The sequence below is a fragment of the Stenotrophomonas sp. NY11291 genome (genome assembly GCF_023277365.1).
GTDB lineage: Bacteria > Pseudomonadota > Gammaproteobacteria > Xanthomonadales > Xanthomonadaceae > Stenotrophomonas > Stenotrophomonas geniculata.
Map to the genome: position 1 here is coordinate 282,887 of NZ_CP096975.1, position 54,982 is coordinate 337,868.

Sequence of the window (54,982 nt, forward strand, 5' to 3'; positions counted from 1 at the left end):
TTGCTGTTGCTGTTGCTTCGGCTTCGGCAGGTGCAGGGCGCAGCCCTGCTGACCCCCCCTACCGCCCCGGCAATTGCGCGAACGCGCGCTGCATGCAGTCCTCGCGCGGGCACACCCGGCAGCCCGGGCCAATCGACACCGAATTGCCCGGGCTCTGCACATCCAGCCCCAGCGAATACACCAGCCGCTCGGCATGCTGCAGGTCACAGCCCAGTGCCACCGCAAACGTCTTGCGCGGCTGCCCGTGCCCCACCGGGCCGCTGCTGACCTGCCGTGCCAGCCAGAAATGGCGGCGCCCGTCGGGCATGCGCGCGGTCTGGGTCAGGATGCGCCCGGGCTGGTTGAACGCCTCGTAGACGATCCACAGCGGGCACGACCCACCCACCTGCGAGAAATGGAAATCGGTGGCCGAATGGCGCTTGGACACATTGCCCGCACGGTCCACGCGGATGAAGAAGAACGGCAGCCCCGGCGCACTGCGCCGTGCCAGTGTGCTCAGCCGATGGCACACCGCCTCGAAGCCGACGCCGAACTGATGCGCCAGCAGTTCGATGTCGTAGCTGCTGGCCTCGGCCGCACGCAGGAAGCGCATGTACGGCATGACCAGCGCGCCGGCGAAATAGTTCGACAGGCCGATGCGCGCCTGCGCGATGCGTGCCTCATCGGTGAAGCCGGCACGTGCCACCACCGCATCGATCTGCGGCAGGTAGCCGTGCAGGGCCAGTTCGGCGGCCATCTGGAATGCCTGCTGGCCCGGTTCCAGGTAATCGGGCAGCCACAGCCGCCGTGCACCGGCATCGAACTGGCGCTTCTCGCGCCCGGCCTGCAGCGCCGCCACTTCCACCAGCACGCCATGGCGGTCGGCCAGCAGCTGGCGCAGGCGTGGTGCCACATGCCCGGGCGACAGCCCCCACTCGGCGAACAGGCGCTCGGCCAGTTCGTCCAGCTCGGGGATGTGGTTGTGCATGCGGTTGAAGAACTCGCGCACCTGGTCACCGGCGGGCAGGGTGCTGCCAGCACCCGGCTCGCCCAGCTGGAATTCCAGGGCGGCGGCATGTTCGCGCAGCGCCAGGTGGCGCCGATGCAGGTCCAGCAGGGCGCGGCTGACCTGCGGCAGGTTGCCGGCCAAGGCGCGCAGCTCGGTCGCGCTCACCTCCGCCAGGCCCAGGTCGCGCAGGGTCTCGCCCAGTGCCTCCTGCAGTGCGGCGGGCTCATCTTCGTCGAACAGCGAGGAAACGTCGCCCAAAACCTCACCCAGCTTCTTCTGCACCGCCGGCGTCAACGGGCGCTTGTTACGCTCGATCTGGTTCAGGTAGCTGGCCGACAGCCCCAGCGCACGTGCCAGGTCGGCCTGGCTGTAACCACGCTGCTCGCGCAGCCGCAGCAGGCGCAGGCCAAGTTGTCGCTGGGTGGCTGAATAATTCACAAAATTAACATGAATCGTCTGGCGTGTTGGCCAGATTAAGCGGATTCAGCCCGGAAATCGAGGTGGGTGCTGTGAATAATGCCAAGCATCTTTCGCACCCCGTGGGATTTGTCGTCATGACTGTTGCAGCGCCCCGTATCCGCATGCTGATCGATGGCCAGTTCGTTGAATCGGCCACTTCCCACTGGCAGGACGTGATCAATCCGGCCACCCAGGACGTGCTGGCCAAGGTGCCGTTCGCCACCACCGGCGAAGTGGACGCCGCCGTCGCCGCCGCCAAGGAAGCCTTCAAGACCTGGCGCAAGACCCCGATCGGCACCCGTGCACGCATCTTCCTGAAGTACCAGCAGCTGATCCGCGAGCACATGAGCGAGCTGGCCCACATCCTCACCGCCGAACAGGGCAAGACCCTGCCGGACGCCGAAGGCGATGTGTTCCGCGGCCTGGAAGTGGTCGAGCACGCCGCCGCCATCGGCAACCTGCAGCTGGGCGAGCTGGCCAACAACGTGGCCAATGGCGTGGATACCTACACGATCATGCAGCCGCTGGGCGTGTGCGCCGGCATCACCCCGTTCAACTTCCCGGCGATGATCCCGCTGTGGATGTTCCCGATGGCCATCGCCACCGGCAACACCTTCATTCTCAAGCCGTCCGAGCAGGACCCGATGGTCACCATGCGCCTGGTCGAACTGGCGCTGGAAGCCGGCATTCCGAAGGGCGTGCTGAACGTCGTCCACGGTGGCGAGGAAGTGGTCAACGCGATCTGCGACCACCCGGACATCAAGGCTGTTTCGTTCGTGGGTTCCACCCGCGTCGGCACCCACGTCTACAACCGCGCCTCGCTGGCCGGCAAGCGCGTGCAGTGCATGATGGGCGCCAAGAACCACGCTGTGGTGCTGCCGGACGCCAACAAGGAACAGACCCTCAATGCGATGGTCGGTGCTGCCTTCGGCGCCGCTGGCCAGCGCTGCATGGCCGCCTCCACCCTGGTGCTGGTCGGTGAAGCACGCAACTGGGTGCAGGATCTGGTGACCAAGGCCAAGACCCTGAAGGTCAGCGGCGGCACCGTGGCCGGCACCGATGTCGGCCCGGTCATTTCCTGCAGCGCCCGCGAGCGCGTGGAAGGCCTGATCGCCTCGGGCGTGGAGCAGGGCGCCAAGCTGGTGCTCGATGGCCGCAAGCCGCAGGTCGATGGCTTCGAGAAGGGCAACTTCGTCGGCCCGACCATCTTTGCCGGTGTCACCCCCGACATGCGCATCTACCAGGAAGAAATCTTCGGGCCGGTGCTGGTCATCCTCGAAGCGGAAACGCTGGAAGACGCCATCGCGATGGTCAACAGCAACCCCAACGGCAACGGCACCGCACTGTTCACCCAGTCCGGCGCCGCCGCGCGCAAGTTCCAGGAAGACATCGACGTCGGCCAGGTCGGCATCAACGTGCCGATCCCGGTGCCGGTGCCGTTGTTCTCGTTCACCGGTTCGCGCGCGTCCAAGCTGGGCGACCTGGGCCCGTACGGCAAGCAGGTGGTGCTGTTCTACACCCAGACCAAGACGGTCACCGCGCGCTGGTTCGATGACGAAACGCTGAGCCACGGCGTCAACACCACGATCAGCCTGAAGTAACGGCAGGAGCAGCCATGAGCCACTCGATGACGACGGAACTGGAAGAAGCGCAGCAGGCGTACCGCGAAGCGGCGCGCGACTTCGCACAGGCCGAACTGGCGCCACACGCCGCGCGATGGGATGCGGAGGGCATCTTTCCGCGCGAGGCGATCGCCAAGGCCGGTGAACTGGGCTTCTGCGGTCTGTACATGGACCCGGAAGTGGGCGGCAGCGGCCTGAGCCGACTGGACGCCGCCGTCGTCATCGAGGAGCTCGCCAACGTCGATCCGTCGACCGCGGCCTACATCAGCATCCACAACATGGCCTCGTGGATGGTGTCCACGTGGGGCCAGCCGGCACTCCGCGATGCGTGGGGCACCGACCTGTCTTCGGGCAACAAGCTGGCCTCGTACTGCCTGACCGAGCCGGGCGCCGGTTCCGATGCGGCCTCGCTGAAGACCACCGCCGTGCGCGATGGCGACTTCTACGTGCTGAACGGCGCCAAGGCCTTCATCTCCGGCGCCGGTGCCACCGAACTGCTGGTGGTGATGGCGCGTACCGGCGGTGCCGGTGCAGGTGGCGTCAGCGCCATTGCCGTGCCGTCGGACCTGCCGGGCATCAGCTTCGGCCGCAAGGAAGAGAAGATGGGCTGGAACAGCCAGCCCACCCGTGGCATCACCTTCGAAAACGTCCGCGTGCCGGTCAGCCACCTTCTGGGAGAGGAAGGCGGTGGCTTCAAGCTGGCGATGAAGGGGCTGGATGGTGGCCGCATCAACATCGCCGCCTGCTCGCTGGGTGCTGCGCAGGGCGCATTGGATGCCGCGCGCCGCTACATGGGCGAGCGCCGCCAGTTCGGCAAGGCGCTGGCCGAGTTCCAGGCACTGCAGTTCAAGCTGGCCGACATGGTCACGCAGCTGGTGGCCGCGCGGCAGATGGTGCACACCGCCGCGCGCAAGCTCGATGCCGGTGCCAGCGATGCCAATGTCTGGTGCGCGATGGCCAAGCGTTTTGCCACCGATGCGGGTTTCAACGTCTGCAATGAAGCACTGCAGATCCACGGTGGCTACGGCTACATCCGCGAATACCCGATCGAGCGCCTGCTGCGTGACTGCCGCGTGCACCAGATCCTGGAAGGCACCAACGAGATCATGCGGGTGATCGTTGCCCGTCACCTGCTCAACACCGAAGAGGAACTGCGATGAAGGATTGGCGTACCCAGGAGCACGTGGGCCTGAAGGTCGAGGCCGACGGCCACACCGCCGTGGTCACCCTGAACAACCCGCCGGCGCACACTTGGACCGTGCACAGCCTGTCGGCGCTGCGCGACCTGGTCGGCGCGCTCAACGCAGACCGTGACGTCTACGCACTGGTGATCACCGGTGACGGCGAGAAGTTCTTCTCCGCCGGTGCCGACCTCAACCAGTTCGCTTCAGGCGACAAGGCCGCCGCACGCGAGGCCGCGCGCCGCTTCGGCGAAGCCTTCGAAGCGCTGTCCGGGTTCCGTGGCGTGTCGATCGCCGCGATCAACGGCTACGCCATGGGCGGTGGCCTGGAATGTGCGCTGGCCTGCGACCTGCGCATCATCGAAGACCATGCCCAGGTCGCGCTGCCGGAGGCCACCGTCGGCCTGCTGCCGTGCGCCGGCGGCACCCAGAACCTGCCGCGCCTGGTCGGCGAGGGCTGGGCCAAGCGCATGATCCTGCTGGGCGAGCGCATCAACGCCGACACCGCACTGCGCATTGGCCTTGCCGAAGAAAAGGTTGGCAAGGGCGAAGCCAAGGCACTGGCGCTGGAATGGGCGAAGAAGGCCGGCAAGCAGAGCCCGACCAGCATCGCCGCCTGCAAGACCCTGGTGCAGTCCACCCGCACCGGCACCCACGCCTCGGCGCTGGTGGCCGAGCGCGAAGCCTTCGTCGATCTGTTCGATACCGCCGACCAGGTCGAGGGCGTGACTGCCTTCCTGGAAAAGCGCACCGCGCAGTGGAAGAACGCATGAGCACCGACACCGCTGCCGACGACGCACCGGTGCTGTTCGAAGAGCGCGTGGCCGGCAACGGCACGCGTATCGGCATCGCCACGCTCAACGCGCCGCGCACGCTCAATGGTTTCTCGCTGCCGATGGCGCACCTGCTGCTGAAGCAGTTGAATGCCTGGGCCGACGACGACGGCATCGCCATGGTGGTGCTGCAGGGCGCCGGCGAAAAGGCGTTCTGCGCCGGCGGCGACCTGCACAGCCTGTACAAGGCCATGGTCGCCTTCCGTGAGGCCGGCCGCAGCGACATCCGCGAGAACGACTACGCCGCTGAGTTCTTCGACGTTGAATACCGCGTCGATTACCTCATTCACACCTACGCCAAGCCGATCCTGTGCTGGGGTCATGGCATCGTGATGGGCGGCGGCATCGGCCTGATGTCCGGCGCCAGCCACCGCGTGGTCAGCGAGCGCTCCAAGTTGGCCTTCCCGGAAATCACTGTTGGCCTGTTCCCCGATGTCGGTGGCAGCTGGCTGCTGCCGCGCGTGCCGGGCAAGGGCGGCCTGTTCCTGGCCCTGACCGGCGCACTGCTCAACCCGGGCGATGCCATCTACGCCGGCTTGGCCGACGTGCACGTGGCCGAAGAGCGCCGCAGTGCAGTGTTCGATGCGCTGCTGCAGGTGGCCTGGTCCAGTGATGCCGCACACAACCAAGAACGCCTGACCCATCTGCTGCAGTCGCATGCCAGCGATGCCGCCACCGGTCCACTGCTGGCCCACGCGGCGCAGGTCGATGCGTTGTGCGAAGGCGATGACCTTGAAGCCATCGTTGCGCGCATTGCCGGCCTGCAGACCGACGACGCCTGGTTGCAGGCGGCTCAGAAGACCCTTGCGGCCGGCGCACCGGGTTCGGCACGGTTGGCGTACGAACTGCAGCGCCGCAGTGCCGGCCAGGACCTGGCCAGTGTCTATCGTCTGGAGTACATCACCGCGCTGCACTGCGCCGCCCACGGCGATTTCGCCGAAGGCATCCGCGCGCTGCTGATCGACAAGGACCGCAACCCGCAGTGGAACCCGGCCACCCTGGCCGAGGCCAGCGGCGCGTGGGCCGACACCTTCTTCGCTTCCCCCTGGGCCGATGCCGCGCATCCGCTGGCCGACCTGGGCACTCCCCTTGTTGAAAGGAGCCTTGCATGAGCCGCATTGCATTCATCGGGTTGGGCAACATGGGTGGCCCGATGGCCGCCAATCTGGTCAAGAACGGCCATACCGTGCGCGTGTTCGATCTGGTTCCGGCCGCGGTGCAGGCCGCCGTCGATGCCGGTGCCAGCGCTGCGTCGTCGGCGCGCGACACCCTGGCCGATGCCGAAGTGGTCATCTCGATGCTGCCGGCCAGCCGCCACGTCGAAGGCGTGTACCTGGGCGACGACGGCATCCTCGCCGCGATTCCGGCCGGTGCACTGGTCATCGACTGCAGCACCATTGCCCCGGCCAGCGCGCGCAAGGTTTCTGAAGCCGCCGCCGCGCGTGGACTGCAGATGCTCGACGCACCGGTGTCCGGCGGTACCGCCGGTGCCCAGGCCGGTACCCTGACCTTCATCGTCGGTGGCGAAGAGGACGCGCTGGAACGCGCGCGCCCGATGCTGCAGGCGATGGGGAAGAACATCTTCCACGTCGGCGCCAGTGGTGCCGGCCAGGTGGCCAAGCTGTGCAACAACATGGCGCTGGGCGTGATCATGGCGGTGACTGGTGAAGCCATCGCGCTGGGCGTGGCGCACGGGCTGGACCCGAAGGTGCTGTCGCAGATGATGGCGGTCAGCACCGGCCGCAGTTGGGCCACCGAGGTGTGCAACCCGTGGCCGGGTGTGCTGGAAAACGCGCCGGCGTCGCGCGGCTACAGCGGCGGCTTCGGCAGCGACCTGATGCTCAAGGACATGGGCCTGGCGGTGGAAGCGGCGATGAGTGTCGGCGCCTCGATCCCACTGGGCGAGGTGGCCCGCAACCTGTACTCGATGAACCACCAGGCCGGCCGCGGCAAGCTGGATTTCTCCAGCGTCGTGCAGCTCATCACCAGCGACCGGTAACCGGTCGCTGGTCCGCGCATTCCACCTTATCCCCGCGCCGTTGGCGCACCCCCTTGAACAACAAGGGGGCTCTCCTCCAGAAGGATGGATGCGCGCCGTAGCGAATGCGTCCCCGGCCGCGCGCCGGGGCCCACCCGAGGTGGGATGGGCGGATGCCCGGTTTCGACCGGCATCCGCCCATTTTTTTGCCTTTCATGTTGGTAGTGCCGGCCGCTGGCCGGCAGCACCGCATCAGGCAACGATCAGCGTCACGTCGATGTTGCCGCGGGTGGCGTTGGAATACGGGCACACGATGTGCGCCTTCTGCACCAGCTCTTCCACCTGCTCGCGCGGCACGCCCGGCACGTTGATGGTCAGCTCGGCTTCGATGCCGAAGCCGGTCGGGATCTGGCCGATGCCGACCTTGCCGGTCACGGTGGTGTCGGCCGGCAGCGCGACCTTGGCCTGGCCGGCCACGAACTTCAGTGCGCCCAGGAAGCAGGCCGAATAGCCAGCCGCGAACAGCTGTTCCGGGTTGGTGCCCGGACCGCCGGCGCCGCCCAGCTCGCGCGGGGTCGACAGCTGGATGTCCAGCACGTTGTCGGAGGAGACGGAACGGCCTTCACGGCCGCCGGTGGAGGTGGCCTGGGCGGTGTACAGAACCTTTTCGATGGACATCGTGATGCTCCTGGTCGGTGGGTGGGTGTTGCGTTGGAGCCTACTTTGCCCGGTTTTCGCGTACGTTGGGTTGCAATGCGTACGAAAAACTTGATCTATCGTCCTGCGGGCCTAGATCGTCCACTCACGGTCGGTGGTGAACATGATCGTCAACCAGCGGTCCGGCGAAGCCTCGCCCAGCGCATCGCCGATCTCATCACGCAGCTGGTCCCATTCCACCAGCGGCCGCGGTGGGTCGTTTTCCGGCACCACGAAGAACAGCTCGATCTGCTCGCCTCGCCCCACTTGGGCCACGTAGCTGCGGTGCTCGACGAAGCCGTGCTTGGCGACGATGTCGCGCGCCACCGCATCCACGTGCGCCTGCAGCTCCGGCGGGGTGACCAGCAGGATGCCGGCCAGTGCCCGGCGCACGGTACCGAGCGGGGCGATCATCACCAGCACGCAGACGAAGGCGAGGATGGCGGGGTCGATGTATGGGCCGACCCAGGCCAGCGAGGTGCCCTGCACCAGCACACCGCCGAGGAAGGCCAGCAGATAGCAGGCCGACATGCTGGCTGCGATCACCCAGTTCTTCGCGTCCAGCGCAATGAACTCCGAGCCGATGCGGCGGTTGGCGCGCAGGATGAACCAGGCCAACGCGCCTTCGCCCACGATCGACAGCCCGGCGAAGGCAATGGCCGGGCCCAGCGCAATGTGGCGGCCCCCGGACATCAGTGCATCCACCGCATTGACCAGGGCATACAGTGCCGCACCGATCATCAGCGTGCCGCTGACCCCCAGCACGATCGGCTCCAGGTGCCAGAAGCCCATGGTGAAGCGCTGATTGAGCCGCGATTGCAGCGCGTCGGTCTGGGTGGACAGCGCGATCAGCCGTGCCACCAGCAGCGACAGCCAGGTCATCACCACGTCGATCAGGCCGTAGATGCCGTCGAAGATGATCAATGACGAATTGGCCAGCAGGCCGAACACCACCGCCGCCGCGGCCAGCAGCAGCGAAGCGGCGATCGACAGGCGCAGCACGCCTTGTTCGGTGGCGGGGTCGAAGAACTGCGGGCGATCAGTAGCCATGCCCCGATTGTAGAGCGGCGCCATGCCCCGCGGCCTTTCGCGGCCGTTCGCGCTACCTTCGTGCGGCCGCTTCCCGTAGACTGCGCCCCTCCCAACGCACCGACGCCCGCCTGCAGTGATCACGCCACCCTGACCCTTGCCGCCCATCGGCAGCCGGCCCGCCCGGCTCAGGAAACCGTGTCTTTCCACTGCAGCGCCACGTGGCCCCATGCCCGTGCGTGCGGAGTTCTCCCATGCAAACGTCCTATCCCCTGCGCCAGCAATGGCTCGGCAACCTCCGTGGCGACCTGCTGTCCGGCATCGTCGTCGCCCTGGCCCTGATTCCCGAGGCCATCGCTTTCTCGCTCATCGCCGGCGTCGACCCCAAGGTCGGCCTGTATGCCGCGTTCTCCATTGCCGTCATCACCGCCATCGCCGGCGGCCGCCCCGGAATGATCTCCACCGCCACCGGTGCGATGGCGCTGGTGATGGTCGACCTGGTCAAGGACCACGGCCTGCAGTACCTGTTCGCCGCCAGCATCCTGGCCGGCCTGCTGCAGGTGCTCGCGGGCGTGTTCAAGCTCGGCTCGCTGATGCGCTTCGTCTCGCGCTCGGTCATCACCGGCTTCGTCAACGCGCTGGCGATCCTGATCTTCCTCGCGCAGATGCCGGAACTGATTGGCCGCGGCCCTACGGTCTACGTGCTGTGCGCCGCCGCGCTGGCGATCATCTACCTGCTGCCGCGTATCACCCGCGCCGTACCCTCGCCGCTGGTCGCGATCGTGGTGCTCACCGCCGTGGTGATCGGCTTCGGCATCGACGTGCGCAGCGTCGGCGACATGGGCCAGCTGCCAGACAGCCTTCCACACTTCCTCATTCCCGATGTGCCGCTCACCTGGGAAACGCTGCGCATCCTGTTGCCGGTGTCGGCCACGCTGGCCGTGGTCGGCCTGCTCGAATCGATGATGACCCTGCAGATTGTCGAGGACATCACCGAGACGCCCAGCGAACGCAACCGCGAATGCGTCGGCCAGGGCGTGGCGAACACGGTCACCGGCTTCCTCGGCGGCATGGCTGGCTGCGCGATGATCGGCCAGTCGATCATCAACGTGACCTCCGGTGGCCGTGGCCGCCTGTCCTGCCTGGTGGCGGGCGTGCTGCTGCTGGCATTGGTGGTGTACGGCGGCGACCTGGTGCGGCAGATCCCGATGGCTGCGCTGGTGGCGGTGATGATCATGGTCAGCATCGGCACCTTCAGCTGGCGCTCGCTGCGCGACCTGCGCACGCATCCGCGTAGCTCGTCTGCGGTGATGCTGCTGACCGTGGTGGTCACCGTGGCTACCCACGATCTGGCCAAGGGCGTGCTCAGTGGCGTGCTGCTGTCGGCGCTGTTCTTTGCGCGCAAGGTGGGCCGCATGTTGGATGTGCAGCGCGACGATGCTGGTGATACGCAGGTCTACCGGGTGCGTGGGCAGGTGTTCTTTGCTTCAGCCGGCCAGCTGGGCGCGGCGTTTGATTACCAGTACGTGGCGCCGAAGGTGCAGATTGACCTGTGCGATGCCCACCTGTGGGATCTGACTGCTGTGGCCGCGCTGGAGCGGGCGCAGGAAAAGCTGGCCGCGCACGGTGCGGAGGTGACGGTGGTGGGGCTCAATGCAGCCAGCCAGACCCTCATCGAACAGGTGGGTGGCAAAGGCGCTGCTGGCAGCGCACATTGACGCTATAGGCTGCGACTGCATCACTGCGACTTCATGGCTGCTGTTGCGGTTGCTGCATCTGTGGCCCGTGAACCCTGCCCAGGGTGGAAGAATCGCCGTGATCGTGTTCCGTTGTGATCCTCACGACGGAGTACTTCTTCCGGAATGGATACGCTGTTCAACAACGCCACCACGCTGCTGACCTATCTGCTGCCGGGCTTCCTGGCAGCCTGGGTGTTCTACGGGCTGACTTCACACCCCAAGCCACCGCAGTTCGAAAGGACCGTGGAAGCGTTGGTGTTCACCTTCGCGGTCCAGGCGCTGGTCACGTTCACGGAAGTGGTGCTGCTACTGGCCGGGCGCTGCTTTGTGCTGGGAACCTGGACGGAGTCCAGCAGCTTGCTCTGGGGTTTTTTCCTCGCAGTACTGCTGGGAGCGGGACTGGCCCTCGCTGCGAACAAGGATTCCCTCCACAGGGTTCTCCGTCGTGCAGGCTTCACCACGAGGACATCCCACCCGAGCGAGTGGTACTGCGTACTGGGTACGCGTCCTGCCTTCGTGGTGCTGCAGCTGAAGGATGGCCGTCGACTGACCGGCTACCCCAAGGAGTGGCCGATCAGCCCGGCTGCGGGACAGTTCTACATGCAGATGCCGGCCTGGCTCGTGGATGCGGATCCGCCAGATGAAGGTGCGGATCCGGTGGCAAACCCCGCCGTGGTGGAGCTTCCGCAGCTCGATGGCATACTGATTCACGCGGTGGATGTGCAATGGGTCGAGATTCTCCAGGAGACAGACAATGGCTAAGTTGAGGAAGGGTTCCAACCCACCACTGGACCAGCTGGTCGTATCCATGGAGAACGCAAACCCCAAGCTCCCCGAGGGCAGGAAGCGTCCGCTGCCACCGCCCAGCCCACCCCGGCCGCCAGCCGGAAGCGGGCCCAACCGGCGCTTGCCGCGCGACTGACCGGGCGCATTCAGCCGGGCGGTGTAAACTATTGATCTCACTGGCAATGCCAGTCTCCACGATCAACGCCCCGATGACGTCCCCCACCGCCCGTTACGCCGATTCCCTGTGCCTGTCCGTTGCCCCGATGATGGACTGGACGGACCGCCATTGCCGCGTGTTCCATCGCGTGCTGGCGCCGGGTGCGCGCCTGTACACGGAAATGGTGCACGCCAACGCGGTCATCCACGGCGATCGCGAGCGCCTGCTCGGCTTCGATCGCAGCGAACAGCCGCTGGCGCTGCAGCTGGGTGGCAGTGACCCGGCCCTGCTGGCGCAGGCCGCACGCATCGCTGCCGAGTGGGGCTATGACGAGGTCAACCTCAACTGCGGTTGCCCGTCCGACCGCGTGCAGGCCGGGCGTTTTGGTGCCTGCCTGATGCGCGAGCCGGTGCTGGTGGCCGAGTGTGTGGCGGCCATGGTCGACGCGGTTGATATCCCGGTGACGGTGAAGTGCCGCCTGGGCGTGGATGAGGACAACGACTACGACGTGTTTGCCAGCTTCGTCGACCGCCAGGTTGCCGCCGGTGCGGCGATGGTGGTGGTGCATGCGCGCAACGCGTGGCTGAAGGGCCTGTCGCCGAAGGAGAACCGCGAGGTTCCGCCGCTGAAGTACGACTGGGCCTACCGCCTGAAGCTGGAGCGCCCGGCACTGCCGGTGGTGATCAACGGTGGCCTGGCCAGCATCGAGGCGGTACAGGCGCAGGCCGCGCACGTCGATGGCGTGATGCTGGGCCGCGCGGCCTACCACGACCCCTACCTGCTGCATCAGCTGGAGGCGCTGCACACCGGCGCCCCGCTGCAGGCCCGTGGTGACCTGCTGCGCGCGATGCGCCCCTACATCGAGGCGCGGCTGGGCGAAGGCCTGGCGCTGAAGCACATTACTCGCCACCTGCTCGGCCTGTTCCACGGCCAGCCCGGTGGTCGCGCATTCCGCCAGGTGCTGAGCGAGGGCGCACATCGCCCGGGCGCCGGCTGGAGCCTGATCGAACAGGCCCTGGCGGTCACCGAACGCGAAGCTGATCGGGCCGCAGCGTGACCGCAGTCACATTCCTGGCTTGACAAGGGACGTCGATTCGTCCCGAATGTTCACTTAGCTGAACAACGCGGGCGCAGGGCCGGAAAAGTTCAGACCGGATTCACCGCTGTAAACCAAGAATTTGCAAAAGATTTGTAAAACGCTGGGTTTCGAACCCGGCGCCGGATTTACGACTTTTGAACGAATCGCCGTGCTCGGCTAGGATCGCATCGATGTCTTCCGCTCCCTTCCATCGCCGCATTGCCCTGGCCACCTGCGTGGTGCTGTCGGCTGTGCCGCTGTCTTCGGCGCTGGCGCAACAGCCGCCGCGTGGCGAGCAGGCGCGGGCGGAGATGATGGAGCGGGGCGAGCGTGGCAACCGTGGCGACGAGCGGTCGCTGTCCGATGCCGTGCGCCGCGTGCAGCGCACCACCGGCGGCCACATCCTCGGCGCCGAGCGCGTGCCGTTCGATGGTCGTGATATCAACCGGGTGAAGTACATGGACGATCGGGGCCGGGTCCGCTACATGGACGACCCCGCCCCGTCGCGTTCACAGCCGCGCACGCCGCGGTCGGATATGTCATCACTACGCGGCGATAACCCCTGAACAGGGATAGTTGTCGCTATCAACCCGTACCCCACAGGCCTCCGGGCCACACCCAGGACACTAGGGAGAGTTCATGCGTATCCTTCTGGTCGAAGACGAAGCCCCGCTGCGTGAGACCCTGGCAGCCCGGCTCAAGCGCGAAGGCTTTGCCGTCGATGCTGCGCAGGACGGCGAGGAAGGCCTCTACATGGGGCGCGAAGTTCCGTTCGATGTCGGCATCATCGACCTTGGCCTGCCCAAGATGTCGGGCATGGAGCTGATCAAGGCCCTGCGTGACGAAGGCAAGAAATTCCCGGTGCTGATCCTGACCGCGCGTTCGAGCTGGCAGGACAAGGTCGAGGGCCTGAAGCAGGGCGCCGACGACTACCTGGTCAAGCCGTTCCACGTCGAAGAGCTGCTGGCCCGCGTCAACGCGCTGCTGCGCCGCGCCGCTGGCTGGAGCAAGCCGACGCTGGAATGCGGCCCGGTTGCCCTGGACCTGGCTGCGCAGACCGTCAGCGTGGCCGGCAGCAATGTCGACCTCACCAGCTACGAGTACAAGGTGCTGGAGTACCTGATGATGCACGCCGGTGAACTGGTCTCCAAGGCCGACCTCACCGAGCACATCTACCAGCAGGACTTCGACCGCGACTCGAACGTGCTGGAGGTCTTCATCGGCCGCCTGCGCAAGAAGCTGGACCCGGATGGCGAACTGAAGCCGATCGAGACCGTGCGCGGCCGCGGTTACCGTTTCGCGATCCCGCGCAACGAGGGCTGAGCCGGCTCACCCTGGCGATAGCACGATGTCCGGCCGTCTGTGGTTCTTCCGACGCTGGCGGCCGCGCTCCCTGCAGGCGCGCCAGATGTTCGCCGCGTCCGTGGGCCTGGTCGCGTTCCTGGCGCTGGCCGGTTACGCGCTCGACGCCGCCTTCGCCGATACGGCGAAGGCGAACCTGCGTGAGCGCCTGAAGAACTACGCCACCGCCTACGGGGCCGGCATCGACTTCACCCGCGACCGCTCGCTGTACATCCGCGAGCAGCCGCCGGATTCGCGCTTCGACGTGCCGGGCAGTGGCCTGTACCTGCAGGTGGTGATGCCGCACGGCAAGGGCAATTCGATGTCCGCCGAAGGTCCGATGCTGCCCACCGCGGGCGGTGGCCTGCTCGCGCCGCGCCAGGAAGTGTTCGAAGGCCCACTGCCGATGATCCAGATCGACGGCAGCCAGGGCTCGGTGTACCGCTATGGCCTGGGCCTGGTGTGGGACGCCGACGCCGACCCTGCCACCGAGTTTCCGTACACCATCTACGTGATGGAAGACTCGCGCGCGCTGGGTGCGCAGCTGCGCGTGTTCCGCAGCCGGGTCTGGTTCTACCTGGGCGGCATCGGCCTGATCCTGCTGCTGCTGCAGACCGTTATCCTGCAGTGGAGCCTGCGCCCACTGCGCCGCGTGATCACCGAGCTGACCAAGGTGCAGCGCGGCGAGACCGAGCGCATGAGCGAGCGCCACCCACGTGAGCTGGAACCGCTGACCGACAGCATCAACGCCTTCATTGAAAGCGAGCGCGAGAACCTGGAGCGCCAGCGCAACACCCTGGCCGACCTGGCGCACAGCCTGAAGACGCCCATCGCCGTGCTGCGCACGCAGATGGACAGCGGCGCCGGGGACGGCGCCCTGCGCGAGGAGCTGGACGTGCAGCTGCAGCGCATGAACAACCTGGTCTCGTACCAGCTGGCACGTGCTGCGTCGTCGGGCCACAAGCTGTTCTCCGCGCCGCTGCCGATTGAATCCAACGCCGAGGAGATCGTGCGTGGCCTGGAAAAGGTCTATGCCTCCAAGGGCGTGCTGTGCGAATTCGACATCGACCCGGCCGCGCGCTTCCACGGCGAACCGGGCGACCTGCAGGAACTGCTCGGCAACCTGCTGGAAAACGCCTTCAAGTGGGCCAACCGCCGCGTGTTGCTGACCGCGCAGCCGCTGCCGGCACCGAACGCGCGTCGCGCCGGCCTGCTGTTGGCGGTGGACGACGATGGCCCGGGTATTGCCCCGGACGACATCGGCAAGGTGCTGCAGCGTGGCGTGCGTGGCGACGAGCGCGTGCAGGGCCACGGCATCGGCCTGTCGATCGTGCAGGACCTGATCAAGGATTACCGCGGCGAACTGACTGTGGGCCGCTCCGAGGAACTGGGCGGCGCCCGTTTCGAAGTGCGCCTGCCGCCGGGGCCGTAGCCTTGTGGAGAGTCGAGCCATGCTCGATTGCTCCGCAAAATGCAGCCGAGCATGGCTCGGCTCTACATAAGCTGCGGTAGTGAATCAGCCGACCATCGTCGGCGGCTCGCCATAGAACCGCCGCAGCTGCGCGGCCACCTCCGGCAATGCCTGCTGCAGCAGATCCGGCGCCGAGAAGTGATACTCGCTCGCTACCGCGAAGAACTCTTCCGGCGCTTCGGCCGCGTACGGATCGATCAGCGTTTCCACACCCGCGTCTACCTGCGCACAGAAGGCATCGTAAGCCTGCTGGAACGTAGCCGCCCATTCGCGCTGCCATTGCCGCGGCAGCGGCGGCGTGCCGTCCATCGCGCCATCCAGCGCATCCAGCTTGTGCACCATCTCGTGCACCGCCACGCAGTAGCCCTCGTGCGGCGCCGACAGGTCGGCCTGCACATCGGCCCAGGACAGGATCAACGGACCGCTGTCCCACGATTCGCCGATCAGTTCGTCATCCCACTCGTGCAGTACGCCGGCCGCATCCATGTGGCTGCGGTGCACGCGGAACGCGTCGGGGTAGACGATCAGCTGCGACCAGCCTTCCAGTCCCACTTCGCCGAACTCCAGCAGCGGCAGGCAGCACAGCGCGGCCAGCAGCACGCCATCGCCGGCCTGCAGCTGCAGATCGCCGATCGGGGTAATGGTCTTCTCGTGCAGGAAGCGCGTGGCCAGCAGGCGCAGTCGCCCACGACGCCCGTCATCCAGGCCGTGCAGCCACGCCGCGCGTTGGCAGGCGTCTTCCCAAAGTGCATCGTCAATCGGCCGCGGTGCAGGCCGCAGCCACTGCAGCAACGACTTGATCAGCGGAACATTCCCGGCAGGTAGCTGTGCCACTTCGGCGCGCGGATGCGCGGCAGCATGTCGTCGTCGCTGCCACCGCCGCCGGTGGTGGTGCTGGCAGCCGGGCGTACAGGTGCCGCCTTGGTGCTGGCAGCCGATGCGCTGGCGGTGGGCGCGCGCTGCGAGGCGGCATCGCCATTGGAGGACACGCATGCCCCACGGCTGTCGTCCAGCGCTGCTGTCGCAGACGCCGCGAAGGGCATCGTCAGCAGGATCAGGCAATGGGCATAACGGCGCATTGACGACATCCACGTTAAGGGAGGGTGAGTTCCCGATTCTAGCCCGAACCCGGCACCCGGTTGGAAGCCCCTGCGGCCCACCGGTGGCGGGCGTCGCTGGCGGCTTTCCCGCATAATTCCTTTCTGACTTCGTGGAAGCTGCCGTGGACGATCGCCAATTGCTGGCCAAACTCGCTGCCGGTCGCCTGTCCGGCGACGCCCTGGCCCGTGAGCTGGGTCAGACCCGGGCGGCCATTTGGAAGCGTATTCAAGGACTTAGGGCTGCCGGTGTGGACATCGAGGGCCGCGCTGGCGAGGGCTATGGCCTGACCCGCCCGGTCGACCTGCTGGACCCGGCCGCGATCCGCGCCGGCCTGCCCGCCCACGTTCAGGCCCTGCTGCACGACCTGCAGGTGGCCTGGACAGTGGACTCCACCAACGCAGAATTGCTGCGTTGCAGCGCGCCCCTGCGCGGGGTGAGCGTCCTGCTGGCCGAACGCCAGACCGGCGGCCGCGGCCGTCGCGGCCGTACGTGGGCGTCGCCGCTGGCCGCGCATATCTACCTGTCGGTGCTGCGCCTGTTCTCCGGCGGCCTCGGCCGCCTGGCCGGGCTGAGCCTGGTGGCCGGCATCGCCGTGGCCGAAGCGCTGCACGACCTGGGCTACACCCAGGCGCAGCTGAAGTGGCCGAATGACCTGATCGTTGATGGCAAGCGCAAGCTGGTCGGCCTGCTCGCAGAAGGCGGTGGCGAATACGCCGGCCCGGCGCGCGCGGTGATCGGCATCGGCATCAACACGCACATGCCGCCGTCGTTCGCCGAGCAGATCACCCAGCCGTGGGTGGATCTGGACACGCTGGCTGGCAAGCCGGTGGACCGCAACGTGGTCGTTGCGGCCGTGTTGACGCGCCTGCTGCCGGCGCTGGAAGAGTTCGATCGCGAAGGTCTCGCTCCGTTCCTGCCGCGCTACGCCGCGTTCGACATGCTGGCCGGCCGCGAAGTACGGGTGGAACTGGAAGGGCAGTGGCAGCATGGCACCGCGCTCGGCCTGGCCGATGACGGCGCCTTGCGCGTGCGCATCGATGGCCGCGAGCGCCTGCTGCACGCCGGCGAAGTCAGCGTGAGGGCGGCATGAGCGATTGGTTGTTCGACCTCGGCAACTCGCGGTTCAAGTTCGCGCCGTTGCAGGGTGACCGTGCCGGTGACGTGCAGGCCTGGGCGCATGGCGCCGAAGGCATGGCCGGGCAGCCGCCGCACAGTCTGCCCAGCGGCACCACCGCGTTCGTGGCCAGCGTGGCCGCACCGTCGCTGACCAGCGCCATGCTGGACCAGCTGCAGCGTCGCTTCGAGCACGTGCACGTGGTGCGCACCAGCGCCGAATGCGCCGGTGTGCGCATTGCCTATGCCAAGCCGGAGAAGTTCGGCGTCGACCGCTTCCTGGCCCTGCTGGCCGCGGCCAAGGCGCAGCGCCCGGTGCTGGTGGTCGGTGTGGGCACCGCACTGACGATTGATCTGCTCGACGCCAATGGCCAGCACCACGGTGGCCGCATTTCCGCATCGCCCACCACCATGCGCGAAGCACTGCACGCCCGTGCCGTACAGCTGCCGGCTACCGGTGGTGACTACAGCGAGTTCGCCAACGATACCGCCGATGCGCTGGCTTCCGGTTGCGATGGTGCGGCGGTGGCACTGATCGAACGCAGCGCACAGCAGGCGCAGACGCTGCTGGGTGTTGCGCCCTCGCTGCTGGTGCATGGTGGCGGCGCACCGGCGCTGATGCCATTGCTGCCCGGCGCCGACTACCACCCCTCGCTGGTGCTGGATGGCCTCGCCCGCTGGGCGGTGCACCAGCCCGCAGGCTAGTATCCGCGCATGCTGACCCGTGCCCTGATCGTCGTGCTGGCCATCCTCAATCTTGGCGTCGCCTGCTGGTGGCTGCTGCGCGATGCACCGCAGAAGCCTGCGCCGCCGCCGCAACCCGCTGGCGTGGCCGAGCTGCGCTGGGTGCCCGGTGGTGTGGATGCCGCTGCGGCTGCCGAGGCCACCGCTGCCGCCCCGACCGCGCCGTTGACGGAGCGCGAGCCGGTGGAGAAGACGGCTGTGGCTGCCACGCCGGCGCCCGCCGCCCCGGCCAAGCCGGAGATTGCCAAGCCACAGGTGGCTGAGGCTACGCCGGTTGCGGCCGCAGCCAAGCCGGCAACACCGCCTGCACCCGTACCGGCACCGGAAAAACCCGCAACCCAGCCCGTGGCTGCCGAACCGGCGCGCTGCGTGGCGTTGGGCCCGTTCGCCGACCGCGCTGCCGCGACCAGTGCACAGGGCAAGGCCGGCAGCTTCATCAGTCAGGTACGCCTGCGCGAACAGCCCGTTGCCAGTGGCAGCGCCCGTTTCCGGGTGATGCTGCCGGCCGCCGCCAACCGCGAAGAAGCCCAGGCCACGGTGAAGCGCATCGTCGCCGCCGGCCTGAGCGACTACTACATCATCAGCCAGGGCGAGGACATCAACGCCGTGGCGCTGGGCCAGTACCGCAACCGCGAAGGCGCCGAGCGACGCATGGCCGCCGTGCAGGCCGCCGGCTTCCAGCCGCGCCTGGTGGCCAGCGGCGACGCCGGCCAATGGTGGCTGGAAGGGCAGCTGGCCGCGGGTACGCAGCCGGCCCAGGCCCAGCAGCGCAGCGGCGCGGCACAGAGCCGGTCGCTGGAATGCGCAAGGTTGCGCTAGAATCCCCGGACCGCGGCACTGCCGCGGGTGCACCACCCATGCCGCTTTAGCTCAGTTGGTAGAGCAACTGTCTTGTAAACAGTAGGTCATCCGTTCGATTCGGATAAGCGGCACCATCTTCGATCCCTTGGCATCCGCACATGTCCACGGAGAACAATCAACCCGCTGCAATGGCGGGTTTTTTTGTGCGCTGCTGTTCTGGAAATAATGTGGGTCTGGAGGCATGTTCAACGCGACCTCGTAAGACCCCTTCTGAGTTGGCTGCAACGCTGGAGCATACCTTCGCCAGATTGCTCATTCATTTGAATGCGGCCATCGGCGAGAAGGGGATAGGTCTCGAGACGGACACGATAGGCTGCTTGCGAAGACAGCTGCACTGCAGCGTCGTCCGTGCCGATGGCGGCTCCAGGTAGCGAATCCTCTCGAACAACGCCATTTACCTGAAGCTGTGCGCAGAGTCCGGCGTAGTAGGCGATGCGTTCATCAAGCGCCTGAGGGTGCCTTGTGGCATGACCTAGCGCATGGAATGTCTCGTGTGCGACCAGATCGACAAGGTTCGCAACCGTCCGTCCACGATCGTCATGTATCGAAGCCGCAAGTGCCAATGTCTTCCCGCCCGAAAACGATCCCAAAGTACGCGACTGTATCGTCGCCGCGGTATCCGTTGGCGCGAGAAGGATCCGGTATCTGTTCGCCTTTGCTTCTATCCATGATTCGGAGAATTTCGCTGCTGCATCAATGCGCATGCAGGTATCGGCAACGTCAACCGGTGATCCTGCAGCCATCAAGAGCAGGATTTCGTGCTGGGTGTTGGTGCAGTGAAACGATTCCAGAGCGGGCAGGTCCTTGCGCCCTGGAACAATGGAGAGGGACCGGAAGTAACGGAATGGACCGAGAGGCGTGGACACCAGCTCGGTGTAGCCATCCGGAGGGATGCCTTGTGGCAATCCAATTGTTGCGGCGCAGCCTGCCAGGATGGAGGCGGCGAATGCGGCGAGTACGACTCCTTTCATCGCTTCTCCCAAAGGTGCGGGTGCTCAAGGTGCAGCCACATCTCCCGTTGTTTACTACATCTCCATGCACACGTGCGGCGAGGGGTGGTTGACACAATCCCGTCTTTCGAACTCCCGGTAGTCTGGCGCGAACAGGTTCAATCAAACCGGATGATGCGGATCAACCCTCTTGTCGACGATCCATCTCCGAAGGCAGCCAATGTGCCATAGGGGAATGCCTCCTTCGCACCGTCATGGTTGATGAATGAGATCGTGCAGTTCGTCCGAGTGCCGGGACGGATCCGGGTCATGGTTCTGTCGTTCAAGACGAAGCTGTACCACGTGAGTCGGGGACTCATGGAGAGCGCCATGGGGCGCGCGGTGGAGGCGATCAACTCGGCAACAGCGCAGCCGCGCGAATCCACTTCGTCCAGCCGTAGCTCAACGAGAACAGGTTTCAGGTTTGGATAAGGTGTGCTCATTCCAGAAGCGGGTCTGCTCGATTCGATAGCCACGGCAGTGACGTTGTGAACCTGTGCAACGGGGATCTCAATGTTCCGCATTATTGAGCCCTACCCACCTGCAACGCTACATACTCCGCCAGCCCCCGACAGGCCAATATCAGCCCTTCGCGCGTGCCATCGCCGATATCGTCTTTCTCTTCCCCGTCCACGCGCACGCGCTCTGCGGCGTGGTACAGCTCCAGCAGCGACACCAGGCCCACTGCGGCGCGCTCCCTGCGTGCGGCAGCCACGACGTCGCCAGGTGTGCCTGCCGGTCCCGGCCACGGCTGTCCATCGGCGGCGTCACCGGCCTGGATGCGCTGCAGGCAGCCGGGCAGGTTGATCGGCGCAGGGGCCTCGTTGGCGGCAGCGAAAGCGGCCTCCAACGGCTGCGCCAGTTCGGGCGGCAGGCGCAGGGCCGCCTCGCCCAGGGTGGCAGTCAGGTACGGGTGATGAGTCTTGGGCATGCGGGCATCCTCGTCGGGAACAGAGGCGCCACCCGAAGAGGGTGGCGGGCGATGCGTGGCTTCCAAGACCGGGTCAACGAATCGGCGGGCACGAGGCCCCCACGCACCGCCCGCCGTCGATCGGCGAACGGATTGCCAGCCGGCGCCGTACTTGGGAGGACGACGCCGGCTGGCAAGCGTATACATCGTTGACAACACAGGCTTGGAAGTCCCGACCACCTTTGCAGGTGGCGATTCATCATGCGCACGTGAAATCACCGCCTGCCAGTCGTTTGTTTCGATGGCATCGGGTGATCTGAAAGGGAAAATGAATTATCGCAATTGGCCCGTTTCGACCATGGCAATGCCAGAAGCGACATATCGCGCAGGACTGCAACCAACGACGAATTCTGGTGCGTCATTGCTGTCGCACGGCCCTTTAAGGCCCAGAAAGTAAAGCCGGCTTAACTTCCCCGGCAGGGCTTCCAGAACACCCTATCAGACATGAATCCCCATGCGCGCCGCCTGGATCTTGATATTCCTCACGGACAGCCCGCAACGCCCCACCGCATACTGCCGCCACACGCCCACCCTGGGCCCCTTCGGGATCCGCACATGCGTCGCCATGCCCTGTCGCTCACCGTCGCACTTTTGTCCACCACCTGCGTGGCCCCGGCCATGGCTGCGGTACCGTTCTTCAACGCCAGCTGCCCAGGCGGCATCGACGTGCACGCCGACGAAGGCGGTCCGGTCTACGTGCAGGGCCGCGAGGCCACGGTGAAACGCTTCAACGACCGCTATTCCGAAGCACGCGATGCCAACAGCGGCATCACGCTGTCGATCAGCAGCAACGAGGACGGCACGCCGCAGATCAGCTATACCGGCCGAGGCGGCGCCAATGGCATCTGCCAGGTCAGTGCCAGTGGAACGCCCGTACCGTCTGAACATCGCGACCACCGTCGCCACGATGACGACAACGACGCGGCGCTGCCGCGCGAAGTCACCTGCGAATCCACCGGCCAGCAGCAGGTGTCGTGCGACATGGATACCCGTGGCAACGTGGAAATCGTGCGCCAGCTCAGCCACACCCGCTGCGAACAAGGCCAGAACTGGGGCCTGTCGCGGCATTCGGTGTGGGTGAATGGTGGCTGCCGTGCGGTCTTCCGCAATGCGTCCAAGGCGGCCAACAGCGCTCCGCCGGGGGATACCGCGCTGGGTTCCTGCAATATGCGCAAGGGTGCGCAAGGCACGCTGGTGACCCAGATGCCGGTGGGCAGCGATTACCAGGAACTCATCATCGATTATCCCGATGGTCGTTTCCTGTGCATGATGCGCAACAACGGCGAAGTGCAGAGCCTGGCGCCACTGCGCCGACGCTGACGGCAGTACAGGCACCGCTGCTGAAGGGGAGCATCACGGAGGGCAGTGCGGTCGCCTGCCCTGCTGCACCGCCGCGAGTGGTGTCACACAGCTCTGGCTAGACTGTGCTTCTTTTTCCGCACCGCAGGAGGCACCCATGGCCCATCCCATTTCCGTATCCCTGATCGGCGTTCCCACCGATGTCGGTGCGGGCCATCGCGGTGCACGGCTGGGGCCGGAGGCGCTGCGCGTGGCGGGCCTGCCGGAGGCGCTGGAAGCGCGTGGCGTGGACGTGCGCGACCTGGGCAACCTGGATGGCCCGCGCAACCCGTGGACCGCGCCGGTGGAAGGCTATCGCCACCTGGATGAAGTGGTGGCGTGGAACCACGCGCTGATGGAAGCCAGCTACGCCGAACTGCAGGCCGGCCGCATGCCGATCATGCTCGGTGGCGACCACTGCCTGGGCATCGGTTCGATCACTGCGGTGGCGCGCTGGTGCCGCGAGCAGGGCAAGACCCTGCGCGTGCTGTGGCTGGATGCGCATTCCGATTTCAACACCAGCGATGTCACCCCCTCGGGCAACATCCACGGCATGCCGGTGGCCTGCCTGTGCGGCCTCGGCCCGGACGCGTTGACCCACCTCGGCGGCAGCGCACCGGCGATCACCCCGTCGCAGATGCACCAGATCGGTATCCGCTCGGTGGACCCGGAAGAAAAGCGCCTGATCAAGACCCACAAGGTGGATGTCTATGACATGCGCTACATCGACGAGAACGGCATGAAGCGCACCGTGGAGGCGGCGCTGGCCGGTATCGACGAGAACACCCACCTGCATGTCAGCTTCGATGTGGACTTCCTCGACCCCAGCATCGCACCGGGCGTGGGCACCACCGTGCCGGGCGGGGTGAACTACCGTGAGGCTCAGCTGGTGATGGAAATGATCGCCGACACCGGGCGCATGGGGTCGCTGGACATCGTTGAGCTCAACCCCTTGCTGGACAAGCAGAATGCCACCGCCGAACTGGCCGTGGACCTGGTGGAAAGCCTGTTCGGCAAGTCCACCCTGATGCGCGGCTGACCGCCCCTGCTGAACGGATTGCCGAACCGTTCACACCCGCTCCACGCCCCTGCCGCCAGATTGCACTTCACGCGGCGGCAGTGGGCATTGGTGCCCTCCCGCCGAGCGAAAGAATCCCATCCGCGAATGAAGCGGTATAGCGGCGAACCCAAGGAGAAGCCCATGAAGCGCGTAGTTGCCCTGATGCTGTTGTCGATGTTCTCGGTGGCCCTGCTGGCCGGTTGCAACACCATTGCCGGTGCCGGCAAGGATGTGCAGAAGGCGGGCGAAAAGGTTGAAGACACCGCCAAGGGCCGTTGAGCCCTGCACGAAACGGAAAGAGAAAGGGCCGGGGACATCCCCGGCCTTTTTTGTGCGTGCTTTTCACTGCGTGATGTCGAAGCGTAGTGAACCATTCAAGCAAGTGAGCAGTGTTTTCATGGTCGGTTGACCGGTACCCAACAGCTGCTGCGCGAAGCTGGAGCCACGGTAAGAACGCCGTTGCAGCCAAGGATTCCCAGCAATGAACAAAGACATCATTTCCGGCAAGTGGTCGCAGCTGAAGGGCAAGGCCCAGGCCAAGTGGGGCGATCTGACCAACGACGATTTCGATGTGGCCGAGGGCAATGCCGAGTATCTGGCCGGTCGCCTGCAGGAACGTTATGGCTGGGCCAAGGACCGCGCCGAGAAGGAAGTCCGTGAGTTCCAGGACAGCGTCAGCAAGGACTACCCGGACTACAAGTAAGCGCTTCGGTTTCCCTCACAACACAACGCCCGCACCGAGAGGTTGCGGGCGTTGTGTTGTCTGGGCGGGAGGATCAGCGCGCCGGCGGGTCCGGCACGTAGCGGTTGGGGAAGGCCTGGGGCTCGCGCGGCAGGCGCGAGGGTGAATCCACCAGGATGCCGCGTGCGCGCAGGTTGCGGGCGCTGTCGTAGCGCAGCTGCAGGACTTGGGCGGGGCTGCGGCTGGCGCGTTCGAAGTTGGTATCGCGTACCGACGACTGTTCGCGAGCGCCGTGGCCGGTGCCCAGCGCAGGGGCCTGCGACTTGCTGGCATAGCCCTCGATGCGGCTGGCACTGGCATCAGCGGCAGCCTCGGCTTGCGCGGCCGGGGCCGGCAGCGGCAGGCCACGGCGCAGGATCGGTTCGGGGCGCCAGCGGCGCGCTTCCTCGAACACGGCCACGCCCACCACGCCGATGTTGTCCGGGCGGCCGGTGCGGCTGGCATAGCTGCCGCTGGGGCTGCTGAACACGAACTGCGCCACTTCGTCCTGGCTCTTGCGCCAGCCGGTGATGTCGGCGCGCTGGCCGGGGTTGAGCACGTAGCCGGTCTGCGAGGGATCGGCATCCTCGCCGGAGATGGCGTTGACGCCGTCCACCGACAGCACCACCAGCACCCGGCGCGGGCTGTCGTTGTACAGGCGCACGGCGTAGCGGTGGCCGCGCTCGCCGGCCACCCAGCGCTGGCCCTCGGCAGGGTAGCTGCGCAATTCGGTACCGCGGTCGCGGTCGACCAGGGACATGCGCACGGGGCCGCCCTCGTACACCGGCGGCGGCATGGGAGCCGGGCGGAAGCCGGCCAGGGGCAGGATCAGCAGCAGGGGCAGCAGGCGTTTCATCGGGCATCTCCAGCGGGGTTGCGTGAATGAACGCGCCGCGGGCCCTGACGGGGTTGGTGGCGTGCAAGGTAAACTGGCCCCGTTCATCGAAGGTTACCCCACGCAGTCATGACGACCCGAGTCCTTACCGGCATCACCCCCTCCGGCACGCCCCACCTGGGCAACTACGTTGGCGCCATCCGTCCGGCCATCGCGGCCAGCCGCGCGCCGGGGATCGAGAGCTTCTTCTTCCTGGCCGACCTGCACAGCCTGATCAAGTCCCAGGACCCGCAGCGCACCCAGCGCGCGACCCTGGAGATCGCGGCCAGCTGGCTGGCCTGCGGCCTGGACCCGGAACACGTGTGGTTCTACCGCCAGAGCGACATCCGCGAGACCACCGAGCTTATGTGGTTCCTGACCGCCATCGCCAGCAAGGGCATCCTCAACCGCGCGCACGCCTACAAGGCGGCGGTGGACAAGAACCGCGAGGAAGGCGTGGACGAGGATGCAGGCGTCAGCGCCGGCCTGTTCATGTACCCGGTGCTGATGGCTGCCGACATCCTGATCTTCAAGGCCAACCAGGTACCGGTGGGCCGTGACCAGATCCAGCACATCGAGATGGCGCGCGATTTCGCCCAGCGCTTCAACCACGTGTACGGCAAGGAGTATTTCCCGCTGCCGGACGTGGTGATCGACGAGCAGGTGGCGACGCTGGCGGGCCTGGATGGCCGCAAGATGAGCAAGAGCTACCACAACACCATTCCGCTGTTCGTGCCGCGCGAGGAGCTGAAGAAGCTGGTGTTCTCGATCCTGACTGACTCGCGCGCACCGGGCGAGCCGAAGGACACCGAGGGCTCGGCGCTGTTCCAGATGTACCAGGCCTTCGCCACCCCGGAACAGACCGCCGAATTCGCCAAGGCGTTCGCCGCCGGCATCAGCTGGGGTGATGCCAAGCAGCAGCTGTTCGAGCGCATCGACAGCGAGCTGTCGCCGCTGCGCGAGCGCTACAACGCGCTGATGGCCGAGCCGGAGAAAATCGAAGCGTTGCTCAAGCGCCGTGGCCAGCAGCTGCGCGAGCAGCTGGCGGTACCGCTGCTGGAAGAGCTGCGCCACGCGGTGGGCCTGCGTGACCTGTCCAGCGCCGGCGACATCGCCAGCGAGGATGCCGGCGTGGCCCGCGTGGCACCGCCGCTGTTCAAGCAGTACCGCGAGAAGGACGGCCGCTTCTACTTCAAGCTGACCGCCGGTGACGGCACGCTGCTGATCCAGAGCGAAGGCTTCGATTCGCCGCGTGATGCCGGCCAGCTGATCGCGGTGATCAAGCAGGCCGAGCAGGGCGACCAGCTGCAGAGCGAACTGTTCAAGCTGGAAGCCGAAGTGGACGCCGTGCTGGCCGCGCTGGCCGTGCTGCGCGAAGGGACCTGATCGCCGGGCCTGCCTGCCCTTTGTAGAGTCGAGCCATGCTCGACTTTGCTCCGCCTCTGTAGAGCCGAGCCCATGCTCGGCTGGGCTGCAAAGCAGCCGAGCATGGGCTCGGCTCTACAGGGAAGCACTCCGCCGGCACGACCGTGGCACAGCGCCCGTGGCATGATGTCCGCGCGCCTCCGGCGCGATGACATGGAGTCTGCGATGGCCTGGTTGTCGCTGCTGCTGTTCCTGCCCTGGTTCCTGCTGCTGGGCAGCCTGTACTGGCTGTTCCCGCGCCAGCCGCGTACCCCGCGGCGGCGCCTGTTCGACAGCACCACCCTGGCGCTGGCCTTCGCCCTGAGCATCGTGTCGATGCTGTGGGGCTACCGCATCGGCGTGGTGCAGCCCGGCGCCGGACCCATCTGGCCACAGGTGCTGGCGGTGCTGTATGCCTACGGCGCGTTCCTGGCGGTGCTGGTGCTGGCGTTGCTGCTGCGGCCACGCTGGTTGGACCGGTAGTGCCGGCCAGCGGTCGGCACTACCCGACCAAAGCCGCATCGAACCCGGGCCGCCTGCGCGCCTACCATGGGGGTCCGTTCCCGATCCTGCCAGGTGCGTGCCGATGACCGCCGACCCCAGCATCCACACCATCGATACCGGCTTCCAGCGTCCCGACTTCGACGCGGCCTACCTGATCGTTGAAAACGGTCGCGCGGCCTTCGTCGACTGCGGTACCGGGCTGTCGGTGCCGGCGATGCTGCAGGCGCTGGCGGACGCCGGCCTGGGCGTGGAAGCGGTGGATTGGCTGCTGCTCACGCACGTGCACCTGGACCACGCCGGCGGCGCAGGCTTGCTGATGCAGCAGCTGCCGAACGCAAAGGCGGTGCTGCACCCGCGCGGTGCGCCGCACATGATCGACCCGACCCGGCTGATTGCCGGTGCGACGGCGGTGTACGGCGCCGAAGAGATCGCACGCAGCTATGGCCGCATCGAGGCGATTGCCGAACACCGCGTGGTGGTGGCCGAGGACGGCCACCACATCGACCTGGCCGGCCGCGAGCTGGTACTGCTGCACACGCCGGGCCACGCGCTGCACCACTACTGCGTGTGGGATGCGCGCAGCCGCAGCTGGTTCACAGGCGATACCTTCGGCATCTCCTACCGCGAGCTGGACAGCGCGCAAGGTGCCTTCATCTTCCCGACGTCGTCGCCGGTACAGTTCGACCCGGAAGCGATGAAGGCCTCGATCCAGCGCATGCTGGGCTACGGCCCGCAGGCGATGTACCTGACCCACTACGGTCGTGTGGAACAGGTGGAGAAACTGGCCGACGACCTGTTCGAGCAGATCGATGCGATGGCCGCCATCGGCCGCCAGTGCGATGGCCGGCCGGACCGTCACCGCTGCCTGCTGGCTGCACTGCAGGCGCTGTACCTGGAACGTGCACAGCTGCATGGCTGTGCGCTGGACGATGCGGCGGTGACTGCGGTGCTGGCGATGGACATCGAACTCAATGCGCAGGGCCTGGCCTGCTGGCTGGATCGCATCAGCAGGTAGATCTACGCCATGCGCGGGTGACGCCGCCCCAAGCCGCGCCGTGATGTCACGACCACGTTACACTCTGGTGACTTCCAAGCTAGCCGTGGTACTGCCGTGAATCCGATGCGCGTGTTGCTGCTGTCGTCCTGCCTGTTCGTCGGTGGCCTGGCCCATGCGGCCAATGACCTTCCCGGTGGCGGCATCGATCCGCAGGCACTGTCGCGCCACGTGCGTGTGCTGGCGTCGGATGAATTCGAGGGCCGCGCGCCGGCGACCGAAGGCGAAGAACGCACGGTGCAGTACCTGATCGAGCAGTTCCGCAGCTATGGCCTGCAGCCGGGTGGTGTGGATGGCAGCTGGGTGCAGCCGGTGCCGCTGGTGCGCGCGCAGCTTGATGGGCCGGCCAAGGCCAGCCTGTCGCTGAAGCAGGGCAAGCGCGCGCTGGCCAACGGCGTGGACGTGACCCTGCAGAGCCTGCAGCCGCGCAAGCGCGTGCAGATCAAGAACGCGCCGCTGGTGTTCGTCGGTTACGGCATCGACGCGCCGGAACGCCAGTGGAATGACTACAAGGACGTGGACCTGCACGGCAAGATCGCCGTCATGCTGATCAATGACGCGGATTTCGAAGCCGATGCGCCGGGCGCGTTCGACGGCAAGGCAGTGACCTACTACGGCCGCTGGACCTACAAGTTCGAGGAAGCCGCACGCCGTGGCGCCGAGGGCGTGCTGATCGTGCACGAGACTGCGCCGGCTGCCTATGGTTGGGCCACGGTGAAGAGCTCGGGCACCTCGCCGCTGTTCGACATCGAGCGCAGCCAGGCTGAAGCCATGGCGCAGCACACACCGCTGCGCGGCTGGATGCAGCGCGAGCTGGCTGAGGCGATCTTCGCCGACGCGGGCCTGGACTTCGACGCCGAGAAGCGCAAGGCGATGCGCGCCGACTTCCGTCCGGTGGCGCTGGATAACGCGAAGCTGAGCGTGGACTTCGCACTCAAGCGCGAGCAGGTGGTGACCCGCAACGTGGTGGCCAAGCTGCCCGGCGGCGAGCATGGCGACGAGGCGGTGATCTTCTCCGCGCACTGGGATGCGTTCGGTATCGGCCAGGCCGATGCCAAGGGCGATCGCATCCGCCGTGGTGCGATCGACAACGCCACTGGCGTGGCCACGGTGCTGGAACTGGGCCGCGTGTTCGCCGCCGGCCCGCAGCCGCAGCGCACGCTGTACTTCGTGGCACTGACCGCTGAAGAGAAGGGCCTGCTGGGCGCCAGCTACTACGCCACGCATCCGCTGGCGCCGCTGGACAAGACCGCTGCAGTGCTGAACATCGAAATGTTCAGCCCGGATGGCCCGACCCGTGACATCGCTTCGTGGGGCAAGGGCCGGGTGTCGCTGGAAGGCGATCTGGAACGCGTGGCCAAGGCCCGCGGCCGCAGCTACAGCCCGGACCCGAACCTGGAAGCGGGCTTCTTCTACCGCGCCGACCACTTCGCCTTCGCCCGCCTGGGCGTGCCGGCGATCACCATCGGCCCGGGCCTGGACAAGCTGGACGGCGGTGTTGAAGCCGGCCGCGCGCTGCGCGAGAAGTACTTCGCCGACTGCTACCACCAGGCCTGCGATGCCTGGACCCCGAGCTGGGATCCGAGCGGCCACGCCGCCGATACCCTGCTGGTCTACGACCTGGGTGCCGAGCTGGCCAACAGCCGCCGCTGGCCGACGTGGGAAAAGGAATCGGAGTTCCGCAGCGCGCGCGACAAGAGCGAAGCCGCCCGCCGCTGAGGTAGTGCCGGCCGCTGGCCGGCAACCTCGTGAACCTTCGGAAAGAATGTGGAGTTGCCGGCCAGCGGCCGGCACGATCGCGCGCTCATCAGCGCCGGCGCAACAGCGTCCATGCGCCCCAGCCACTGGCCGCGAGCGCGGCCAGATAGCACGCCACCATCGTACGCAGGCCAACCGGTGATCCTGCGTTGATGCCGCGGTGCAGGCGCAGTTGCAGCGAGCTGTGGCCGCTGCCCAGGTCCACCGCCAGCTGCAGCGCCAGCGCGCCGCAGAACACCAGCAGGGCGATCCCGAACCCGATGCGTGGCCATGCGGCCTGTGCGTTGGGGCGGCGCAGCAGCCAGGCCAGTGCCGTGGTTGCGGCCAGCGTCGCCGCGATCCACATCAGTGGCGTGGCGGGAGACGCAGCGGCCACCGGCAGTGCACCGGTGGCCGCAATTACGGCAACGCGCTTACGTGCGGGTGCCGTCGAGCCAGTTCGGGCCCTTGTTGGTAAGGAAGAACACATAGACCACCAACGATACCGCGATCGTGGCGGTTACGTAGATAGCGAACCAGTCGACATGGCCGGTCTTCAGCGCGCCCTGGTACAGCAGCGGGGCGGTGCCACCGAACAGCGAGTTGGCCAGCGCGTAACCCAGGCCCACGCCCAGTGCACGCACGTGGGTGGGGAACAGCTCGGCCTTCACCACCGCGTTGATGGAGGTGTAGCCGGTGAGGATGACGAAGGCCATGGCCAGGGTCAGGAAGGCCAGGGTGGCGTCATGCTGGTGCGGCAGCTGGGTGATCAGGTACCAGCTGTACAGCACGCCGCCGACGCCGAAGAACACCAGCAGGGTCTTGCGGCCGATGATGTCCGACAGCCAGCCGCCGACCGGCTGCAGCACCATCAGGAACGCCAGCACGCCCAGGTTGATCAGGGTGCCGGTCATCGGGTCGTTGCCGGCGAAGGCGCTCTGGATCATCTTCGGGCCGTTCACCGAGTAGGTGTAGAAGGCCACGGTGCCACCGGCGGTGATCAGGAAGCACAGCAGCAGCGGCCGCCACTGGTGCACGAACAGCTCGTACATCGAACCGGACTTCTGTGCCTTGCCTTCGCGTGCGGCTTCGATGGACGACTCCGACAGCGACTCGTCCATGCCCCGCCGCAGCCAGAACACCACCACCGCGGCGATGCCACCGATGCCGAAGGCGATGCGCCAGCCCCACTCGGAGATCTCCGGCTTGCCCCAGAAGGTCAGCATCAGCAGCAGGGTCAGCTGGGCCAGCACATGGCCGCCAACCAGGGTGACGTAGTGGAAGGAGGACAGGAAACCGCGTCGGCCGGGAATGGCCGCCTCGGACATGTAGGTGGCGCTGGCGCCGTACTCGCCACCGGTGGCGAAGCCCTGCAGCAGGCGCGCGAACAGCAGGATGACCGCGGCCCAGATACCGATGCTGGCGGCGGTGGGGGTGATGGCGATGAGGAACGAGCACAGCGCCATCAGCGTGACCGAGACCGTCAGCGCCAGGCGGCGGCCGTGACGGTCGGCGAAGCGGCCGAAGAACCAGGCACCGATCGGGCGCATCAAGAAGGTCGCGGCGAAGATCGCCCACACGTACAGGGTGGAGTTCTTGTCGTCCGGCGAGAAGAACTGCGATTCGAAGTACACGGCGAACACCGAGTACACGTAGACGTCATACCACTCCACCAGGTTGCCGGCGGAGCCTTTGAGGGTGTTGGAGATCGACCGCCGCAGGGCAGCGCGGTCGTTTGCGGGTACGGCAGGTTGGGACGTGGTGCTCATCTGGGTGGGAATCCTCGATGCGGCGCGTCCGTGCGCAGGGAAAACGGCGCCCAGCCTTGGGGCGGCGCGGCCGGGCAGCCCTCTTGGTACTGCATCGGCCGTCAACACGGGGTAGCAGACCAGAGCAGGGTGCATGGATGGATGACAGCGTGCCACCGTCCGGGGTGCCGGACCATACTCAAAACGTCCTAGAATCCGCCTTCCCCCGGCTCCCTGGTGTGTCATGTCGGCTCCCCCTTCTTCGTCTGCGGCTGCCCCCCGGGGTGGCCTTGTCGCGCTGGCATTGCTGCTGGTCTACGTGGTCTGGGGCTCGACCTATCTGGGCATCGCCAAGGCCCTGCACGGCGGCGCGCTGCCGCTGACGATGGTCTCCGGCAGCCGGTTCATCATTGCCGGTGGCCTGATGTTCCTGGCCTTGCGCCTGTTCTGGACGATGCCGAACCCGACCCTGCGGCAGTGGCGCAACCTGGTGGTGATGGGCGTGACCATGCTGGTGCTGGGCAACGGCATGGTGGTGCTGGCCGAGCGTGAGGTGTCTTCGGGACTGGCCGCCACCGCAGTGGCCTCGGTGCCGCTGTGGATGGCGCTGTTCTCGGCGCTGCGTGGCCAACATGCCAGCAAGGGTGAATGGCTGGGCATCGCGGTCGGCTTTGTCGGCGTGGTCTGGCTCAATGCCGGCAGCAGCCTGACCGCCTCGCCAACCGGGCTGGTGCTGCTGCTGATTGCACCGATTGGCTGGGCGTTCGGTTCGGTGTGGTCACGTGGCCTGGACCTGCCGGGCCCGTTCATGACCGCTGCCGGGCAGATGATCTGCGGCGGCGTGCTGCTGGTGCTGATCGGCCTGGCCGTGGGCGAACGCCCCACCACGCTGCCCGATATCGGTGGCCTGCTGGCGATGGCCTACCTGTGCGTGTTCGGTTCCATCGTCGCGTTCACCGCCTACGTATGGCTGCTGCAGAACGTGCGCCCGGCGCTGGCGGGCAGCTATGCGTACGTCAATCCGGTGATTGCCGTGCTGCTGGGCGCTGCATTGAATGGTGAACGCTTTGGATGGCGGGACTTCCTCGCCATGGCGGTGATTCTTCTGGGTGTGGTGGTGCTGACAATGGCAAGGACACGAAAGAAATGAGCATGGACGAGAAAGAACAACGCCGGGGCCTGCTGGTCACTGCGTCCACCTTCGTGATCTGGGGGTTGGTGCCGGTGTACTGGCACCTGCTCAACGAGGTCCCCTCGTTCCAGATCATCGCCCACCGCATCATCTGGAGCACCGTGCTGGTGCTGGGCTGGCTGCTGCTCAGTTCGCGCCTGGGCTGGTGGCAGAAGATCGCCGCACAGCCGCGCGCGCTGCCGATCCTGCTGGTGTCGAGCCTGACCATCGCGTTCAACTGGGGCCTGTACATCTGGGCGGTCAACGCCGGCCATGTGATCGAAACCAGCCTGGGTTACTTCATCAACCCGCTGGTGAACGTGCTGCTGGGCGTGCTGGTACTGAAGGAGCGCCTGCGCCGCCTGCAGTGGGTGGCGGTGGCGATGGCGGCGGTGGGTGTGGCCTGGCTGACCATCGATGCGGGCACGCCACCGTGGATCGCGTTGGGCCTGGCCTGTTCGTTCGGCCTGTATGGGCTGCTGCGCAAGCTGGTTTCGGTCGATCCGGTGGCCGGGCTGGGCGTGGAGAGCATGTACCTGTTCCTGCCGGCGCTGGCGTTCGCGATCTGGGCCGAGAACGGCCATGGCGGCGCGTTCTTCCATGGCTGGGGCTGGCACAACGACCTGCTGCTGATCTTTGGCGGTGCGGTGACGGCCGTGCCGCTGATCGGCTTCGCTTACGGCGTGAAGCGCATTCCGCTGTCGCTGGTCGGCATCCTGCAGTACATCGCGCCGAGCCTGCAGTTGCTGCTGGGCGTGTTTTTCTTCCACGAAGCGTTCGATACCGCCAAGGCGATCGGCTTCGCGGCGATCTGGGCCGGCCTGGTGCTGTTCGTCGGCGACAACATCCGCACGATGCGCAAGCGGTAGCGGCGCCGGGATCCGGCCACGCTTTCCGCAAAAAAAGAACGGCGCCCCGAGGGGCGCCGTTCTGCTTCCATCCACCGCCAGGAGAGAGATGGCGGTGGCGGGAACGCGGTTGCAGGCTTAGAAGCGCTGCTGGTACTTCATGTACATGAAACGACCGATGTCGAAGCCACCGTAGTAGGTGAAGCTGCTGTTCGGCTGGCTGTACATGATCGGACCCTGGTGGTCGAAGACGTTGTTCACGCCCAGCGACACGGTGCCGTCCCACGGCAGGCTGTAACGCACCTGCAGGTCGTGGAAGGTGTTGGAGCCCACCTTGCGGCTCGGCTGCGCATCGGTGTACGGCGAGACGAAGCCGGCCATGTTGCAGTCCGGGCCACCGGCCAGGTCATACGAGCAGGCTTCCTTCATGCCCGAGTAGTAGCGGGCGGTCCAGCCGATGCCCAGATCGCCGTATTGCCAATCCAGGTTGAAGGTCGAACGCACGCGGAAGTTGCCCTGCCAGCCGGTCTTCTGCTCCACCGGCGTGGTAGCGGCGCTGTCGTTGCGCTGCTCCAGGTAGTCGGTGTAGGTGGTGTTCCAGTTGATGGCGAACTTGCCGTACGCGGTTTCCGGCAGGCGGTAACGCACGCCGATGTCATAGCCGGCGGTTTCGCGATAGCCAGCATTGACCAGCGAACGATCCAGCGCCGAGACCTGGCCACGGGTGGCCGCAGCGGTGGAACGGGTGAAGCGACCGCAGGCCGAATCCACACCCTGCACGTAGCACTGGTTGAGGATGTCGGTGGCCGACTCGCCGACGATGGCGTTGTTGATGCGGATCTTCCACCAGTCCAGGCTGACGTCCAGGCCCTGCACGAATTCCGGGCTGTAGACCAGGCCGACGGTCCAGGTCTTGGCGGTTTCCGGCTTCAGTTCCGGGTTGGAACCCGAGTTGAAATCGGAGGTGGCCTGCTGGCCCGGGCGGTTGGCAAGGTTGCCGTCCGTACCGGTCTGCTGACGGAAGTTGGCGGGCACATTCAGCGCCTTGCAGCGTGCTGCCACGGTCGGGCTGCTGGCGGCGATGCCGAACTTCGTATCGCACGGATCGGTGAACGAATCGCGGCTGGACACGGCGCCGCCGTAGAGATCGTCCACGGTGGGTGCACGGAAGCCGGTACCGTAGGTCGCGCGCACCAGCAGGCTGTCGATCGGCTTCCACTTCAGGCCGAACTTGCTGTTGGTGGTCGAACCGAAGGTGTTGTAGTCGGTGTAACGACCGGCCAGGTCCAGCGACAGTTCACGCGCGAACGGCATGTCGGCCAGCAGCGGCACCTGCATTTCCAGGTAGACCTCGTTGAGCGAGTAATCGCCACGGGTCGGCTGGCCGGTGGTGCCGGCGATCTGGCCCTTTTGCACCATCAGGTCCGGGGTGTAGCTGGCCTCTTCGCTTCGGTGCTCGAAGCCCATCGCACCCATGATGTCACCGGCAGGCAGAGTGAACAGCGAGCCGGAGATGTTGGCGCTGGCCACCTTGGTGGTGCTCTTCATCTTGTCCACGAAGCGGGTGAACAGGTAGTCCTGCACGTCCTGGTTGCCCAGCGAGCCCGGGCCCACATAGCCCATCGGCGCGGCCGGGTTCCACGGCACGCAGCCGGCGATCACCGCACCCGGGGTGCCACAGCGTGCCACGGTGCCATCCATGAAGGACGGGCCGACCGCCAGGTCGACGTGCGGCTGGTACATGCTGCCGGTACCGATGCGCTCGCCTTCATTGCGGTTGTACATGTAGCTGACGTTCCAGTCCCAGTAACGCGAACCGGTTTCGAAGCTGCCTTCCAGGCCGATGCTGGCGCGCTTGGTATCCAGGTTGTTCTCGGTGCCGCGCGGAAGTTCTTCAGTGCGGTGCGAGAACAGGACGTCCTGGCCCCACTTGTTGAAGGTGCTGTCCTTGGACAGGGCAGCACGGGTGCCATTGCGGGCCTGTGCGGCCGATACCGAGTACGGGTAGCCGGCCAGGTGCTTGGTCGACTCGCGCTTGCTGTACAGCGCGTCGGCCACGATGCGCAGGTTGTCGGTGATCGAGAAACCACCGTTGGCGAACACCGAGGTGCGCTCCAGACCGCTCAGCAGGCTCATGTTGGTCTTGGCGTTGGCACCATCAGCCGGGTCCGGGGTGTGGAAGTTGCCAGCTTGGCTCGGATCACCGCCCGGGCCCACGGTCAGCGGCTTGCCGCCGACGGTGACGGTGCCCCACTGGGTGGTCGGGCTCAGCGCGTCGACGTCATCGGCGTGGCGTGGGCCACCCGGGTAACGGCTGAACTCGCGCTCGCTGCCGAGGATCTCGTCTTCCTTGGTGCGCTCGGCGCCGACGCTGAACCAGCCGCGGTCGAAGGTCTTGCCGAAGGTGGCGCTGTAGGAGCGCTTCTGGCCGTCGCCTTCACCGTACTGGCCGACGTAGACGCTGGCTTCGCCACCGTCGAAGTTCTTGCGGGTGATGATGTTGACCACACCGGCGATGGCGTCCGAGCCGTACAGCGCGGATGCGCCGTCGGTCAGCACTTCCACGCGCTCGACGATGGCGGACGGAATCGAAGCCAGGTCGGAGTAGCCACCAGCGCTGACGCCCATGCGGCGGCCGTCGATCAGCACCAGGCTGCGTTCCGGGCCGAGGTTGCGCAGGCTGACGTACGTGCCGCCGAAGTCGCGCGAAGAACTCAGCGACGACGAGCGGCTCAGGCTCGGAGCACCGGCGGCGGTGACGTCCTGCAGGATGTCGGCGACGTTGATGTAGCCCTTCTTCTCGATCTCGGCGCGGCTGAGCGCGACGACCGGCTGTGCGGTCTCGACGCTGGCCTGGCGGATGCGCGAGCCGGTGATCTCGATGCGGTCGAGGTTGGTCGGGGTATCGCCGGCGCTCTGTGCGAAGGCGGGGGTGGTGCAGCTGGCGGCCAGCGCGATGACGATCGCGTTGCGCAGCGGAGTGGTTTTCAGGGACATCCGTGACATCTCGTGTTTCAGGAAAACAAGCGTCCGTTCTGTGGGCGCGTGGGGTGCTGCAAACCAACGTGGGGGCCGGGATTCTAGAGTGTTTCCATTCGTAACTGTTTGTCGCCATGCCGCTGAATGTGCGCGAAGATGAATCGCAACCAACAATCCACAGATGCGACGTGCGCAGCGTCACGCACGTTGCATGCGCGATGGGCAGAGGCATCGATAGCGGCGGATTTCCGCCGATCTGTAGCAGCGCGTGTGCGCAGGCACCCATCCGCGCCATGCGTGGATGATGGGCAAACAAAAAGGGACGGAGCCTTGGCTCCGTCCCTCTGCAGGATGCGCAATCTATCGCTGAGAAATGCTCAGGTTTCGCGCAGCGCCGTGGTGATCGGCAACCGGGCCGCGCGCAGCGCCGGGAACAGGCCGCCGACCAGGCCGATGCCCAGCGCCCATTTCAAACCCGTCCACAGCAGTTCCGGCGACACATGGAACTTGAACACCACCGCGCTGAAGTTGCTGCCGATGGTGGACACGCTGTAGCCATTGAACAGCAGCCATGCCACCGCACAGCCGAGCAGGCCACCCAGCAGCGCCAGCAGCATCGTCTCCAGCATCACCGCGGTCACCACCGGCAGGCCCCGGAAGCCGATCGCGCGCATGGTGGCGATCTCGCGCGCACGCGTGGCCACGGCCGCATACATGGTGTTGAGCGCGCCGAACACCGTACCGACCGCCATGATCGTGCCGATTACCTTGCCGAGGATGTCGATCAGCTTGGTCAGCCCACCGCCCTGCTTGCTGTAGTAGACACGGGTGGTTTCCACGTCCAGCTTCAGGCGTGGATCAGCGGCGACGGCGGCCTTGAACTGCTCGAAGCCGGCCTTGCCATCGGTGCGCACGCTGATCGACTGCCACGCACTGCGCTGGTAGGTGGTGGCCAGCGTATCGGCGTCGGTCCACAGTTCCGAATCATGTGCATCGCCGGTGGCGAAGACGCCCACCACGGTCCAGGTCTGGTTGCCCAGGGTCAGCGTCCTGCCCACATCCAGATCGCGGAACTGGCCCTTGGCGCCCTGGCCGACCACGATCTCGCGCAGGCCAGTGGCGAACGTGCGGCCTTCGACGATCTTGACCTTGTCGTGCACCGCCCACGCCTGCGGGCCGACGCCGCGGAACTGCGCGTTGACGTCGGTGCCATCGGACTTTGACACCAGGTTGACCACCTGCGACAGCTCTGGTGACAGCAGCGGCCGACCTTCGGCATCGCGGGTGATGCCGGGCAGGGTGGACAGCGTGGGAACCTGCTCGCGGGTGATGACCGAGTTGGTCTCGGCCTGCGAGCCACCGCGCAGCACGATGGCGGTGGTGTCATCGCCGGTGTTGTTGAGCGTGGCCTGGAAGCCTTCGCCCATCGCCAGCATCGCCACCAGCACGCCGACCACGCCGGCGATGCCGACCACGATCACCGAGGACGCGCCCCAGCGCTGCGGCAGGCTGGCCACGCCGATGCGGGTGGCGGCCAGTGCCAGCCGGCCGCCACGGGTCAGCAGAAGCCACAGGGCCACCAGCACGGCCACGGCCAGCACGCCGATCCACGGCAGGCTGATCCACAGCACCAGGCCGATCACCAGCAGCAGCATCGTCACGCCGTTGCCCAGCCACTTCTTGAGTTTGCTCTTGAACATGTCGGTGTTCTCCTCAGCGGCCGGCCAGTGCGTCGACGATCTTCAGGCGCTTGGCACGCAGCGCCGGCAACAGGCCGACGATGATGCCGATCACCACGATCAGGCCCAGCCCCATCAGCCAGGTCGGCGTCGGCACGTGCGGCGGCAGCATGCCCATGCTTTTCGGCCCGATCGCCGGCAGGATCAGCGCGGCCAGGCCCATGCCGATTAGCCCGCCGAGGCCGATCAGCAGCACCGACTCCACCATCACCAGGGTCAGCACGGTGCTGTCCTTGAAGCCCAGCGTTTTCAGCGTGGCCAGTTCCGGCACGCGCTCGCGCACCGCCTGTGCCATGGTGTTGCCGGTCAACAGCAGCAGGGTGAAGAACACCGCGCCCATGATCGAAGTGACGATCATGCCGATGTCGGCGAACTGCTTGACGAAGGCCTGCTGGAACGCCGATTCGGTCTGGGTCTTGGTCTCGTGGTCGGAGTTGGCCGAGATCGCGTCGATTGCCTGAGCCACCCGCGAGGAGTGGTCCGGGTTGTCCAGCGTCACCGTGTACCAGCTCACCTGGTTCTTGATGTAGTCGTTGGATTCATCGAAGTACTTCCAGTTCATCATCAGCTGGCGTTCTTCATTGGCGGCCAGCGCACGGTCCTTGGAGCGGTAGATGCCCTTCAGCTCCAGCGGCCAGTCGTTGCTGCCGCCACGCGGGAAGATCGTGGCCTGCAGCGGGATGGTGTCGCCGATCTTCCAGCCGAACTGCTTGGCCAGGGTTTCGCCGACGATCGCACCGGTGCGGGTCTGCTTCCAGTCTTCCAGCTGCGCCGGATCGATCTGCAGTTCGCGGTAGACATCGAAGTAGTTGGGCGACACCGAGAAGTTCGGGAAGAAGTTCTTCGGGTCCTGGTAGATGCCGCCGAACCACATGCCATAGGCCACGTCGCGTACGCCGGCCACCTGGCGGATCTGGGTTTCAAGGCGGATCGGCAGCGACTGGGTGATCGACAGCCGCGAGGCCACCACCAGGCGGTTGGCGCCTTCCACGCTGCCGCCGGACGAGAACGCCACGCGCACCGAGTCGAGCATGCCGAACAGCAGGAACGCGGCCACCACCGACAGCAGGGTCAACAAGGTGCGCGTGCGGCTGCGGAACAGCTGCGCCCACACCAACGAGAAGTATTTCATCGCCGTGGCCTCCGTCAGTGGGCCAGCGGCGCGTCGGCCAGCTCGCCCTTGTCCAGGTGCACCGTGTGCGTGGCGTACTCGGCGGCCTTCGGGTCATGGGTGACCATGATGATGGTCTTGCCGTGTTCGCGGTTGAGCTGCTGCAGCAGGCCCAGGATCTCTTCGGCGGACTGGCGGTCGAGGTCGCCGGTCGGTTCGTCGCAGATCAGGAATGTCGGGTCGGAGACGATCGCGCGGGCGATCGCCACGCGCTGCTGCTGGCCGCCGGACAGTTCGTTGGGGCGATGGCTGCGGCGGTCGGCCAGGCCGACCAGGGTCAGCGCGATCTCGGCATTGCGCTTGCGCTGCGCCGCGCTGAGGTGGGTCAGCAGCAGCGGCAGCTCCACGTTCTTCTGCGCGGTCAGCATCGGCATCAGGTTGTAGAACTGGAACACGAAGCCGACGTGGTGGCTGCGCCAGGTGGACAGCTGGGCGCCGCTCATCTGGTCGATGCGCTCGCCCTCGATGCTGATCTCGCCGCCACTGGGGTTGTCCAGCCCACCGATCAGGTTGAGCAGGGTGGTCTTGCCCGAACCGGACGGGCCCATCAGCGCGACGAAGTCGCCGCTGGCGATGTCCAGGTCGATGCCGTGCAGCACCTGCACTTTCTCGGGGCCACGCTGGTAGGTATTGGTGATGTTGCGCAGTGAAACCAGGGTCGACATGGGTTGTTCTCCACGGAAGGCGGGAAACGGGGAAGCGCACCTGCGGTGGCTGCGGGCGTGCGTCGAGCGGTGTTGCCGGCGGCGCCCATGGGCGCCAGGCCGTTACTGCGCTTGTTTCTGTTGCACCTTGGCGCCATCGCGCAGGGTGTCCGGCGGGTTCACCACCACCGATTCACCTGCACTCACGCCCTTGAGGATCTGGCGGTCCTTGCCCATCGCCTGGCCGGCCTCGACCTTGCGCTGCTGTACCCGGTTTTCGTCACCCAGCACGAAGGCCACCGATGCGCCCTCGCGCTGCACCACGGCGCCGCCCGGCACGCGCACACCCTGCGGCTTGGCGGCGGCCTGCGGCTGGGCCTGTTCCAGGAAGCTGACCCGCACGCCCATCTCCGGCACGATGCGTGGGTCCTTCACTTTCAGCGCCACGCGCACCTTCACCGTGGCCTTGCCGCGGTCGGCGGTGGGGATGATGGCGATCACCTCGCCCGGAATCTTCCACTCCGGATAGGCGTTGAGCGTGGCTTCCACCGGCATCTTCGGCTGCACGCGGCCGATGAAGGCCTCGCCCACCTCGACTTCGATCTCCAGCGAGTCCATGTCGACGATGGTGCCGATGCCGGTACGGGTGAAGCCACCGCCTGCCGACAGCGGCGAAACGATTTCGCCGGGCTGCGCGGCCTTGGCGGTGACCACCCCGGAGAACGGCGCGCGCACGATGTTGTTGTCCACGCCCAGATCGGCGATGGCCAGCTGGTCGTTGGCGACCTTGACGTTGCGCTGGGCGGTCTCCAGCTGCGCACGCAGGCTGTCGCGCTGTGCCACGGCCTGGTCGTACTGTGAGCGCGATACCAGCTGCTGGCCGACGAGTGCCTGCAGGCGGCTGGCTTCGGCGGTGGCCTGCTTCTGCTGCGCCTCCAGCCCGGCCACCTGGCTGCGTGCGGCCTGAAGCTGCGAGGCATACAGGCTGCGCTGGGCGTCGGCATCAATCGGGTCCAGCGTGGCCATGATCTGGCCCTGTTCCACGCGCATGCCCTCCTCGATCATCACCTCGCGCACCTTGCCGGTGATCTTGGCCGAGACCGTGGCCATGCGGCGGGCGACCACGTAGCCGCTGGCGTCGAGCACCGAACTGCTGGCATTGCCCTGCTGGATGGCCACGGCGGGCGCGGTTTCCACCTCCACGGCCGGCGCACGGCCGAACAGGAAGGCGACGGCGGCGGCGATCAGCAGCACGGCCACGATGATCGCGATCCACAACCAACGGCGACCACCGCCGTTGCTGCCACCACCGGAGGCCGGCGGGGGCGATTTGCGGTCGATACGGAGTTCCTTCAACAGCTCGGCAGAAGCGTTCATTCGTTCCATCACAGGCGTTCGGGCGGGTGTGGCCGGAAGGGCAGACGGCGGCGGTTCCGGCGGTGGAGCGTGCGGCACAGCATGAAGGCAGGTACGGCGATGACGGCAGTGACAGCTGTCACCCGATGACACTGACGGCGGCAACTGCGAAATGTGACCACGCCGGTACAGGATGGCAACGTCCCCGCTACCGGTACCGCCCATGGATCTGATCGCCCCGTCGCTGGCCCGCCTGCAGCAGGTGCAGGTGCGCTACCGCGACCATACCGCCCTGCATGGCATCGACCTGCAGGTCCGCGCTGGCCAGGTGCTGGCATTGCTGGGCCGCAACGGTGCCGGCAAGAGTACCGCGATCAGCGTGCTGTTGGGCCAGCGTCGCGCCGATGCCGGCCTGGTCGAGCTGCTCGGTGGCGACCCGCAGCAGCGGGCCAGCCGATTGGGCCTGGGCGTGATGCTGCAGAGCACGAACCTGCCGCCGATGCTGCAGGTGGACGAGCTGGTGGCCCAGGCCAGTGCCTGTTACCCCGACCCGATGCCGTTGCCGGAGGTACTGCAGCGCGCCGGACTGCAGGCGCTGGCGCGCCGCCGCTACGGCCAGCTGTCCGGCGGCCAGCAGCGCGCCGTGCAGTTCGCCATCGCGCTGTGCGGCCGCCCGCGGGTGCTGTTTCTGGACGAGCCCACCACCGGGCTGGACATCCAGGCGCGGCAGGCGATGTGGCAGGCGGTGCGGCAGTTGGTGGCCGAAGGCTGCGGCGTGCTGCTTACGACACACTATCTGGAAGAGGCCGAGGCGCTGGCGCAGCGCGTCGTGGTGCTGGAAGGCGGCCGGGTACTGGCCGACGCACCCTTGGCCGAGCTGCGCCTGGCCGACCGGCCGCGCCGCATCCGCTGCCGCAGCGCGCTGGCTGTCGAGGACGTGCAGCACTGGGCGGGCGTGCAGCAGGTGCAGCGCGACGGCGAGCATCTGCAGTTGCTGGCGAGCCCGGCCGAGCCGGTGGTGGCACGCCTGCTGGCGGCCGACGCGCAGTTGCGTGAGCTGGAAGTACAGGGCGCGGCGCTGGCCGACGCCTTCCTCGACCTGACCCGGGAGGCCGCATGAACACGATGACCCGCACCGGTACCGCACCGGCGCAGGCATCTGCCTGGCGCCAAGCCCTGCGTCCGTACCGCGCTGAGCTGGTGGCCGAACTGCGCCGCGCCTGGCGTACGCCCGCCTTTGCCGTACCTTCGCTGCTGTTCCCGGTGCTTTTCTACCTGCTGTTCGGCGTGCTGTTGGGCCGTGGCCACGCACCGCTGTACCTGTTGGCCACCTACTGCGTGTTCGGCGCGATGGCCCCGGCGCTGTTCGGCTTCGGCGTGCAGCTGGCGCTGGACCGAGAAGGCGGGCTGCTTACGCTCAAGCGGGCGCTGCCGATGCCGCCGGCGGCGCCGCTGCTGGCGCGACTTGCGATGGCCATGCTGTTCGCGCTGCTGGTGGCCTCGTTGTTGATCGGCGTGGCATCTGTGCTGGGGGGTGTGCAGCTGCACGCCCTGCAGGTGCTGCAGCTGCTGGCGGTGGCGGGCCTGGCGGCGCTGCCGCTGGGGGCGATCGGCCTGCTGATCGGCAGCCATGTCAGTGCCAGCGCAGCGCCGGCGATGGTCAACCTGGTCTACCTGCCGCTGGCGTTGCTGTCGGGCCTGTGGCTACCGCTGTCGGCGCTGCCCAAGATGTTTTCGATGATGGCACCGCTGTGGCCGACCTGGCATCTGGCGCAGCTGGCGCTGCCGGTGGTCGGGCTGCCGTCGGTGGGCAGCATGGCAGGCCATCTGCTGGTGCTGCTGGCGGTGACCCTCGTGGCGTTGCTGCTGGCACGGCGCCGCCTGCGCCGGATCGGCTGAACTGGCATGATCGGCAGCGATCGTCCCCGCCTGGATCCTCCCGTGCCACCGAGCTGGCTTGCCTCCCTGCTGCGCCCCGCACCGGATTCGGCGGTGGCCGACAACCTGCGCCGCGGCAAGCCGGCCTGGGCCGATGCCATCCACCTGCTGTGGACGGTGTGGGTGTTCATGACGCCGCTGTTTTCAGGGGGGTACACGCTGCGCTGGCTGTGGTTCACCCTGGCCAGCTATCCGTTGTTCCTGCTGTTGTATGCGCGCCTGCTGCTGTCGCCGCGGCACCATGCGCCCCGCTATGCACTGGCGATGACCGCGCTGGCGATCGTGCTGGTGCCCTGGTACCCATCGGGCATCAGCTACTTCATTTTCGGCTGCGTGATGCTGCGGGTCTGCGGTCGCAGCAGCTGGTGGCGTTATCTGTTGCTGCTGGCCGTGCTCAACGCGGTGTTCTACCTGGTGGCCTACCTTGCGCACTACCCGTGGCAGAGCCTGGTCTGGGTGCCGGCGGTGTCGTTCATCATCGGCATGGTGGTAAACGTGGAGACGGTGAACAAGGAAAAGGATGCCGCATTGCAGCTTTCGCAGGAGGAAGTACGGCGGCTGGCCACCACCGCCGAGCGCGAGCGCATCGGCCGCGATCTGCATGATCTGCTCGGCCATACCCTGTCTTTGATCACGTTGAAGCTGGAGCTGGCGCGCAAGCTGCACGACCGTGGCGATGCCCGTGCGCGGCAGGAGATCGGCGAAGCCGAGGACATCGCCCGCGAAGCGCTGGCCCAGGTACGCAGTGCGGTCACCGGCATCCGTGCCAGTGACCTGGCCGGCGAACTGGCCTCGGCGCGCCTGCTGCTGGAATGCCAGCAGGTGCACCTGCAGTACGCGCCTCCACCGCCGATGCCGGTGGACGTGGAGCGCGGACTGGCGCTGGTGCTGCGCGAGGCGGCAACCAATATCGTGCGCCACGCGCAGGCGACGCAGGCGCGGGTGGAATTCATGCTGGAAGGACGAATGCTGGCGATGCAGATCCGCGACGATGGCCGTGGCGGCGTACAGGCCGAAGGCAATGGATTGTGCGGCATGCGCGAACGGGCGATGGCGCTGGGTGGACAGTTGTCACTGCAGTCGCCGCGCGGAGAGGGCACGGTAGTGACCGTGCGCGTGCCACTGGTGGCCGCGACCACGCCGCTGTCGCCAGCGTCACTGGCTCAGGATGGTGCTGCATGATCCGCATCCTGCTGGCCGAAGACCAGGCGATGGTGCGTGGCGCGTTGTCGGCACTGCTGAGCCTGGAGCCGGATATCGAGGTGCTGGGCAGCGCCGCCGACGGTGAGGCTGCCTGGCGCATGCTGCAGCAGCTGCAGCCGGACATCCTGGTGACCGACATCGAGATGCCGGGCCTGTCCGGGCTGGAGCTGGCACAGCGCATCGCCCGCCATGAACTGCCGATCAAGGTGGTGATCGTGACCACCTTCGCCCGCGCCGGTTTCCTGCGCCGCGCGCTGGAAGCGGGCGTGCTGGGGTACTTGTTGAAGGACGCACCGGCGGAGAACCTGGCCGATGCACTGCGCAAGGTGAAGCAGGGTATCCGTGCGATCGACCCGCAACTGGCACTCGATGCCTGGTCGCAGGCCGACCCACTGACCGACCGCGAGCGCCGCGTGCTGCGGCTGGCCGGCGAAGGCCGTACCGCCAGCGAGATCGCCGAGCAGCTGGGGTTGTCGCACGGCACGGTGCGCAATTACCTGTCCGAGTGCATCGGCAAGCTGGGTGTGGCCAACCGGATCGAGGCGTACCGGCTGGCGCGGCAGAAGGGGTGGTTGTAGCGGCGTGCGCCGACACACTGGTAGCGTCGGGCGATGCCCGGCGGATCATTCCCGCGCCTGCGGAGGGGTGTCACTTTCTTTGCGCGCAAAGAAAGTAACCAAAGAAACGCTCCGCCGGCCGCGAGCCGGCGTGCTTCGCACGCCGGTGCCCTGCGCTCCTCGGTCCGTCGAGGGACGACGCGGGAACTCGCTGCGCTCAGACACCCGCGCCTCTTCGCCCTCGCCGGACCTGCGGTGCTCGGCTCGCTCAAGGCGGACTGGAAGGTCAAGATCAACGGCAACAGCATCCACGCATGGCGTGGATCTACTGGGTGCAGCTGTCGCTCTTGATGTTGGGTCCGCCTTGAGCGAGCCGAGCATCGCAGGGGAATCAGGGGCGAAGAGGCGCCGGTGTTTGAGCGTAGCGAGTTCGGCGCCGTCCCCTGATTCACCGAGAAGCACAGGGCACCGGTGCGCAGCACCGGCTCGCGCTCTGGCGGCGCGTTTCTTTTGGTTACTTTTCTTTTCGCGCGAAAAGAAAAGTGACACCCCACCGCAGTCGCGGAAACGATCCGCCGGGAACGCCCGGCGAACCCGATCAATCCTTCCCGCGCGCCATCGCCTGGAACACGCCATCGCGCCGCACCCACAGGTGGAACAGCGCCGCACCCACGTGCATCAGCACCGTGGCGAACAACACATACGCCAGCAGGCTGTGCGCATTGCGCAACGCGGCATACAGCGCCGGAGTGTGCGGCACGATCGGCGGCAGGTGCAGGCCACCCCACAGCACGATCGGGTAGCCGCCGGCCGACAGCATCGCCCAGCCGATCAGCGGCATCGCCAGCATCAGCGCGTACAACATCCAGTGCGAGGCCTTTGCTGCCAGCACCTGCCAGGCGGGCAGGTCGGAAGGCAGCGGCGGCGGGCGGTGGCGCAGGCGGTTGTACAGGCGCAGCAGCACCAGTACGCCGATGGCGATGCCCAGTGGGCGGTGCAGATCGATCAGCATCGGCCGCAGATGCAACGAGGCGACCATGGTCACGCCGACGAACAGCATGGCGATGATCATCAGCGCCATGGACCAGTGCAGCACCCGCGCCAGCAGGTTGAAGTGGCCGTTGCCGGTGTTCATCGTGCGGCCTCCTTCGGTTGCTCGACATTGCCGCTGGCGCGCTCGCGTTCGCGACGGTTGAAGGACTGCGAATACACCGCCGAGCGGGCGGCCAGGATCGGATCATCACTGCCGCGCACGCCACTGGGCAGGATCAGCGGATCGAAGTTGATCTGGCCGCACGCACCTTGTTCCTGCGACTGCATGCGGTCCAGGCTGAGTACGCCGGCCACCACCTGATCACGCGACTCGGGCCACGGCACCGACGGATCATCAATGGCATCACCGGGCTCGGCGGTGGTCACGACCAGGTTCCAGCGTACCGGGCCGCTGGCCAGGCGCTGCTGCAGTTCCTGGCTGAGGAAATCGACACTGGCCTGCTTGCGCGTTTCCGCATCCATCTCCACCACCGGCGCCTGTGGCTGCCAGCGCCAGCGCACGGCACGCTTCTGGCCCTGCGCGTTGGTGAACCAGAAGCTGTTGACGCTGTTGAAGGTGGTGTCGGCCCAGCTGCTGGTCCACGGTGCCGTCTTGGCCCACTGCTGGAACGCCTGTGCACTGGGGTACTTCGCCAGCACTGCAGCCATCTTCTGCGGGTCGGGCTTGCCGGTGGCGGGGTCCGGAATGGAGGCGCGTGTCTGCGCGTAGAACGCCTCGGCATCGGGCACGGCGAAGAACGGGAAGCTGTTCATCGCCATCCGCCATTCCTGGCCGTCATCGCTGACCATCTGCACCGCCAGGCTGCGCACGCGTGCGGTGTTGTCGGCGCCGTAGGGGTCGCCGCCGCCGATCGACAGGCGGCCCATCACCGGTACGCGGCGCTGCGAGAACACGCGGGCGCTGGACAGGGTAGGGGCCTGCGCGCTCGGTTCGAACCAGCCGTTCACGCAGACGCCCTTGCTGTGCGCGCGTCGGAAGCCTGGATGGGCCGGGCCGGTGGCCTCGATGGTGTCGGTGAAGCGTTGCGCGGTCAGGCGGTCGCCGATCCATCCGGCCAGCCAGGCGAAGGCCAGCGCGACCGCACCCAGAATGAGCGCGATCAGTGCGATCCAGGGCAGCGGCGAATGTTTGCGTGGTGCGCCCGGCGTCTGGCCAGCGCGGGTGTAGCGGAAGAGCGACATGGTCGGAGTCCTGCCTTCACGGAACGTGTGGGTGGTCGACCCACACATCCTCGCAGAACCCTTCCAGGCCCGGTATTCAAATTTTCGTCAAGATTGCCGGGACGGCGTGCCGACCAAGGTCGGCACCCGCCCGATCAGCTGTAACGCGCCTTCAGCATCGCCCACGCCGAGCGCAGCGCCAGCGCTTCGCCACCGGCCGGACGGCCCGGGCGCTCACCGTCGTTCCAGGCATACACATCCAGATGCGCCCAGCGCTGGCCGTCTTCCAGGAAGCGCTCCAGGTACAGCGCGGCGGTGACCGAGCCGGCCATGCGCGAGCCGGCGTTGGCCAGATCGGCGATGCCGCTGGTCAGGTAACGCAGGTAGGGGCGCCACAGCGGCATGCGCCAGACCGGGTCGCGGGTCGCATCACCGGCCTGCAGCCACTGCTGCGCCACGTTGTCGTCATTGCTGAAGAGCGCCGGCAGATCCGGGCCCAGCGCGATGCGCGCGGCGCCGGTGAGGGTGGCAAAGTCCAGCACCAGGTCGGGTTTCTGCTCGCTGGCGAAGGTCAGGGCATCGCAGAGGATCACGCGGCCTTCGGCGTCGGTGTTGTCGATCTCCACGCTCAGGCCCTTGCGGGTGGCGATCACTTCGCCCGGGCGGAAGGCGTCCGGACCGATCGCGTTTTCCACCGCCGGCACCAGCAGGGTCAGCCGTACCGGCAGCCCGCGTGCCATCACCAGGCCGGCCAGGGCCAGTGCGTGCGCGGCGCCGCCCATGTCCTTCTTCATGTTGCGCATGCCGTCGGCCGGCTTGATGTCCAGGCCGCCGGTATCGAAGCACACGCCCTTGCCGACCAGCACCAGTGCCGGATCGGTGTCCTTGCCCCAGCGCAGCACCACCAGGCGCGGCGCGCGATGCGATGCGCGGCCCACCGCGTGGATCGCCGGGAAGTTCTGCTTCAGCAGGTCATCGCCGGTGATCGCCTCGACCTGCGCGCCATGCGCATCGGCCAGGGCGCGTGCGGCGTCTTCCAGCTGCTGCGGGCCCATGTCTTCGGTCGGCGTGTTGACCCAGTCACGCACGCGCAGGCTGGCGGCGATCAGGTCAGCCACTTCGCCGGTCGGCTCGGCCACCAGGCGCGCCGGCGCACGGTGGCGCTTGCGATAGCGGTCGAAGCGGTAGCTGCCCAGGCCCCAGCCCAGCTGCAGCAGCGCCAGTTCGGCGGCCGGCAGTTCGCTGGCCAGCTGCCACACGCTGCCTTCCGGCAGGGCATGCGGGGCATGCGAATAGCTGTAGGCATCGGCACGATCACCGACACCGATCACCGCTCCGGCCAGGCCATCGGTGCCGGGCAGCAACGCCGTGGTGAAGGCACCGGCGGTGAAGCCCTGCGACGCCAGCCATGCCTGGGTGGCAGCCGGCTGGCCGTCCTTCCAGGCCGCGAACTGCTCGCGGTCCAGCACATATAGCGGCAGTGCTGCGGCGGTGTCGGCAGTGAAACCAGTGATCTCGCTCATGCGTCAGGTACTCCGGGGTGCGGCAGCGTCGAGGTTGGCGTCCAACCAGTCGGCCAGGCCGGTGAGGGTGTCGAACTGCAGGTCCGGCTGCAGCTGCGGATGGGTCCAGGTGGCTGCGTCGCGGTTGATCCAGCAGCCGCGCAGGCCGGCGGCGATCGCCCCGGCCACATCCATTTCGGCGTGGTCGCCGACGTGCAGTACCTGTGCCGGCGCAACACCCAGTCGGGTGCAGGCGGCGTGGAAGATGCTCGCCTCCGGCTTGGCCGCGCCGTGTTCGCGCGCGCCCAGCTGGAAGGCGAAATGATGGGCCAGGCCGATCCGCTCCAGATCGGCATTGCCGTTGCTCAGCGCTGCGACCGGTACCCGCGCGGCAATCCGCGCCAGCGCGTCGATCGCATCGGGGTAGCACTCGACCTGATTGCGCGCGGCGAAGAACACTTCATACGCCGGCTCCAGCAGATCCAGGCTGGCGCCACTGGTGTGCAGCGCTTCGTGCAGGGTCAGCCGGCGCAGTGCGCTCAGGTCGTGATGAAGGTGCGGATGGGCGTGGTACAGGCGCTCGCGCAGTTCGCGCATTGCCGCCACCGGATACATCTCGGCCGTGGCGGGGCTGTTTTCACGCATCCACTCGTGCAGGACCAGGTCGATGCGGGCGCCGATCGGAGCGAACGGCCACAGCGTGTCGTCAAGGTCGAGGGTGATGGCTTGGACGGGGAAATTCACCCCGCCATTCTACCCCTGCCCGCGCGGGCTTTCATGCGGCGCGGCGGGCGGGGGGCGCTGGGGCAGGACGGGGTCAGCGCAGGTTGTACGAGCAGGCGATGGTGGTCTGGCCGTCGAACTGCTGCACGTCGAGGTTGTGCCGGCCCACTTCCTTCGTATAGGTGCTCGCCACCGGGTCGGACATCTTCGCCAGTGCCGCGATCTGTTCGACGCTCGCTGAGCTGAAGTACGCAGTGAAACTGTCGATGCCGTCCTCGCCGCTGTCGCCGTCATACGACTGCAGACGGTTCACGGGCTGGCCCAGCACCATCAGCGGCGTGGTCAACCGGAACTCGCCGCTGGATTCGCCGTTCTGCGCCCGCGCCGGGGCCGGTGCCAGCAGCCGGGCCATGGCGTCGAACTGCTTGGGCGTGAGGTGCCGCTTGCAGGTCACCGCGTCGGCAAGCTGGGTGCGTGCCTGGTCGGCAGTCGGGGGTGCAGCGGCGAGCGCGGGAGCGGCAAGGCAGGCCAGGGCAACGCAACGGGTGGCGAAAGAGATCATCCGAACGGATCCATCCGAAAAGGGGGCCATAGTCTGCCACTTCATTCCTGTTTCGGGTTCCGCCATCGGCGTCCTTCATTTACTGATGCCGTTATTCCAGCAGCCGTGCCCAGCCCTGCATGCCGTCCAGGCGTGCCAGCACCAGCTTGATGCATACCAGCAACGGCACCGCCAGCAGCAGCCCGATCATGCCCCAGGCCCAGCCGAACACCATCAGCGCCAGGATCAGTACCAGTGGCGACAGCTTCATGCGACGGCCCAGCACGATCGGGGTCACCATCTGCCCTTCCAGGGTGTGCAGGCCCAGGTAGGCGGCGGCCGGCAGCAGGGCCTGCAGTGGGTCGCGGAACTCGACGAAGCCCATCAGCAGCATCAGCGCCACGCCGATCAGCGGGCCCACGTAGGGGGCGAAATTCAGCAGTGCGGCCACCGTGCCCCACAGCAACGCCTCCTGCAGGCCGATGCCGAGCAGCATCAGCACGCCAGCGAACACCAGGCCCACCAGCGTGTTGATCACGCTGATGGTCAGCACATAGCGCGAAACCTCGCGCTCGATCGAGCGCAGGATGTCACTGGTGAATCGCTGCTGCTGGCGGTTCGGGAACAGGGCGATGGCCGCGCGCTGCAGGCTCTGCCCATAGATCATGAAGAACAGCGTGAGCAGCACCACCGCCAGCACCGAGGCGGCCAGCCGCGGCGCGCGGGTCAGCATGCGATAGGGGTCGTCCATCTGGGTGCGGATCACCTGCACCTTGTGGTTGCTGTCACCACCGGCCACGCGGGCGAAGTTTTCCGCCGCCTGGTTGGCCTGCTGCACCGGTTTGGTCAGGTCCTGCACCTGGCGGGCGACCTTGCGCAGCTGCTGCGGTGCTTCCTGCGCCCATTCCATGGCCGGGCCGATCAGCTGCACCGCCAGCGAACCGGTCACGCCCAGGCCGGCGCCGAGGATCAGCAGTGCGCCGAGTGCGCGTGGAATCCACAGCTTCTGCAGCAGGCGCAGGATCGGATTGCCGACCAGCGCGAAGAACATCGCCAGCAGCACCGGCAGGATGATGTCCTGTGCCGCCCACAGGGTGTAGCCCACCGCCAGGGTGGCCAGCACCACCAGCGACATCGGTCCGCGCGGGCGCGATGCGGGCGGCAGCGGAACGTCGGGCTGTTCGGGGCCGGCCGGTGACGGGGACAGGAGGGACTCGCTCATCGACGCACCAACCGGGAAGGGGAGCGCATTATCCGCCGGCCGCGATCGGCGCGGCGGATTCCATGGTTCAACGTTCGGACAGCTCGGTGGCCGCTTCGGCCGGACGCGGTCCGCGCAGGTCCGGTTCCGGTCCTGGCTCCGGCACGGAGCGTGGTGCCGGTGCCGGCCGTGCTTCGGCAGCGGAGGCCGCCGCCTGTGCCTGTTCGCTGGCCTCGTCGGCTTCTTCGGCCGCGTCGTCGGCGGTGGCTGCGGCCTGCGCCGCCATCGCCGTGGCGAACGCCGCCTGTGCACTGGCGAACAGGTTCGAGACCGAGCCCACCATCTGCAGCCAGCGGGCACCGTTGACCTTGCCCGGCACTTCCAGCTTGCCGGCGATGAAGCCACCGGCCAGTCCGACCACCACGATGCGCAGCGGCGACCAGCCTTTTCGCCAGACGTCGCTGAGCGTGGACCAGTGGTCCTGGGTCTCGCCCAGACGCACGGTCACCACCTGTTCGCAGCGTTTCACCCGCCGTTGCAGCGCGCCGAACTTCATGGCTTGCCCTCGGGCAGCTGCACCTCGGCATCGGGATCGTCTTCGCTGGGTTCGTCGAACAGGCCCAGGCGTGACAGCTGGCGCCGGGTAGCGTGCATGCCGGTGTGGTGGAAGAAGTAGGACACCCGCCAGATCGCATAACCGGTGACGGCCAGGCTCAGCAGCGAGGTGATCAGCAGGGCCTGCAGCCAGCTCAGGCCCCAGCTCTGCAGCAGGGCGATGAGGGTGGCGGCCATCAGCAGCCAGGCCGAGGCACCGAACACGATCGCCACGCCGGCCCAGGCCAGTGCACGACCGAACGCACTGCGTGCCATCGCGAAGTCGGCCGAGGCCAACCGGCGCAGCGAGCGCAGCGTGTGCTTGGCCGAATCGGCAGCGGCACGACCGGCCGCACCGACCTGGCGGATGCTCTCATCCAGCGGCGGGGTGGCCGCTGGATCAGGGGCTTGCGCGTTGTCTTCGCTCACGCCGCGGCTTACTTGTCGCTGCTGCCGCGGGCCAGCTTGGCGATGATCCAGCCGGCAGCGAAGGCAACACCGAACGAGGCCAGCGGACGTTCACGGATCAGCTCCGCGGCGCTGTCGATCAGGTCCTTGCCCTTGTCCATCAGCGCATCCACCTGCTCCTTGGCGGCGGCACCACCGAACTCGGCGGCGGCCAGGCCGGACAGTGCGCTGTCGGACAGTTCAGCCTTGACGTTGGCCTTGCCGATGCGAAGCTCGTCGGTCGCTGCGCCGGTTGCACCCTTGATTGCACCGCCGGCGGCCGACGCGGCCTGCTTCAGGTGGGAACCGGCTTCACCCAGGTGTTCCTTCAGGTTCTCGGTATTGGTGGGGCTCATCGAATCACTCCTGTTGCGATGGGGGAACGGGTGTCGGCGGTGCCGACCTGGACTGACAGCAATAGCATTGCCGGGGTATAGGGGGTGTTACGGCAGGGCGATCAGCGCATCACGAGCTGGCCCTGCTGCTGGCCATTGTTGCGCAGCACGCGTATCACCAGGGTCGGCGGGCGCTGCTGGAAGTTGGCGCGCCAGCTGGCCAGGTCGGCGAATTCGCCCACCGTGGCATCGGTGATGATGTCGCCCTGCTGCAGGCCGTTGCTGGCCGCGCGGCTGCCGCGCTTGACCTCGCTGACCAGCACGCCGCCGACACCGGACTGGCGCAATGACTCGGGCAGGTCGACGAAGGTGGCCCCGGTCAGGCGCGGGTCCAGGCTCTCGCCGGTGACCGCGCGCGCCTGTTCCTTCAACGTTGCCTTGATCTGCAGCGGCTTGCCCTCGCGGCGCACGTCCAGCGTCAATGCGCTGCCGACCGCGGCCAGGCCTTCCACGTTGTGCAGGGCTTCGGCGCTGTCTACACGTTGGCCGTTGGCCGAGACCACCACGTCGCCCGGCTTCAGCCCGGCTGCGGCGGCGGCCGAACCGGCCAGCACGCGCGTGATCAGTGCGCCACGGGTTTCGCCCAGGCCCAGGCCCTGCGCGATCTGCGCGGTCAGGTTCTGGCTTTCCACGCCCAGCGTGCCGCGCACCACCACACCGTGCTTGACCAGCTGGTCGACCACGCTGCGTGCCAGGTTGGAGGGAATCGCCAGGCCCAGGCCGATGTTGCCGGCCATGCTGCCCTGCGGGTTGAAGCTGGCGGTATTGATGCCGACCAGCTGGCCCTGCAGATCGACCAGTGCGCCACCCGAGTTGCCCGGGTTGATCGACGCATCGGTCTGGATGAAGTTCTGGTAGCCCAGCCCGCGGATACCGCTGCGGCCCACCGCCGAGACGATGCCCGAGGTGACCGTCTGGCTGAAGCCGAACGGATTGCCGATGGCCACCACGAAGTCGCCCACGCGCAGCTGGTCGCTGTTGCCGAGCTTGATGTCGGTCAGGTTCTGCGCCGGAATGCGGATCAGCGCGATGTCGGTATCGCGGTCCGAACCGAGGAATTCGGCCTTGACCGTGCGCCCGTCGGCCAGTGTCACCTGTACGTCATCGGCGTTGTCGATGACATGGTGGTTGGTCAGTACCAGGCCCTCCTTGGCGTCGATGATCACGCCCGAGCCCAGCGATTCGTTGATGCGTTCCTGCGGGATGTCCGGGAACAGGCGGCGGAAGAACGGGTCGTTGAAGAAGGGGTTGCGCACGCGCACCACCTGCTTGGTGTTGACGCTGACCACTGCCGGCATGGCCTTCTCCAGCATCGGTGCCAGCGACGGCACCGCCTGTCCGGTTACCGAGGCGGGCAATGCCGCCGTGGTCGGCAGCACCGCTGGCAGCGGCGCGGCATCGGCACGGTTGTCCAGGTGGGCATTGATGCCGGTGGCAACGAAGCCACCGAAGGCGGCGGCGATTGCGAGCGTGAGCAGGGTGGGAAGCGGTCGCATGGGAGTCGGTTCGCTGGCGTGGGTGGGGGCGGTTCGGCCCTACGGTAAAACAAGCTGAATGAGTGTGTCGCGATCTGGATAAATGCGCCATGAAAACCGGCGCCCGGAACGTGGGTCGGCATCGCCATCTGTGGGGCGGTACCGACAGCATAGGGCGTGCTTCTCAACGTGCCGACGTCTGCCGAAGCGCATGTGGATACAGGCCGATACTTGCGCAGTTCTGCGCATCCTGGTGCCGCGATGCGCCATATCGCACGCCTTTCGCTGTATTCGGACTGGTGCACGCAGGCAGCACCTGCCGCTACCCGGATCGTGCGGCGCAGCACTGAAAAAAAGGGGTTTCCTGTCAACCCACTGTGCTCGCGAGGGCGCCCGGCTACACCATTGCCGTCGCATCAGATGCGATTGCGCGCGCGCGCCCCGTTCCACGATCGTCAATGTCGGTATAGCATCGCCCCGTTTTGATACTTAAGGCCCCCAGGAGGGCAACATGAGCAACGGTAATGGTGTGTCGGTCGTGACCGACGCCGTCGAGAACGTCAAAGAAACCGCCACCAACGTTGGCGAGACCATCGCCCACGCTGCCGAAGACGCAGTGAAGTCGGTCAAGAAGACCGTCAAGCGCGCCACCAAGGCTGCCGGTACCCGCGTTGCCAAGGCCAAGAAGGCCGTGGCCAAGGTCGAGAA

At 66.9% G+C, this 54,982-nt stretch carries 55 protein-coding genes and 1 tRNA gene (1 of these 56 only partly in view); 30 read left to right on the forward strand and 26 right to left on the reverse strand.

Annotation, left to right across the window (positions count from 1 at the left end; translation table 11 throughout):
* Window positions 1–58: 58 nt before the first annotated feature.
* On the reverse strand, window positions 59–1,426 hold the full coding sequence (locus tag M1L61_RS01245) for a short-chain fatty acyl-CoA regulator family protein (protein ID WP_010487019.1): 1,368 nt from the start codon (window positions 1,424–1,426) through the stop codon (window positions 59–61).
* Between the two features lie 116 nt (window positions 1,427–1,542).
* Here M1L61_RS01245 and M1L61_RS01250 point away from each other — a divergent pair, with 116 nt between their 5' ends.
* Genes M1L61_RS01250 through mmsB form a run of 5 tightly spaced genes read left to right on the forward strand, consistent with a single transcriptional unit; the run spans window position 1,543 to window position 7,082 of the window.
* Window positions 1,543–3,048 (forward strand): CoA-acylating methylmalonate-semialdehyde dehydrogenase, encoded by a 1,506-nt coding sequence (locus tag M1L61_RS01250; RefSeq protein ID WP_071306317.1) that lies wholly within the window; start codon window positions 1,543–1,545, stop codon window positions 3,046–3,048.
* 14 nt (window positions 3,049–3,062) lie between these two features.
* Entirely contained in the window at window positions 3,063–4,229 is a 1,167-nt protein-coding gene (locus tag M1L61_RS01255; RefSeq protein ID WP_029380118.1) for an acyl-CoA dehydrogenase family protein, read from the forward strand.
* Window positions 4,226–5,023, forward strand: coding sequence for an enoyl-CoA hydratase (locus tag M1L61_RS01260; protein ID WP_248854207.1), 798 nt, complete (start codon window positions 4,226–4,228; stop codon window positions 5,021–5,023). Before M1L61_RS01255 ends, M1L61_RS01260 begins: the two co-directional genes overlap by 4 nt.
* Window positions 5,020–6,195, forward strand: a complete 1,176-nt coding sequence (locus tag M1L61_RS01265) for an enoyl-CoA hydratase/isomerase family protein (RefSeq protein ID WP_248854208.1) — start codon at window positions 5,020–5,022, stop codon at window positions 6,193–6,195. The genes M1L61_RS01260 and M1L61_RS01265 overlap by 4 nt, the downstream gene beginning before the upstream one ends.
* Window positions 6,192–7,082, forward strand: coding sequence for a 3-hydroxyisobutyrate dehydrogenase (mmsB, locus tag M1L61_RS01270; RefSeq protein WP_248854209.1), 891 nt, complete (start codon window positions 6,192–6,194; stop codon window positions 7,080–7,082). Before M1L61_RS01265 ends, mmsB begins: the two co-directional genes overlap by 4 nt.
* Before the next feature lie 231 nt (window positions 7,083–7,313).
* On the opposite strand, the gene M1L61_RS01275 is transcribed toward mmsB, so the two are convergent.
* Window positions 7,314–7,739 (reverse strand): organic hydroperoxide resistance protein, encoded by a 426-nt coding sequence (locus tag M1L61_RS01275; RefSeq protein WP_004153735.1) that lies wholly within the window; start codon window positions 7,737–7,739, stop codon window positions 7,314–7,316.
* Between the two features lie 111 nt (window positions 7,740–7,850).
* Window positions 7,851–8,831 carry a cation transporter gene (locus M1L61_RS01280; RefSeq protein ID WP_071306312.1) on the reverse strand — a complete coding sequence of 327 codons (981 nt, stop codon included), beginning with the start codon at window positions 8,829–8,831 and terminating at the stop codon, window positions 7,851–7,853.
* Between the two features lie 209 nt (window positions 8,832–9,040).
* Between M1L61_RS01280 and M1L61_RS01285 the strand changes: the two genes are divergently transcribed.
* The 6 genes from M1L61_RS01285 (at window position 9,041) to M1L61_RS01310 (ending at window position 15,319) form a co-directional block, all read left to right on the forward strand.
* A complete protein-coding gene (locus M1L61_RS01285) occupies window positions 9,041–10,504 on the forward strand; it encodes a SulP family inorganic anion transporter (RefSeq protein WP_248854210.1) in 1,464 nt (487 codons plus the stop codon).
* 144 nt (window positions 10,505–10,648) lie between these two features.
* Window positions 10,649–11,287, forward strand: coding sequence for a DUF6338 family protein (locus M1L61_RS01290; protein WP_248854211.1), 639 nt, complete (start codon window positions 10,649–10,651; stop codon window positions 11,285–11,287).
* Between the two features lie 233 nt (window positions 11,288–11,520).
* The gene (dusA, locus tag M1L61_RS01295; RefSeq protein ID WP_248854212.1) at window positions 11,521–12,525 is read left to right on the forward strand and encodes a tRNA dihydrouridine(20/20a) synthase DusA; all 1,005 of its coding nucleotides are present in this window, start codon (window positions 11,521–11,523) and stop codon (window positions 12,523–12,525) included.
* Between the two features lie 212 nt (window positions 12,526–12,737).
* Window positions 12,738–13,112 carry a hypothetical protein gene (locus tag M1L61_RS01300; RefSeq protein WP_010487000.1) on the forward strand — a complete coding sequence of 125 codons (375 nt, stop codon included), beginning with the start codon at window positions 12,738–12,740 and terminating at the stop codon, window positions 13,110–13,112.
* Window positions 13,113–13,185: 73 nt separating this feature from the next.
* Window positions 13,186–13,869: a response regulator transcription factor gene (locus tag M1L61_RS01305; protein ID WP_004136763.1), complete on the forward strand. Its 684-nt coding sequence runs from the start codon at window positions 13,186–13,188 to the stop codon at window positions 13,867–13,869.
* 25 nt (window positions 13,870–13,894) lie between these two features.
* On the forward strand, window positions 13,895–15,319 hold the full coding sequence (locus M1L61_RS01310; RefSeq protein WP_248854213.1) for a sensor histidine kinase: 1,425 nt from the start codon (window positions 13,895–13,897) through the stop codon (window positions 15,317–15,319).
* Window positions 15,320–15,403: 84 nt separating this feature from the next.
* On the opposite strand, the gene M1L61_RS01315 is transcribed toward M1L61_RS01310, so the two are convergent.
* Entirely contained in the window at window positions 15,404–16,192 is a 789-nt protein-coding gene (locus tag M1L61_RS01315; protein ID WP_029380115.1) for a M90 family metallopeptidase, read from the reverse strand.
* Entirely contained in the window at window positions 16,159–16,437 is a 279-nt protein-coding gene (locus M1L61_RS01320; RefSeq protein WP_010486993.1) for a hypothetical protein, read from the reverse strand. The genes M1L61_RS01315 and M1L61_RS01320 overlap by 34 nt, the downstream gene beginning before the upstream one ends.
* A 143-nt stretch (window positions 16,438–16,580) precedes the next feature.
* Between M1L61_RS01320 and birA the strand changes: the two genes are divergently transcribed.
* The 4 genes from birA (at window position 16,581) to M1L61_RS01340 (ending at window position 19,251) form a co-directional block, all read left to right on the forward strand.
* Entirely contained in the window at window positions 16,581–17,549 is a 969-nt protein-coding gene (birA, locus tag M1L61_RS01325) for a bifunctional biotin--[acetyl-CoA-carboxylase] ligase/biotin operon repressor BirA (RefSeq protein WP_049409962.1), read from the forward strand.
* Entirely contained in the window at window positions 17,546–18,277 is a 732-nt protein-coding gene (locus M1L61_RS01330; protein WP_010486989.1) for a type III pantothenate kinase, read from the forward strand. Before birA ends, M1L61_RS01330 begins: the two co-directional genes overlap by 4 nt.
* A 9-nt stretch (window positions 18,278–18,286) precedes the next feature.
* Window positions 18,287–19,135, forward strand: a complete 849-nt coding sequence (locus M1L61_RS01335) for an SPOR domain-containing protein (protein WP_248854214.1) — start codon at window positions 18,287–18,289, stop codon at window positions 19,133–19,135.
* Window positions 19,136–19,175: 40 nt separating this feature from the next.
* Window positions 19,176–19,251: transfer RNA gene (locus tag M1L61_RS01340), tRNA-Thr, on the forward strand.
* A gap of 111 nt (window positions 19,252–19,362) precedes the next feature.
* Here M1L61_RS01340 and M1L61_RS01345 read toward each other — a convergent pair.
* The 3 genes from M1L61_RS01345 to M1L61_RS01355 form a co-directional block, all read right to left on the reverse strand.
* Complete coding sequence (locus M1L61_RS01345; protein ID WP_248854215.1) at window positions 19,363–20,148, reverse strand: hypothetical protein; 786 nt, start codon at window positions 20,146–20,148, stop codon at window positions 19,363–19,365.
* 137 nt (window positions 20,149–20,285) lie between these two features.
* Window positions 20,286–20,609, reverse strand: coding sequence for a hypothetical protein (locus tag M1L61_RS01350; RefSeq protein ID WP_049410078.1), 324 nt, complete (start codon window positions 20,607–20,609; stop codon window positions 20,286–20,288).
* A gap of 80 nt (window positions 20,610–20,689) precedes the next feature.
* Entirely contained in the window at window positions 20,690–21,097 is a 408-nt protein-coding gene (locus M1L61_RS01355) for a hypothetical protein (RefSeq protein ID WP_191850476.1), read from the reverse strand.
* A 594-nt stretch (window positions 21,098–21,691) separates the two neighbouring features.
* Here M1L61_RS01355 and M1L61_RS01360 point away from each other — a divergent pair.
* From M1L61_RS01360 to M1L61_RS01375, 4 genes are all read left to right on the forward strand, one after another.
* Window positions 21,692–22,456, forward strand: a complete 765-nt coding sequence (locus M1L61_RS01360) for a DUF3011 domain-containing protein (RefSeq protein ID WP_248854216.1) — start codon at window positions 21,692–21,694, stop codon at window positions 22,454–22,456.
* A 136-nt stretch (window positions 22,457–22,592) separates the two neighbouring features.
* Complete coding sequence (gene rocF, locus M1L61_RS01365; protein WP_248854217.1) at window positions 22,593–23,513, forward strand: arginase; 921 nt, start codon at window positions 22,593–22,595, stop codon at window positions 23,511–23,513.
* 162 nt (window positions 23,514–23,675) lie between these two features.
* Window positions 23,676–23,813, forward strand: coding sequence for an entericidin A/B family lipoprotein (locus tag M1L61_RS01370; RefSeq protein WP_008266021.1), 138 nt, complete (start codon window positions 23,676–23,678; stop codon window positions 23,811–23,813).
* Between the two features lie 202 nt (window positions 23,814–24,015).
* Window positions 24,016–24,237 (forward strand): CsbD family protein, encoded by a 222-nt coding sequence (locus M1L61_RS01375; protein ID WP_004137109.1) that lies wholly within the window; start codon window positions 24,016–24,018, stop codon window positions 24,235–24,237.
* A gap of 73 nt (window positions 24,238–24,310) precedes the next feature.
* Here the strand turns inward: M1L61_RS01375 and M1L61_RS01380 are convergent, their stop codons facing one another.
* The gene (locus tag M1L61_RS01380) at window positions 24,311–25,111 is read right to left on the reverse strand and encodes a hypothetical protein (protein ID WP_248854218.1); all 801 of its coding nucleotides are present in this window, start codon (window positions 25,109–25,111) and stop codon (window positions 24,311–24,313) included.
* Between the two features lie 108 nt (window positions 25,112–25,219).
* Between M1L61_RS01380 and M1L61_RS01385 the strand changes: the two genes are divergently transcribed.
* The 4 genes from M1L61_RS01385 to M1L61_RS01400 all read left to right on the forward strand — a co-directional run bounded on the left by M1L61_RS01385 (window position 25,220) and on the right by M1L61_RS01400 (window position 29,810).
* On the forward strand, window positions 25,220–26,515 hold the full coding sequence (locus M1L61_RS01385; protein ID WP_248854219.1) for a tryptophan--tRNA ligase: 1,296 nt from the start codon (window positions 25,220–25,222) through the stop codon (window positions 26,513–26,515).
* 204 nt (window positions 26,516–26,719) lie between these two features.
* Window positions 26,720–27,016, forward strand: a complete 297-nt coding sequence (locus M1L61_RS01390; RefSeq protein ID WP_248854220.1) for a hypothetical protein — start codon at window positions 26,720–26,722, stop codon at window positions 27,014–27,016.
* A gap of 103 nt (window positions 27,017–27,119) precedes the next feature.
* On the forward strand, window positions 27,120–28,052 hold the full coding sequence (locus tag M1L61_RS01395; protein WP_019338601.1) for an MBL fold metallo-hydrolase: 933 nt from the start codon (window positions 27,120–27,122) through the stop codon (window positions 28,050–28,052).
* A gap of 105 nt (window positions 28,053–28,157) precedes the next feature.
* The gene (locus tag M1L61_RS01400; RefSeq protein ID WP_057503840.1) at window positions 28,158–29,810 is read left to right on the forward strand and encodes a M28 family metallopeptidase; all 1,653 of its coding nucleotides are present in this window, start codon (window positions 28,158–28,160) and stop codon (window positions 29,808–29,810) included.
* Between the two features lie 88 nt (window positions 29,811–29,898).
* Here M1L61_RS01400 and M1L61_RS01405 read toward each other — a convergent pair whose 3' ends face one another.
* Together M1L61_RS01405 and M1L61_RS01410 are read right to left on the reverse strand one after the other, a co-directional pair.
* Window positions 29,899–30,195, reverse strand: coding sequence for a hypothetical protein (locus M1L61_RS01405; protein WP_049435524.1), 297 nt, complete (start codon window positions 30,193–30,195; stop codon window positions 29,899–29,901).
* A gap of 67 nt (window positions 30,196–30,262) precedes the next feature.
* On the reverse strand, window positions 30,263–31,597 hold the full coding sequence (locus M1L61_RS01410; RefSeq protein WP_019338650.1) for an MFS transporter: 1,335 nt from the start codon (window positions 31,595–31,597) through the stop codon (window positions 30,263–30,265).
* A gap of 223 nt (window positions 31,598–31,820) precedes the next feature.
* On the opposite strand from M1L61_RS01410, the gene yedA reads away from it, so the two are divergent.
* Window positions 31,821–32,726 carry a drug/metabolite exporter YedA gene (gene yedA / locus M1L61_RS01415; protein WP_049454352.1) on the forward strand — a complete coding sequence of 302 codons (906 nt, stop codon included), beginning with the start codon at window positions 31,821–31,823 and terminating at the stop codon, window positions 32,724–32,726.
* The gene (gene rarD, locus M1L61_RS01420; RefSeq protein WP_010486962.1) at window positions 32,723–33,616 is read left to right on the forward strand and encodes an EamA family transporter RarD; all 894 of its coding nucleotides are present in this window, start codon (window positions 32,723–32,725) and stop codon (window positions 33,614–33,616) included. Before yedA ends, rarD begins: the two co-directional genes overlap by 4 nt.
* 117 nt (window positions 33,617–33,733) lie before the next feature.
* Here the strand turns inward: rarD and M1L61_RS01425 are convergent, their stop codons facing one another.
* The 5 genes from M1L61_RS01425 to M1L61_RS01445 form a co-directional block, all read right to left on the reverse strand.
* Complete coding sequence (locus M1L61_RS01425; RefSeq protein WP_053442387.1) at window positions 33,734–36,592, reverse strand: TonB-dependent receptor; 2,859 nt, start codon at window positions 36,590–36,592, stop codon at window positions 33,734–33,736.
* A 359-nt stretch (window positions 36,593–36,951) separates the two neighbouring features.
* The gene (locus tag M1L61_RS01430) at window positions 36,952–38,274 is read right to left on the reverse strand and encodes an ABC transporter permease (protein ID WP_248854221.1); all 1,323 of its coding nucleotides are present in this window, start codon (window positions 38,272–38,274) and stop codon (window positions 36,952–36,954) included.
* Between the two features lie 13 nt (window positions 38,275–38,287).
* On the reverse strand, window positions 38,288–39,445 hold the full coding sequence (locus tag M1L61_RS01435) for an ABC transporter permease (protein WP_019338655.1): 1,158 nt from the start codon (window positions 39,443–39,445) through the stop codon (window positions 38,288–38,290).
* Between the two features lie 14 nt (window positions 39,446–39,459).
* Window positions 39,460–40,149, reverse strand: a complete 690-nt coding sequence (locus M1L61_RS01440) for an ABC transporter ATP-binding protein (RefSeq protein WP_248854222.1) — start codon at window positions 40,147–40,149, stop codon at window positions 39,460–39,462.
* Between the two features lie 102 nt (window positions 40,150–40,251).
* Complete coding sequence (locus M1L61_RS01445) at window positions 40,252–41,505, reverse strand: efflux RND transporter periplasmic adaptor subunit (protein ID WP_019338656.1); 1,254 nt, start codon at window positions 41,503–41,505, stop codon at window positions 40,252–40,254.
* Window positions 41,506–41,707: 202 nt separating this feature from the next.
* On the opposite strand from M1L61_RS01445, the gene M1L61_RS01450 reads away from it, so the two are divergent.
* From M1L61_RS01450 to M1L61_RS01465, 4 genes are read left to right on the forward strand one after another with little or no spacing between them, the layout of a single operon-like run.
* Window positions 41,708–42,604, forward strand: a complete 897-nt coding sequence (locus M1L61_RS01450; protein ID WP_248854223.1) for an ABC transporter ATP-binding protein — start codon at window positions 41,708–41,710, stop codon at window positions 42,602–42,604.
* Entirely contained in the window at window positions 42,601–43,383 is a 783-nt protein-coding gene (locus tag M1L61_RS01455; protein WP_248854224.1) for an ABC transporter permease, read from the forward strand. Before M1L61_RS01450 ends, M1L61_RS01455 begins: the two co-directional genes overlap by 4 nt.
* A 6-nt stretch (window positions 43,384–43,389) precedes the next feature.
* On the forward strand, window positions 43,390–44,604 hold the full coding sequence (locus M1L61_RS01460) for a sensor histidine kinase (RefSeq protein ID WP_248854225.1): 1,215 nt from the start codon (window positions 43,390–43,392) through the stop codon (window positions 44,602–44,604).
* Window positions 44,601–45,203, forward strand: a complete 603-nt coding sequence (locus M1L61_RS01465) for a response regulator transcription factor (protein ID WP_049480028.1) — start codon at window positions 44,601–44,603, stop codon at window positions 45,201–45,203. The genes M1L61_RS01460 and M1L61_RS01465 overlap by 4 nt, the downstream gene beginning before the upstream one ends.
* Window positions 45,204–45,780: 577 nt before the next feature.
* On the opposite strand, the gene M1L61_RS01470 is transcribed toward M1L61_RS01465, so the two are convergent.
* From M1L61_RS01470 to M1L61_RS01515, 10 genes are all read right to left on the reverse strand, one after another.
* Window positions 45,781–46,317 (reverse strand): cytochrome b, encoded by a 537-nt coding sequence (locus M1L61_RS01470; protein WP_043401779.1) that lies wholly within the window; start codon window positions 46,315–46,317, stop codon window positions 45,781–45,783.
* A complete protein-coding gene (locus M1L61_RS01475) occupies window positions 46,314–47,417 on the reverse strand; it encodes a catalase family peroxidase (protein ID WP_010486947.1) in 1,104 nt (367 codons plus the stop codon). Before M1L61_RS01475 ends, M1L61_RS01470 begins: the two co-directional genes overlap by 4 nt.
* A gap of 134 nt (window positions 47,418–47,551) precedes the next feature.
* Complete coding sequence (locus tag M1L61_RS01480; RefSeq protein ID WP_071306303.1) at window positions 47,552–48,919, reverse strand: M17 family metallopeptidase; 1,368 nt, start codon at window positions 48,917–48,919, stop codon at window positions 47,552–47,554.
* 3 nt (window positions 48,920–48,922) lie between these two features.
* Window positions 48,923–49,642 carry an HAD-IA family hydrolase gene (locus M1L61_RS01485; RefSeq protein WP_197654756.1) on the reverse strand — a complete coding sequence of 240 codons (720 nt, stop codon included), beginning with the start codon at window positions 49,640–49,642 and terminating at the stop codon, window positions 48,923–48,925.
* Window positions 49,643–49,715: 73 nt separating this feature from the next.
* Entirely contained in the window at window positions 49,716–50,183 is a 468-nt protein-coding gene (locus tag M1L61_RS01490) for a hypothetical protein (protein ID WP_049412134.1), read from the reverse strand.
* A 91-nt stretch (window positions 50,184–50,274) separates the two neighbouring features.
* Window positions 50,275–51,384, reverse strand: coding sequence for an AI-2E family transporter (locus M1L61_RS01495; RefSeq protein WP_010486939.1), 1,110 nt, complete (start codon window positions 51,382–51,384; stop codon window positions 50,275–50,277).
* A 67-nt stretch (window positions 51,385–51,451) separates the two neighbouring features.
* Window positions 51,452–51,919, reverse strand: a complete 468-nt coding sequence (locus M1L61_RS01500; RefSeq protein WP_019337636.1) for a hypothetical protein — start codon at window positions 51,917–51,919, stop codon at window positions 51,452–51,454.
* Window positions 51,916–52,386 (reverse strand): phage holin family protein, encoded by a 471-nt coding sequence (locus M1L61_RS01505; RefSeq protein WP_010486934.1) that lies wholly within the window; start codon window positions 52,384–52,386, stop codon window positions 51,916–51,918. The genes M1L61_RS01500 and M1L61_RS01505 overlap by 4 nt, the downstream gene beginning before the upstream one ends.
* Before the next feature lie 8 nt (window positions 52,387–52,394).
* Complete coding sequence (locus M1L61_RS01510) at window positions 52,395–52,760, reverse strand: hypothetical protein (protein WP_010486932.1); 366 nt, start codon at window positions 52,758–52,760, stop codon at window positions 52,395–52,397.
* A gap of 101 nt (window positions 52,761–52,861) precedes the next feature.
* On the reverse strand, window positions 52,862–54,295 hold the full coding sequence (locus tag M1L61_RS01515) for a Do family serine endopeptidase (RefSeq protein WP_043401765.1): 1,434 nt from the start codon (window positions 54,293–54,295) through the stop codon (window positions 52,862–52,864).
* A gap of 490 nt (window positions 54,296–54,785) precedes the next feature.
* On the opposite strand from M1L61_RS01515, the gene M1L61_RS01520 reads away from it, so the two are divergent.
* Window positions 54,786–54,982 carry the 5' portion of a histone gene (locus tag M1L61_RS01520; protein WP_248854226.1) on the forward strand. The gene runs 697 nt beyond the window's last position, so 197 of the gene's 894 nt are visible here — the first part of the coding sequence; its start codon is at window positions 54,786–54,788; its stop codon lies off the right edge, out of view.

Excerpts from the sequence above, each read along its gene's own strand:
- M1L61_RS01510 (WP_010486932.1), bottom strand. The coding sequence starts at position 52,760 with ATGAGCCCCACCAATACCGAGAACCTGAAGGAACACCTGGGTGAAGCC.
- M1L61_RS01455 (WP_248854224.1), top strand. The coding sequence starts at position 42,601 with ATGAACACGATGACCCGCACCGGTACCGCACCGGCGCAGGCATCTGCC.
- M1L61_RS01360 (WP_248854216.1), top strand. The coding sequence starts at position 21,692 with ATGCGTCGCCATGCCCTGTCGCTCACCGTCGCACTTTTGTCCACCACC.
- M1L61_RS01310 (WP_248854213.1), top strand. The coding sequence starts at position 13,895 with ATGTCCGGCCGTCTGTGGTTCTTCCGACGCTGGCGGCCGCGCTCCCTG.
- M1L61_RS01275 (WP_004153735.1), bottom strand. The coding sequence starts at position 7,739 with ATGTCCATCGAAAAGGTTCTGTACACCGCCCAGGCCACCTCCACCGGC.
- M1L61_RS01440 (WP_248854222.1), bottom strand. The coding sequence starts at position 40,149 with ATGTCGACCCTGGTTTCACTGCGCAACATCACCAATACCTACCAGCGT.
- M1L61_RS01390 (WP_248854220.1), top strand. The coding sequence starts at position 26,720 with ATGGCCTGGTTGTCGCTGCTGCTGTTCCTGCCCTGGTTCCTGCTGCTG.
- dusA (WP_248854212.1), top strand. The coding sequence starts at position 11,521 with ATGACGTCCCCCACCGCCCGTTACGCCGATTCCCTGTGCCTGTCCGTT.
- M1L61_RS01265 (WP_248854208.1), top strand. The coding sequence starts at position 5,020 with ATGAGCACCGACACCGCTGCCGACGACGCACCGGTGCTGTTCGAAGAG.
- M1L61_RS01400 (WP_057503840.1), top strand. The coding sequence starts at position 28,158 with ATGCGCGTGTTGCTGCTGTCGTCCTGCCTGTTCGTCGGTGGCCTGGCC.
- M1L61_RS01435 (WP_019338655.1), bottom strand. The coding sequence starts at position 39,445 with ATGAAATACTTCTCGTTGGTGTGGGCGCAGCTGTTCCGCAGCCGCACG.
- M1L61_RS01495 (WP_010486939.1), bottom strand. The coding sequence starts at position 51,384 with ATGAGCGAGTCCCTCCTGTCCCCGTCACCGGCCGGCCCCGAACAGCCC.
- M1L61_RS01350 (WP_049410078.1), bottom strand. The coding sequence starts at position 20,609 with ATGAGCACACCTTATCCAAACCTGAAACCTGTTCTCGTTGAGCTACGG.
- M1L61_RS01255 (WP_029380118.1), top strand. The coding sequence starts at position 3,063 with ATGAGCCACTCGATGACGACGGAACTGGAAGAAGCGCAGCAGGCGTAC.
- M1L61_RS01410 (WP_019338650.1), bottom strand. The coding sequence starts at position 31,597 with ATGAGCACCACGTCCCAACCTGCCGTACCCGCAAACGACCGCGCTGCC.
- M1L61_RS01260 (WP_248854207.1), top strand. The coding sequence starts at position 4,226 with ATGAAGGATTGGCGTACCCAGGAGCACGTGGGCCTGAAGGTCGAGGCC.
- M1L61_RS01380 (WP_248854218.1), bottom strand. The coding sequence starts at position 25,111 with ATGAAACGCCTGCTGCCCCTGCTGCTGATCCTGCCCCTGGCCGGCTTC.
- M1L61_RS01470 (WP_043401779.1), bottom strand. The coding sequence starts at position 46,317 with ATGAACACCGGCAACGGCCACTTCAACCTGCTGGCGCGGGTGCTGCAC.
- M1L61_RS01385 (WP_248854219.1), top strand. The coding sequence starts at position 25,220 with ATGACGACCCGAGTCCTTACCGGCATCACCCCCTCCGGCACGCCCCAC.
- M1L61_RS01490 (WP_049412134.1), bottom strand. The coding sequence starts at position 50,183 with ATGATCTCTTTCGCCACCCGTTGCGTTGCCCTGGCCTGCCTTGCCGCT.
- M1L61_RS01335 (WP_248854214.1), top strand. The coding sequence starts at position 18,287 with ATGCTGACCCGTGCCCTGATCGTCGTGCTGGCCATCCTCAATCTTGGC.
- M1L61_RS01320 (WP_010486993.1), bottom strand. The coding sequence starts at position 16,437 with ATGCGCCGTTATGCCCATTGCCTGATCCTGCTGACGATGCCCTTCGCG.
- M1L61_RS01305 (WP_004136763.1), top strand. The coding sequence starts at position 13,186 with ATGCGTATCCTTCTGGTCGAAGACGAAGCCCCGCTGCGTGAGACCCTG.
- M1L61_RS01515 (WP_043401765.1), bottom strand. The coding sequence starts at position 54,295 with ATGCGACCGCTTCCCACCCTGCTCACGCTCGCAATCGCCGCCGCCTTC.
- M1L61_RS01375 (WP_004137109.1), top strand. The coding sequence starts at position 24,016 with ATGAACAAAGACATCATTTCCGGCAAGTGGTCGCAGCTGAAGGGCAAG.
- M1L61_RS01500 (WP_019337636.1), bottom strand. The coding sequence starts at position 51,919 with ATGAAGTTCGGCGCGCTGCAACGGCGGGTGAAACGCTGCGAACAGGTG.
- mmsB (WP_248854209.1), top strand. The coding sequence starts at position 6,192 with ATGAGCCGCATTGCATTCATCGGGTTGGGCAACATGGGTGGCCCGATG.
- rarD (WP_010486962.1), top strand. The coding sequence starts at position 32,723 with ATGAGCATGGACGAGAAAGAACAACGCCGGGGCCTGCTGGTCACTGCG.
- M1L61_RS01445 (WP_019338656.1), bottom strand. The coding sequence starts at position 41,505 with ATGAACGCTTCTGCCGAGCTGTTGAAGGAACTCCGTATCGACCGCAAA.
- M1L61_RS01250 (WP_071306317.1), top strand. The coding sequence starts at position 1,543 with ATGACTGTTGCAGCGCCCCGTATCCGCATGCTGATCGATGGCCAGTTC.
- M1L61_RS01370 (WP_008266021.1), top strand. The coding sequence starts at position 23,676 with ATGAAGCGCGTAGTTGCCCTGATGCTGTTGTCGATGTTCTCGGTGGCC.
- M1L61_RS01285 (WP_248854210.1), top strand. The coding sequence starts at position 9,041 with ATGCAAACGTCCTATCCCCTGCGCCAGCAATGGCTCGGCAACCTCCGT.
- M1L61_RS01425 (WP_053442387.1), bottom strand. The coding sequence starts at position 36,592 with ATGTCCCTGAAAACCACTCCGCTGCGCAACGCGATCGTCATCGCGCTG.
- M1L61_RS01290 (WP_248854211.1), top strand. The coding sequence starts at position 10,649 with ATGGATACGCTGTTCAACAACGCCACCACGCTGCTGACCTATCTGCTG.
- M1L61_RS01460 (WP_248854225.1), top strand. The coding sequence starts at position 43,390 with ATGATCGGCAGCGATCGTCCCCGCCTGGATCCTCCCGTGCCACCGAGC.
- M1L61_RS01330 (WP_010486989.1), top strand. The coding sequence starts at position 17,546 with ATGAGCGATTGGTTGTTCGACCTCGGCAACTCGCGGTTCAAGTTCGCG.
- M1L61_RS01355 (WP_191850476.1), bottom strand. The coding sequence starts at position 21,097 with ATGCCCAAGACTCATCACCCGTACCTGACTGCCACCCTGGGCGAGGCG.
- M1L61_RS01480 (WP_071306303.1), bottom strand. The coding sequence starts at position 48,919 with ATGAGCGAGATCACTGGTTTCACTGCCGACACCGCCGCAGCACTGCCG.
- M1L61_RS01430 (WP_248854221.1), bottom strand. The coding sequence starts at position 38,274 with ATGTTCAAGAGCAAACTCAAGAAGTGGCTGGGCAACGGCGTGACGATG.
- M1L61_RS01465 (WP_049480028.1), top strand. The coding sequence starts at position 44,601 with ATGATCCGCATCCTGCTGGCCGAAGACCAGGCGATGGTGCGTGGCGCG.
- M1L61_RS01395 (WP_019338601.1), top strand. The coding sequence starts at position 27,120 with ATGACCGCCGACCCCAGCATCCACACCATCGATACCGGCTTCCAGCGT.
- M1L61_RS01450 (WP_248854223.1), top strand. The coding sequence starts at position 41,708 with ATGGATCTGATCGCCCCGTCGCTGGCCCGCCTGCAGCAGGTGCAGGTG.
- M1L61_RS01345 (WP_248854215.1), bottom strand. The coding sequence starts at position 20,148 with ATGAAAGGAGTCGTACTCGCCGCATTCGCCGCCTCCATCCTGGCAGGC.
- M1L61_RS01405 (WP_049435524.1), bottom strand. The coding sequence starts at position 30,195 with ATGTGGATCGCGGCGACGCTGGCCGCAACCACGGCACTGGCCTGGCTG.
- M1L61_RS01280 (WP_071306312.1), bottom strand. The coding sequence starts at position 8,831 with ATGGCGCCGCTCTACAATCGGGGCATGGCTACTGATCGCCCGCAGTTC.
- yedA (WP_049454352.1), top strand. The coding sequence starts at position 31,821 with ATGTCGGCTCCCCCTTCTTCGTCTGCGGCTGCCCCCCGGGGTGGCCTT.
- rocF (WP_248854217.1), top strand. The coding sequence starts at position 22,593 with ATGGCCCATCCCATTTCCGTATCCCTGATCGGCGTTCCCACCGATGTC.
- M1L61_RS01475 (WP_010486947.1), bottom strand. The coding sequence starts at position 47,417 with ATGTCGCTCTTCCGCTACACCCGCGCTGGCCAGACGCCGGGCGCACCA.
- M1L61_RS01300 (WP_010487000.1), top strand. The coding sequence starts at position 12,738 with ATGTCTTCCGCTCCCTTCCATCGCCGCATTGCCCTGGCCACCTGCGTG.